55 protein-coding genes, 1 tRNA gene and 1 pseudogene (2 of these 57 running past the window's edge) are annotated in these 54,418 nt (G+C 72.9%); 21 read left to right on the top strand and 36 right to left on the bottom strand.

The genetic code is table 11. The annotated features are described in order from the left end of the window. Positions 1-435 carry the 3' portion of a hypothetical protein gene (locus tag ACZ4WQ_RS43710; protein WP_398368925.1) on the top strand. It extends 117 nt beyond the left edge of the window, so the window shows 435 of its 552 coding nt (coding positions 118-552); the start codon falls outside the window, past its left edge; its stop codon occupies positions 433-435. 49 nt (positions 436-484) lie between these two features. Here the strand turns inward: ACZ4WQ_RS43710 and ACZ4WQ_RS43715 are convergent, their stop codons facing one another. From ACZ4WQ_RS43715 to ACZ4WQ_RS43725, 3 genes are all read right to left on the bottom strand, one after another. Continuing rightward, complete coding sequence (locus ACZ4WQ_RS43715) at positions 485-1,636, bottom strand: YeiH family protein (protein WP_385340306.1); 1,152 nt, start codon at positions 1,634-1,636, stop codon at positions 485-487. Positions 1,637-1,667: 31 nt separating this feature from the next. After that, a complete protein-coding gene (locus ACZ4WQ_RS43720; RefSeq protein ID WP_311727348.1) occupies positions 1,668-2,240 on the bottom strand; it encodes a cysteine dioxygenase family protein in 573 nt (190 codons plus the stop codon). A gap of 73 nt (positions 2,241-2,313) precedes the next feature. Then, a complete protein-coding gene (locus ACZ4WQ_RS43725; protein WP_311727349.1) occupies positions 2,314-3,219 on the bottom strand; it encodes a LysR family transcriptional regulator in 906 nt (301 codons plus the stop codon). A gap of 131 nt (positions 3,220-3,350) precedes the next feature. Here ACZ4WQ_RS43725 and ACZ4WQ_RS43730 point away from each other — a divergent pair, with 131 nt between their 5' ends. Next, positions 3,351-3,659 (top strand): Clp protease N-terminal domain-containing protein, encoded by a 309-nt coding sequence (locus ACZ4WQ_RS43730; RefSeq protein ID WP_385340303.1) that lies wholly within the window; start codon positions 3,351-3,353, stop codon positions 3,657-3,659. On the opposite strand, the gene ACZ4WQ_RS43735 is transcribed toward ACZ4WQ_RS43730, so the two are convergent. Then, a complete protein-coding gene (locus ACZ4WQ_RS43735) occupies positions 3,607-4,230 on the bottom strand; it encodes a TetR/AcrR family transcriptional regulator (RefSeq protein ID WP_398368922.1) in 624 nt (207 codons plus the stop codon). The genes ACZ4WQ_RS43730 and ACZ4WQ_RS43735 overlap by 53 nt on opposite strands. A 105-nt stretch (positions 4,231-4,335) precedes the next feature. Between ACZ4WQ_RS43735 and ACZ4WQ_RS43740 the strand changes: the two genes are divergently transcribed. From ACZ4WQ_RS43740 to ACZ4WQ_RS43760, 5 genes are all read left to right on the top strand, one after another. Further along, positions 4,336-5,178, top strand: coding sequence for an SDR family NAD(P)-dependent oxidoreductase (locus ACZ4WQ_RS43740; protein WP_398368920.1), 843 nt, complete (start codon positions 4,336-4,338; stop codon positions 5,176-5,178). A gap of 25 nt (positions 5,179-5,203) precedes the next feature. Continuing rightward, positions 5,204-6,076 (top strand): alpha/beta fold hydrolase, encoded by an 873-nt coding sequence (locus tag ACZ4WQ_RS43745; protein WP_398368918.1) that lies wholly within the window; start codon positions 5,204-5,206, stop codon positions 6,074-6,076. A gap of 111 nt (positions 6,077-6,187) precedes the next feature. Next, positions 6,188-6,262, top strand: a tRNA-Cys gene (locus ACZ4WQ_RS43750). Next, positions 6,262-6,960, top strand: coding sequence for a formylglycine-generating enzyme family protein (locus tag ACZ4WQ_RS43755; protein WP_468022861.1), 699 nt, complete (start codon positions 6,262-6,264; stop codon positions 6,958-6,960). The genes ACZ4WQ_RS43750 and ACZ4WQ_RS43755 overlap by 1 nt, the downstream gene beginning before the upstream one ends. 75 nt (positions 6,961-7,035) lie before the next feature. Continuing rightward, the gene (locus ACZ4WQ_RS43760; protein WP_311727354.1) at positions 7,036-7,833 is read left to right on the top strand and encodes a polysaccharide deacetylase family protein; all 798 of its coding nucleotides are present in this window, start codon (positions 7,036-7,038) and stop codon (positions 7,831-7,833) included. A gap of 75 nt (positions 7,834-7,908) precedes the next feature. On the opposite strand, the gene ACZ4WQ_RS43765 is transcribed toward ACZ4WQ_RS43760, so the two are convergent. From ACZ4WQ_RS43765 to ACZ4WQ_RS43780, 4 genes are all read right to left on the bottom strand, one after another. Beyond that, positions 7,909-8,202 carry a DUF4193 domain-containing protein gene (locus ACZ4WQ_RS43765; protein ID WP_311727355.1) on the bottom strand — a complete coding sequence of 98 codons (294 nt, stop codon included), beginning with the start codon at positions 8,200-8,202 and terminating at the stop codon, positions 7,909-7,911. A 32-nt stretch (positions 8,203-8,234) separates the two neighbouring features. Further along, positions 8,235-10,358 (bottom strand): HelD family protein, encoded by a 2,124-nt coding sequence (locus ACZ4WQ_RS43770; protein WP_468022862.1) that lies wholly within the window; start codon positions 10,356-10,358, stop codon positions 8,235-8,237. A gap of 100 nt (positions 10,359-10,458) precedes the next feature. Continuing rightward, a complete protein-coding gene (locus ACZ4WQ_RS43775) occupies positions 10,459-11,133 on the bottom strand; it encodes an L-2-amino-thiazoline-4-carboxylic acid hydrolase (RefSeq protein ID WP_468022863.1) in 675 nt (224 codons plus the stop codon). Between the two features lie 183 nt (positions 11,134-11,316). After that, on the bottom strand, positions 11,317-11,913 hold the full coding sequence (locus ACZ4WQ_RS43780) for a TetR/AcrR family transcriptional regulator (RefSeq protein ID WP_468022864.1): 597 nt from the start codon (positions 11,911-11,913) through the stop codon (positions 11,317-11,319). Between the two features lie 76 nt (positions 11,914-11,989). Between ACZ4WQ_RS43780 and ACZ4WQ_RS43785 the strand changes: the two genes are divergently transcribed. Further along, positions 11,990-12,799, top strand: a complete 810-nt coding sequence (locus tag ACZ4WQ_RS43785; protein WP_468022865.1) for a class I SAM-dependent methyltransferase — start codon at positions 11,990-11,992, stop codon at positions 12,797-12,799. A gap of 37 nt (positions 12,800-12,836) precedes the next feature. Here ACZ4WQ_RS43785 and ACZ4WQ_RS43790 read toward each other — a convergent pair whose 3' ends face one another. Together ACZ4WQ_RS43790 and ACZ4WQ_RS43795 are read right to left on the bottom strand one after the other, a co-directional pair. Then, the gene (locus ACZ4WQ_RS43790) at positions 12,837-13,031 is read right to left on the bottom strand and encodes a hypothetical protein (RefSeq protein WP_311727360.1); all 195 of its coding nucleotides are present in this window, start codon (positions 13,029-13,031) and stop codon (positions 12,837-12,839) included. Between the two features lie 83 nt (positions 13,032-13,114). Next, complete coding sequence (locus ACZ4WQ_RS43795; protein ID WP_311727361.1) at positions 13,115-13,762, bottom strand: nitroreductase family protein; 648 nt, start codon at positions 13,760-13,762, stop codon at positions 13,115-13,117. Between the two features lie 135 nt (positions 13,763-13,897). Here ACZ4WQ_RS43795 and ACZ4WQ_RS43800 point away from each other — a divergent pair, with 135 nt between their 5' ends. Together ACZ4WQ_RS43800 and ACZ4WQ_RS43805 are read left to right on the top strand one after the other, a co-directional pair. Beyond that, positions 13,898-14,368: a MarR family winged helix-turn-helix transcriptional regulator gene (locus tag ACZ4WQ_RS43800; RefSeq protein ID WP_311727362.1), complete on the top strand. Its 471-nt coding sequence runs from the start codon at positions 13,898-13,900 to the stop codon at positions 14,366-14,368. Then, positions 14,365-15,327 (top strand): tetratricopeptide repeat protein, encoded by a 963-nt coding sequence (locus ACZ4WQ_RS43805; RefSeq protein ID WP_468022866.1) that lies wholly within the window; start codon positions 14,365-14,367, stop codon positions 15,325-15,327. The genes ACZ4WQ_RS43800 and ACZ4WQ_RS43805 overlap by 4 nt, the downstream gene beginning before the upstream one ends. Here ACZ4WQ_RS43805 and ACZ4WQ_RS43810 read toward each other — a convergent pair. Next, positions 15,305-15,490 (bottom strand): DUF397 domain-containing protein, encoded by a 186-nt coding sequence (locus tag ACZ4WQ_RS43810; RefSeq protein WP_311727364.1) that lies wholly within the window; start codon positions 15,488-15,490, stop codon positions 15,305-15,307. The genes ACZ4WQ_RS43805 and ACZ4WQ_RS43810 overlap by 23 nt on opposite strands. Next, positions 15,487-16,317 (bottom strand): helix-turn-helix domain-containing protein, encoded by an 831-nt coding sequence (locus ACZ4WQ_RS43815; RefSeq protein ID WP_311727365.1) that lies wholly within the window; start codon positions 16,315-16,317, stop codon positions 15,487-15,489. The genes ACZ4WQ_RS43810 and ACZ4WQ_RS43815 overlap by 4 nt, the downstream gene beginning before the upstream one ends. Before the next feature lie 167 nt (positions 16,318-16,484). Between ACZ4WQ_RS43815 and ACZ4WQ_RS43820 the strand changes: the two genes are divergently transcribed. From ACZ4WQ_RS43820 to ACZ4WQ_RS43835, 4 genes are all read left to right on the top strand, one after another. Next, the gene (locus tag ACZ4WQ_RS43820) at positions 16,485-16,934 is read left to right on the top strand and encodes an ATP-binding protein (protein WP_468022867.1); all 450 of its coding nucleotides are present in this window, start codon (positions 16,485-16,487) and stop codon (positions 16,932-16,934) included. A 349-nt stretch (positions 16,935-17,283) separates the two neighbouring features. Further along, positions 17,284-18,234, top strand: a complete 951-nt coding sequence (locus ACZ4WQ_RS43825) for a helix-turn-helix domain-containing protein (protein ID WP_385340283.1) — start codon at positions 17,284-17,286, stop codon at positions 18,232-18,234. Positions 18,235-18,368: 134 nt separating this feature from the next. Then, positions 18,369-18,728, top strand: a complete 360-nt coding sequence (locus tag ACZ4WQ_RS43830) for a hypothetical protein (RefSeq protein ID WP_311727473.1) — start codon at positions 18,369-18,371, stop codon at positions 18,726-18,728. Then, on the top strand, positions 18,725-19,390 hold the full coding sequence (locus tag ACZ4WQ_RS43835; RefSeq protein WP_311727368.1) for a nucleotidyl transferase AbiEii/AbiGii toxin family protein: 666 nt from the start codon (positions 18,725-18,727) through the stop codon (positions 19,388-19,390). Before ACZ4WQ_RS43830 ends, ACZ4WQ_RS43835 begins: the two co-directional genes overlap by 4 nt. Positions 19,391-19,529: 139 nt before the next feature. Here ACZ4WQ_RS43835 and ACZ4WQ_RS43840 read toward each other — a convergent pair whose 3' ends face one another. Beyond that, on the bottom strand, positions 19,530-20,600 hold the full coding sequence (locus ACZ4WQ_RS43840; protein WP_468022868.1) for an alkene reductase: 1,071 nt from the start codon (positions 20,598-20,600) through the stop codon (positions 19,530-19,532). A 304-nt stretch (positions 20,601-20,904) separates the two neighbouring features. Here ACZ4WQ_RS43840 and ACZ4WQ_RS43845 point away from each other — a divergent pair, with 304 nt between their 5' ends. Then, positions 20,905-21,357 (top strand): MarR family winged helix-turn-helix transcriptional regulator, encoded by a 453-nt coding sequence (locus ACZ4WQ_RS43845; RefSeq protein ID WP_398370469.1) that lies wholly within the window; start codon positions 20,905-20,907, stop codon positions 21,355-21,357. Positions 21,358-21,378: 21 nt separating this feature from the next. Here the strand turns inward: ACZ4WQ_RS43845 and ACZ4WQ_RS43850 are convergent, their stop codons facing one another. From ACZ4WQ_RS43850 to ACZ4WQ_RS43870, 5 genes are all read right to left on the bottom strand, one after another. Then, positions 21,379-22,581 carry an NAD(P)/FAD-dependent oxidoreductase gene (locus tag ACZ4WQ_RS43850; protein WP_468022869.1) on the bottom strand — a complete coding sequence of 401 codons (1,203 nt, stop codon included), beginning with the start codon at positions 22,579-22,581 and terminating at the stop codon, positions 21,379-21,381. 101 nt (positions 22,582-22,682) lie between these two features. Next, the gene (gene sigJ / locus ACZ4WQ_RS43855; protein ID WP_468022870.1) at positions 22,683-23,627 is read right to left on the bottom strand and encodes an RNA polymerase sigma factor SigJ; all 945 of its coding nucleotides are present in this window, start codon (positions 23,625-23,627) and stop codon (positions 22,683-22,685) included. A gap of 74 nt (positions 23,628-23,701) precedes the next feature. Further along, positions 23,702-24,010 (bottom strand): hypothetical protein, encoded by a 309-nt coding sequence (locus ACZ4WQ_RS43860; protein WP_468022871.1) that lies wholly within the window; start codon positions 24,008-24,010, stop codon positions 23,702-23,704. A 140-nt stretch (positions 24,011-24,150) separates the two neighbouring features. Beyond that, a complete protein-coding gene (locus ACZ4WQ_RS43865; RefSeq protein WP_468022872.1) occupies positions 24,151-25,098 on the bottom strand; it encodes a CU044_5270 family protein in 948 nt (315 codons plus the stop codon). Beyond that, a complete protein-coding gene (locus ACZ4WQ_RS43870) occupies positions 25,095-25,688 on the bottom strand; it encodes an RNA polymerase sigma factor (RefSeq protein WP_311727375.1) in 594 nt (197 codons plus the stop codon). The genes ACZ4WQ_RS43865 and ACZ4WQ_RS43870 overlap by 4 nt, the downstream gene beginning before the upstream one ends. A 119-nt stretch (positions 25,689-25,807) precedes the next feature. On the opposite strand from ACZ4WQ_RS43870, the gene ACZ4WQ_RS43875 reads away from it, so the two are divergent. From ACZ4WQ_RS43875 to ACZ4WQ_RS43895, 5 genes and pseudogenes are all read left to right on the top strand, one after another. Further along, the gene (locus ACZ4WQ_RS43875) at positions 25,808-26,650 is read left to right on the top strand and encodes a DUF1963 domain-containing protein (protein ID WP_468022873.1); all 843 of its coding nucleotides are present in this window, start codon (positions 25,808-25,810) and stop codon (positions 26,648-26,650) included. A gap of 124 nt (positions 26,651-26,774) precedes the next feature. Then, entirely contained in the window at positions 26,775-27,362 is a 588-nt protein-coding gene (locus tag ACZ4WQ_RS43880; protein ID WP_468022874.1) for a hypothetical protein, read from the top strand. A gap of 26 nt (positions 27,363-27,388) precedes the next feature. Continuing rightward, positions 27,389-28,522, top strand: coding sequence for a peptidoglycan-binding protein (locus tag ACZ4WQ_RS43885; protein ID WP_468022875.1), 1,134 nt, complete (start codon positions 27,389-27,391; stop codon positions 28,520-28,522). Then, a pseudogene (locus ACZ4WQ_RS43890) lies at positions 28,519-29,220 on the top strand (ABC transporter ATP-binding protein); the annotation flags it as partial. The gene ACZ4WQ_RS43885 and the pseudogene ACZ4WQ_RS43890, both read left to right, overlap by 4 nt. Before the next feature lie 278 nt (positions 29,221-29,498). After that, positions 29,499-30,734: an ABC transporter permease gene (locus tag ACZ4WQ_RS43895; RefSeq protein WP_385340275.1), complete on the top strand. Its 1,236-nt coding sequence runs from the start codon at positions 29,499-29,501 to the stop codon at positions 30,732-30,734. 99 nt (positions 30,735-30,833) lie between these two features. Here ACZ4WQ_RS43895 and ACZ4WQ_RS43900 read toward each other — a convergent pair whose 3' ends face one another. The 9 genes from ACZ4WQ_RS43900 to ACZ4WQ_RS43940 all read right to left on the bottom strand — a co-directional run bounded on the left by ACZ4WQ_RS43900 (position 30,834) and on the right by ACZ4WQ_RS43940 (position 42,349). Beyond that, positions 30,834-32,498 carry a sensor histidine kinase gene (locus ACZ4WQ_RS43900; protein ID WP_468022876.1) on the bottom strand — a complete coding sequence of 555 codons (1,665 nt, stop codon included), beginning with the start codon at positions 32,496-32,498 and terminating at the stop codon, positions 30,834-30,836. Further along, entirely contained in the window at positions 32,495-33,214 is a 720-nt protein-coding gene (locus ACZ4WQ_RS43905) for a response regulator transcription factor (protein WP_311727382.1), read from the bottom strand. The genes ACZ4WQ_RS43900 and ACZ4WQ_RS43905 overlap by 4 nt, the downstream gene beginning before the upstream one ends. A 19-nt stretch (positions 33,215-33,233) precedes the next feature. Beyond that, positions 33,234-35,561, bottom strand: a complete 2,328-nt coding sequence (locus ACZ4WQ_RS43910; RefSeq protein ID WP_311727383.1) for a xanthine dehydrogenase family protein molybdopterin-binding subunit — start codon at positions 35,559-35,561, stop codon at positions 33,234-33,236. Continuing rightward, complete coding sequence (locus ACZ4WQ_RS43915; RefSeq protein WP_468022877.1) at positions 35,558-37,789, bottom strand: (2Fe-2S)-binding protein; 2,232 nt, start codon at positions 37,787-37,789, stop codon at positions 35,558-35,560. Before ACZ4WQ_RS43915 ends, ACZ4WQ_RS43910 begins: the two co-directional genes overlap by 4 nt. Beyond that, entirely contained in the window at positions 37,786-38,685 is a 900-nt protein-coding gene (locus ACZ4WQ_RS43920) for an FAD binding domain-containing protein (RefSeq protein WP_311727386.1), read from the bottom strand. The genes ACZ4WQ_RS43915 and ACZ4WQ_RS43920 overlap by 4 nt, the downstream gene beginning before the upstream one ends. Before the next feature lie 275 nt (positions 38,686-38,960). After that, a complete protein-coding gene (locus tag ACZ4WQ_RS43925; RefSeq protein ID WP_468022878.1) occupies positions 38,961-40,664 on the bottom strand; it encodes a beta-N-acetylhexosaminidase in 1,704 nt (567 codons plus the stop codon). Positions 40,665-40,743: 79 nt separating this feature from the next. Continuing rightward, positions 40,744-41,163 (bottom strand): hypothetical protein, encoded by a 420-nt coding sequence (locus tag ACZ4WQ_RS43930; RefSeq protein ID WP_468022879.1) that lies wholly within the window; start codon positions 41,161-41,163, stop codon positions 40,744-40,746. Positions 41,164-41,381: 218 nt separating this feature from the next. Further along, positions 41,382-41,666: a DUF3039 domain-containing protein gene (locus tag ACZ4WQ_RS43935; protein WP_311727389.1), complete on the bottom strand. Its 285-nt coding sequence runs from the start codon at positions 41,664-41,666 to the stop codon at positions 41,382-41,384. Positions 41,667-41,758: 92 nt separating this feature from the next. Next, positions 41,759-42,349 (bottom strand): YqgE/AlgH family protein, encoded by a 591-nt coding sequence (locus tag ACZ4WQ_RS43940; RefSeq protein WP_311727390.1) that lies wholly within the window; start codon positions 42,347-42,349, stop codon positions 41,759-41,761. Between the two features lie 238 nt (positions 42,350-42,587). Between ACZ4WQ_RS43940 and murA the strand changes: the two genes are divergently transcribed. After that, on the top strand, positions 42,588-43,931 hold the full coding sequence (murA, locus tag ACZ4WQ_RS43945) for a UDP-N-acetylglucosamine 1-carboxyvinyltransferase (protein WP_358848383.1): 1,344 nt from the start codon (positions 42,588-42,590) through the stop codon (positions 43,929-43,931). A 324-nt stretch (positions 43,932-44,255) separates the two neighbouring features. On the opposite strand, the gene ACZ4WQ_RS43950 is transcribed toward murA, so the two are convergent. The 9 genes from ACZ4WQ_RS43950 to ACZ4WQ_RS43990 all read right to left on the bottom strand — a co-directional run. After that, positions 44,256-44,537: an HU family DNA-binding protein gene (locus ACZ4WQ_RS43950; protein ID WP_014179130.1), complete on the bottom strand. Its 282-nt coding sequence runs from the start codon at positions 44,535-44,537 to the stop codon at positions 44,256-44,258. Between the two features lie 265 nt (positions 44,538-44,802). Then, the gene (locus tag ACZ4WQ_RS43955; protein ID WP_311727393.1) at positions 44,803-46,233 is read right to left on the bottom strand and encodes an NAD-dependent malic enzyme; all 1,431 of its coding nucleotides are present in this window, start codon (positions 46,231-46,233) and stop codon (positions 44,803-44,805) included. 427 nt (positions 46,234-46,660) lie between these two features. Continuing rightward, positions 46,661-49,123, bottom strand: coding sequence for a HelD family protein (locus tag ACZ4WQ_RS43960; protein ID WP_468022880.1), 2,463 nt, complete (start codon positions 49,121-49,123; stop codon positions 46,661-46,663). A gap of 88 nt (positions 49,124-49,211) precedes the next feature. Next, a complete protein-coding gene (locus ACZ4WQ_RS43965; RefSeq protein ID WP_468022881.1) occupies positions 49,212-49,979 on the bottom strand; it encodes a zf-HC2 domain-containing protein in 768 nt (255 codons plus the stop codon). Beyond that, positions 49,976-50,464 (bottom strand): sigma-70 family RNA polymerase sigma factor, encoded by a 489-nt coding sequence (locus ACZ4WQ_RS43970; RefSeq protein ID WP_385340430.1) that lies wholly within the window; start codon positions 50,462-50,464, stop codon positions 49,976-49,978. The genes ACZ4WQ_RS43965 and ACZ4WQ_RS43970 overlap by 4 nt, the downstream gene beginning before the upstream one ends. Before the next feature lie 237 nt (positions 50,465-50,701). Further along, positions 50,702-51,292, bottom strand: coding sequence for a CGNR zinc finger domain-containing protein (locus tag ACZ4WQ_RS43975; RefSeq protein WP_311727396.1), 591 nt, complete (start codon positions 51,290-51,292; stop codon positions 50,702-50,704). A 166-nt stretch (positions 51,293-51,458) separates the two neighbouring features. Then, positions 51,459-52,883, bottom strand: a complete 1,425-nt coding sequence (locus ACZ4WQ_RS43980) for a caspase domain-containing protein (RefSeq protein WP_398368876.1) — start codon at positions 52,881-52,883, stop codon at positions 51,459-51,461. Between the two features lie 7 nt (positions 52,884-52,890). After that, positions 52,891-53,226 carry an effector-associated constant component EACC1 gene (locus ACZ4WQ_RS43985; protein ID WP_398368874.1) on the bottom strand — a complete coding sequence of 112 codons (336 nt, stop codon included), beginning with the start codon at positions 53,224-53,226 and terminating at the stop codon, positions 52,891-52,893. 170 nt (positions 53,227-53,396) lie between these two features. Continuing rightward, positions 53,397-54,418: the 3' portion of a uroporphyrinogen-III synthase gene (locus ACZ4WQ_RS43990; RefSeq protein ID WP_398368872.1), read on the bottom strand. 223 nt of this gene lie beyond the right edge of the window; only the last 1,022 of its 1,245 coding nucleotides appear in the window; its start codon lies off the right edge, out of view; it ends in the stop codon at positions 53,397-53,399.

Consider the following 54,418-nt stretch of genomic DNA (forward strand, 5'->3'; position numbering starts at 1 on the left):
ATCAAGAGGATCAAGAAGAGCGGCAAGACGAGCAACAGCGGCTGCTCGACGAGCACCAACGGCCGCAAGGTGATCTGGGTCAACAACGTCGAAGGCGCGATGAACAACATCATCGCCAAGAACGCCAAGCGGCGCTGCAACACGACGTCGCAGCGGGGCGCGTACCAGGCGGTCGGGGCGCTGCACACCTACTCCGTCGCCTCGGGCGGCTCCAAGGTGACGATCATCAGCAGGAAGGACTCCGCGCAGAAGGCCCTCACCGCCCAGAACGGCGGCATCGCGCACATCAAGACCTGTGCGGACCCGAAGGGCAGGCAGTACGACGGCGGGCAGGCGAAGGCGGACGCCGGCGACTGCTGGGGCCTGAACTTCTACGAGGTCAAGGTCGACTCCAACGGCAAGATCACGGAGATGACCGAGATCTACGCGTCGTGAGGCGGCCCGGGGGTTCAATGCCCCGCCCCCGCGGCCTTCTCGTGAAGCGCTACGTCGTCAGCAATACGCCGCCGTAGCCGACCCCCGCGACCACCACCCACGCGCACAGCCCGAGCGCCGCCACGCGCCCGCCCGTACGGGCCAGCGAGGGCAGGTGCACCGCGCTGCCGAGGCCGAAGAGGGCGGCGGCGAGCAGCAGTTCCTGGGTGGTCGCGGCGGTGTCGAGCGCGGCGGACGGCAGCCGATCCGTACTGCGCAGGGCGACCATGGCCAGGAAGCCGAGGACGAACAGCGGCACCAGGGGTGGCCGCCGCGCGCGGCCGGTGCCTTGTCCGACGTCCTCACCCTGCTCCTGGGCCGCCTGGGCCCGCCGGGCCCGTACCGAGACGGCCACCGCCGCGACGAGCGGCGCGAGCAGCGCCACCCGCATCAGCTTCACCAGCACCGCCTCGCCGAGCGCGGACGGCCCGGCCGTCTGCGCGGCGGCCACGACCTGCCCCACGTCGTGCACGCTCGCCCCGACCCACCGGCCGAACTGCGCGTCGCCCAGCCCCAGCGGGTGCTGGAGCAGCGGCAGTACGGCGATGGCCAGCGTGCCGCACAGCGTCACCAGCGCCACGGACGTCGCGACGTCGCGCTCGTCACTGTCCGACACCTCGCTGACAGCGCCGATCGCGGACGCGCCGCAGATGGAATAGCCGGTGGCGATCAGCAGCGGCTGATCGCCCCGCAGGCCGATCCGGCGGCCGAGCCACCACGTGCCGAAGAAGGTGGCCGCGACCACCGCGCACACCATCGCCACGCTCGCCCAGCCGAGGCCCAGCACGTCGTCCAGGCTGAGCTTGAGCCCGAGCAGCACCACGCCGAGGCGCATCAGCCGCTTCCCGGCGAACGACAGCCCGGCCCGCCCGGCGCCCCGTACGAGCCCGCGCGCGCCCGGCAGATGCGCGGCGAGGATGCCCAGCACGACGGCGAAGGTCAGCATCGGCACCCCTGGCAGCGCCAGATGCGCCGCCCAAGCAGCCCCCACCCCGAGCCCGCCGAGCCCGAACCCGGGCAAGAGGGCACGAATCCGCCCCGCGCGGCGGGGCGCCGAGGGCGCGGCTGCCACGACCGGGGCCGGGGCGCCCAGGTCGGGGGCGCCCGGCGAACCGCCCGGCGAACCGCCCCGCGAACCGCCGCGCGCGTCCGTCAGCGCCATGGCCCGGCCCACCCGCGTCGGCCGCGCGGCCTCACAGCGCCTCGCCCTTCGGGGGCGCGTACACGCGCCGGACGCTGCTGCCCAGCCGCCCGACATCCGCGCCGTACACGTGGAGGGAGATCGCCGCGCCCGCGCCCGCGTTCCACACCCTGTGGATATCTCCCGGCGGCGCGAACCCGGCCACCGAGCCCTGCGGGTTGGTCACCTCCGCCACCGCGACCAGGCGGGAGCCGGCGCCGTCGGGGACGAGGTGGTAGCGGCGCTCGCGCTCCTGGCCCTCGTGGACACCGGCCACACACCACGAGACGTGGTCGTGGATGGCGGTGTGCTGGCCGGGCAGCCAGACGAGGGCGACGACGGAGAAGCTGCCGTCGGGCTCGGCGTGCAGCAGGTGCTGGCGGTAGCTCGCGGGGTCGCCCCGCCGCTGCTCCGCGGTGAGCAGGTCGGGCGCGCCGAGGTGGGGCGCGAGGCGCTCGGCCACCAGATGTGCCGTCAGCTCCGGCGCCAGGCCGCGCCCGACGGCCTCGCGCACCTCGTCGACGAACGCGCCGGCGCGCGGGGTGCGGCGGATGGCGGGCGGCGCGGGGGCGGTCGGAGTGGTCATGGGCGCAGCGTCCTGCCGCCCGATCCATCACGTCCAACGACGGTTTCTTCGCAAACCTCAACCTCTGCTTATATCAGCAGCCGACCCGGTTCGCCGCCACCGCCTTCAGCTCCTCCAGCACCACCTCCGTGGCCGGCACCCGCAGGTGCTCCCGCAGCACGTACGCCGAGACATGGCGGCGCGAGGCGGGCTCCAGGGCGCGGCCGGTGACCTTCTGGTGGCAGAGGAAGGAGAGGACGAGGCCGGGCATCATCGCGACGCCGAGCCCGGCCGCGACCATGCTCTGGATGACCAGGTTGTCGTCCGTCGTGAAGGCGATGTCGGGGGCGAACCCCTGCTCCGCGCACTCGTGCAGAAAGTTGGCGCGGCAGCGCAGACAGCCCGCGATCCACCGCTCCCCGCTCAGGTCGGCGAGTTTGACGGCCCGCCGCCGGGCCAGCGGGTGGCCGGTGGGCAGCAGCACCGTCAGCTGGTCCTCGAGCAGCGGGATCTCGACCAGTTCGGGAGGGACCTCCTCGCGCAGGCCGGGGTAGGTGAACGCGAGCGTGATGTCGCACTCGCCGCGCGCCACCCGCCCCAGCGACTCCGGCGGCTCGCCTTCGAGCAGTTCCACGCGCACCCCGGGGTGCGCGGCGGCGAGCCGGGCCATCGCCTCGGGTATGAGCGTGGCGTTGGCGCTGGGGAAGGCGCAGACGCGCACCCGGCCGGTGCGCAGCCGGGTGATGGCGTTCAGCTGCTGCCGGGCGGCGGAGATGGAGTCGAGGATGACGTCGGCGTGGCGGGACAGGGTCTCCCCGGCCTCGGTGAGCCGCATACCGCGCCCGACGCGGACGAAGAGCGGGCTGCCGACGTCCCGCTCGAGCGCCTTCATCTGCTGGGTGATCGCCGGTTGCGTATAGCCGAGGGCGCGGGCGGCCGCGGAGTACGAGCCGGCGCGGATCACCTCGCGGAAGGTCCTGATGTGCCGGGAATCGAACACGCTCGAATCATAAGCGGAATTTGGGTCCCGCGGACATCTCCGCTCCCCTGCTTTTGGATCTTCCATCAACGCAAGCGCGCCTTGACAACCTCGAATTGTCAATGGCCTGGCCGACGACCTGGTCGAGGACTATGTCGAGCACTGCCGGATGCACGGCCGCTCTGCACCGGACCGTCGGGGACCGGCTGAGCACGGGGGCGTCGCAGGCGGCCGAGCGGATCGCCTGGACCCCGTACTCCCGCAAGGCCATCGCCCTCGCGGAGGAGCAGGCCGAGGAGGCGGGCTCGGCGCACATCGACTGCGACCATCTGCTCCTCGGCCTGGCCCGGATCGGCCGCGGAGTGGCCGCGGCGGTGCTCGACGAGGCGGGCCTGGACGCGGACACCCTCAGGGAAGCGGCGGCTGCCCCGCCGGCCGGGCGCGCAGTCCGTCGAGGATGATCGCCAAGTAGCGCCGCCACAGCGCGGAAGACCCTGACTCCGGAAGGGCCATCACAGCGTCGATCATCGCCGTGATCGGCGCGATATCGGCCGCGGTGACACCCTCGCGCAGCGCGCCCTGCGCGCGGGCCCGGTCGATCAGGCTCTCGCAGTGCCCGGCGATCTCCTGCCGGGCGCGCGCGAACCCCTCGCCCCCGAACTCCCCGCGGCGCATCAGCTCGCGCAGCCCGCGGTTGTGCGCGGCCCGCCCCAGCGCCCCCTCCAGAAATCCGGCCAGGGCGGCGAAGGCGTCGTCCCGAGCCAGGGCCGCGCGCGCCATCTCCGCGATCTCGTCGAGTTCGCCGGTGAAGACGGCCACCGCGAGCGTCTCCTTGTCGGGGAACTTGCGGTAGACGGTGCCGACGCCGAGCCCGGCGTGGTGAGCCACGTCATTGAGGGTGGCCTGGAGCCCCCGGGCGGCGAAGACCTCCCGCGCGGCCTGCATGATGCGCCGCCGGTTGAGCTCGGCGTCCCGCCGCGGCCGGCGCGCTCCCGCCCCGACAGGGGCCTCGCCCCTCGTTTCCTTCTCCATAGCGGATACAGCATATCCGCTTCGTGATACGGTCCCGTCACGCGAGTAAGCGGATACGCCATATCCGGATAGCTGAGCCGGTGCGCCTACGAAGGGAAGCTGGGCATGCGAACGGTCGTCATCACCGGGGGGACGGACGGGCTCGGCAAGGGGCTCGCCCTGCACTATCTGCGCGAAGGCGCGCGGGTCATCGCGGTCGGCAGCACCCCGGCCAAGGGCGAAGCGTTCCTCTCGGAGGCAGCGGACAGCAACCGCGCCACCTTCCTGCGCGCCGACCTGACCTCCGTACGGGCGGCCATGGACCTCATCGCCACGCTCGAGGACATCTGTCCCACCGTGGACAAGCTGATCCTGTGCGCCCAGCGCTACCGCCTCTTCGGCCCCCGCACCACCACCCACGAGGGGTTCGAGCACAGCTTCGCGCTCGCGTACCTCAGCCGCCACGTCCTCAGCCACGGCCTGCGCAAGCTCCTGGAGCCCGCGCCATGGCCGGTCGTCATGAACGTCGGCACCCCCGGCGTCCCCCTGGGCCGGATCCACTGGGACGACCCGCAACTGGCCCGCCGCTACAGCGGAACCAAGGCCACCCTCCAGTCCTTCCGCGCCAACGACCTGCTCGGTGTGGCCTTCGCCGCGCTGTACCCCGACACCCCGATCCGCTACATCGGCTACAACCCGGGCGTCGTGTCGACCGGAATGCCGGCCCACCTCCCCCGGCCGATCCGCCCTGTGGCGAAGGCGTCCTTCGCCGTCTTCGCCACCTCCGTCACCAAAGCCGTCGTCCCGATGACCGACCTCCTGGACGACCCACCCGGCGATCCCTTCACCGCCTACCGCGCCAAGCGCCGACTGGCTCTGTCCGGCCCCGCGTTCGACCGGGACGCGGCGCTGCGACTGCACCACATGACGCGGGATCTGCTCGACGCGGCGGCGCCCGGGCCGTCGTGACCCGGGAATCGGGCAAGCTGGATCAATGCCCCACTACACCTCGTACGACGACGCCGAACTCGCCTACCGCGTCCTTGAGGCCCGTACCGGCGACGGAGCCGCCCGGCCGCCGCTGATCTGCCTGGCCGGCGGGCCGGGGCGGGACGCCGCGTATCTGGGCGACCTCGGCGGGCTGGACAGCCACCGCGCCCTGATCATCCCCGACAGCCGGGGCACCGGCGGCTCCCCGCCCGCCGCCGAGCCGAGCGGCTACTCCTTCCCCGGCCTGGCGGAGGACCTCGAAGCGCTCCGCGCCCACCTGGGGCTCGAACGGTTCGCGCTCCTCGCCCACGACGCGGCCGCCGCGACGGCCCAGGCCTACGCCGCGGCCCACCCCGAGCGGCTGACGCACCTGGTCCTGGCCTGCCCCGGCGCGCGGATGCAGGGCGAACTCCCCCAGGACGCCCGCGAGATCTTCGAGGCGCGCGCCACCGAGCCGTGGTGGCCCGACGCCTATGTCGCGGTCCAACTGCTGCCCGACACCACCGACATGGACGAGGTGCGTCAGCTGCTGCTCCAGGCCGCCCCCATGGCGTACGGCCGCTGGGACGAGCCCCAGCGCGCACACGCCGCGAGCGAGGGCGAGCAGTTGGGGCCGGTGCCGCGCGCGGGCTTCTGGCAGGGCGTGGACGAGGCGGCGCGGCGGGCGGTGCTGGTGCGGCTGCGGGAGGTGCCGTGCCCGGTGCTGGTGGTGACCGGGGACCGGGACGCGGTGACCGGCATGCGCGCCGGTGAGCTGGTCGCGGAGTCCTTCCCGCACGGGCGGGTGCGGCCGCTGCACGGGGTCGGGCACTACCCGTGGGTCGACGAGCCGGAGCTGTTCCGCCCGGTGGTCGAGGAGTTCCTCGATGCTCCTTGAGGGCCGCGCGGGCCGTTCATGAACGCCGTATGTCAGTCGCGTGGCAGCGCCCGCCACGCCGTTGTGGGGCCCCGGGCCCGCCCCTATCGTCGAGGACACGAGCACGACATTGGCCGTGTGCCCGAGTGGTTTAGGGGCTCGCCTGCAAAGCGAGTTACGTGGGTTCGATTCCCGCCACGGCCTCCATGGATCTGAACCTGAATCTGAACCTGCACATGATCACGAACATGGTGGAGATCCCCGCCGGGGAGATCGTCCTGCGGGACGAGGGAACCAGGACGGACTGGACCGCCGAGGTCCCCGCCTTCCGGCTGGCGCCGCATCCCGTGACCCGCGAGCTGTACCGCGCCGTACGGGGCGAGGCGCCCGCGAGTGCGGCGGGGCCGCGGACGCCGGTGACCGAGGTCTCCTGGACGGACGCGATCCGGTTCTGCAACCTCCTCTCGGAGGTGAGCGGGCTCACCCCCTGCTACTCGCTGGGCGACGAGAGGGACCCCGACGCCCAGGACGTGCGCTGCGACTGGGCGGCCGACGGCTACCGCCTCCCGTCCGAGGCGGAGTGGGAGTACGCCTGCCGGGCCGGGGACCCCGGCGTGCGCTACGGCGAGCTGGACGAGATCGCCTGGTATCGCGGGAACTCCGGCGACCGGGTGCACGATGTGGCGACCAGGGCGCCCAACGCGTGGGGCCTCCACGACACGATCGGCAATGTGTGGGAGTGGTGCTGGGACCTGTACGACCCCGGCGTCTACGGCCCGTACCGGGTCTTCCGTGGCGGAGGGGCGTACGACCCGCCCCGCGGGTGCCGGGCGTCGTGCCGCCGCAAGAGCCATCCGACGCTGCGCATCGACGACCTCGGATTCCGGCTCGCCCGATCGCTGTGATGTCGCGGAGGTCGCTGCCTGATCGCTTTTTGGTCACGGCGCGAACCTTTGTGCTGGTGGCAACGTCTACACCGTGTGTATAGACGTAAAAACATATCAACGGACCGGAAGCGCATAGCCAAGCCGATAGCCGGGCTCCTGGCGGCCGCCTCCCTCACGCTCGCCCTCGGCGGCTGCGGTGCCTCGTACGACAGCACCGCGCCGAGCAGCGTCCGCGAGCGTGCCTCGGTCGACGGGAAAGAGGTCAAGGCCGGGGCCGTCGACTGCTCCAAGGCCAAGTGCGTCGCGCTCACCTTCGACGCCGGGCCCAGCGAGAACACCCCCCGCCTGCTGGACATCCTGAAGAAGGAGAACGCCCACGCGACCTTCTTCATGCTCGGCAAGAAGCATGTCGTCAAGTACCCCGACCTGGTGCGCCGCATCGCGGCGGAGGGCCATGAACTGGCCAACCACACCTGGACGCACAAGATCCTGACCAAGGCGGACGACGACGAGGTGCGTGATGAGATCACCCGCACCCAGGACGCCATCTCCAAGATCACCGGCTCCAAGGAGCCCCTGCTGATGCGCCCGCCGCAGGGCCGCACCGACGAGCGCGTCACCAAGATCTGCCGCGAACTGGGCATCGCCCAGGTGCTGTGGAGCGTCACCGCGAAGGACTACCAGACGACCGACTCCGCGCTCATCACCAAGCGGGTGCTCGACCAGGTGGACCGCGACGGCATCATCCTGCTGCACGACATCTACAAGGGCACCGTGCCCGCCGTCCCGGGAATCCTCGACGGGCTCAAGAAGCGCGGCTACACGGTCGTCACCGTCTCCGAGCTGATGGCCCCGGCCAAGCCCGAGGCGGGCAAGATCTACAAGCCCTGAGCCCCGGCCGGAAGGGTGGCGGCTCGCCCCCGGCTATGGCCGCCTCCCCTTCCCCCCTCGGTCTCAGTCTCAGACTCAGTCGCAGTCGCGGCAGATCGGCGCGCCGTTCCGCTCGCCGGCCAGCCGGGTGCGGTGGTGCACCAGGAAGCAGCTCATGCAGGTGAACTCGTCCTGCTGCTTCGGCAGCACCCGGACGGCCAGTTCCTCGCCCGAGAGGTCGGCGCCCGGCAGCACCAGGCCCTCGGCGGCATCGAACTCGTCGACGTCGACCGCCGAGGCCGACGAGTCGTTCCGCCGGGCCTTGAGCTCCTCGATACTGTCGGCCTCGGCCTCTTCGGTCTTGCGTGGGTTGTCGTAATCGGTTGCCATTTCGCTCTCTTCTATGGGTAGTGCTTTGTGGTTCACACGGGCCGGATGGCGATCGTGCAAAGCCGCTTGGTGGCCCGGGTGAGGGCCACGTACAGGTCCCGCTCTCCCCCGGGGCGGGCCGCGGTGATCTCCTCCGGCCCCACGACGACGACCGCGTCGAACTCCAGGCCGCGCGCCTCCGACGCCGGAACGAGGCGCGCCCCCGTCTCGGTTCCCACGGCCGTCAGCTCGTCCAGCCTGGTGTCCGCGCAGATCAGCCCGAGCAGTTCGTCCGGGTGCGCCGCGGCCTGGGCCCGGAGCTCCTCGGCGACGGTGGCGGCGAGCGCGGGCGGTGGCGCGGTGCGGGTACGGGGTGCCTCGCCACGGCGGATCGACCGGCTCGGCGTCTGGCCGGGGGCGATCCGCGCCAGCAGGTGCCGGGTGGTGGCCAGGATCTCCTCCGTGGTGCGGTAGCTGACGGTCAGGGTATGCAGGGTGAACCGCGCGCCGACATGCGGGGTCAGCGCCTGCTCCCAGTCGCGCGCCGTCGACACCGGGCCCGCCTGGGCAAAGTCTCCCACCAGTGTCATCGATCTGGCCGGACACCTGCGTACGACCATCCTCCACTGCATGGCGGTCAGCTCCTGCGCCTCATCGACGACGACATGCCCGTACGTCCGCTCCGGCGGTCCTTCGAGCAGGCTCGCCGCCTCGTCCAGCAGCGGCACGTCGGCGTCGGTCCACGGCTGGCCGTCGGCGTTTGAAGTGTGCAGCAGCCGGGACCGCTCGTCGTCGGCGCACTCGCCGAGCACCTGCCGCAGGAGGGCCCGTACGAGCTGGCCGGGCGCGAGCCGCGGCCACAGCGACTCCACGGCGCGGTCGAAGTGGGCATCGTCCAGGAGGTTCGCCCGGACGGCGGCCGCGTCGAACTCGTCGGCCGGCTCCCCGGCCGGTGCGTCGTCCAGGCCGAGCCGGCGCAGGTCGGCCGCGGCGGCCTTGTCGAGGTCGAGGCCGGTGAGCTGCGCCACCTCGGCATCGATGCGCTCCATGGTCTCGGCCGCGCTGCGCTCCAGCTCGTCCGTGACGGCGTCGGCCAACAGCTCCTTGAACACCTGGCGCCCGGGGTTGTGCCCCAGTCCGGCCACCACGGCTGCGTCGCGCGCCCTCGCGACGTCCGCGTCCGCCAGGCGGACCCACTCCTGCCCCACGCGCACGGTGAAGTCACCGCCCGGAGCCTGCCGGGCGCGCACGAGGGCCGCCAGCCCGTCGGCCATCGCGGAACCGCCCTTGAGGCGGGCCGTGTCGAGCGGCTCCACGGCGCTGGGCACGACGTCGGCTCCGGCCAGCTCCTGGGATGTGGCGAGGACGACATCGTTCTCGCCGAGTGAGGGCAGGACCTGGGAGATGTAGTCCAGGAACCGCGCGTTCGGCCCGAGCACCAGGACGCCGCGCTCAGCGGCGCGCGGAAACGCGTACAGCACATACGCCGCCCGGTGCAGCGCCACCACCGTCTTGCCGGTGCCGGGGCCGCCCTGCACCACCGTCACCCCCCGGTGCGGGGACCGGACGATGTCGTCCTGCTCCGCCTGGAGCGTCGCGACCGCCGTCCGCATCCTGCCGGTACGCCGCGCCCGCAGCGCCTCCGTCAGCGGGCCGTCGCCCACGACGTCGTCGGCGGTGGGCTCGGAGCCGTCCAGCAGCTCGTCGCTCACCGCGGCCACCGCGCGGCCCTCCAGGCGCAGATGACGGCGGCGCCGCAGGCCCATCGGGTGGATCGGCGTCGCCTCGTAGAAGGCCCGAGCCGCGTGTGCGCGCCAGTCCACGAGCAGCGGCAGGTCGTCCTCGCCGGTGTCCGTGCCCGCGTCCGTGTCCGGGTCCGTGTCCGGGTGCAGGCCGAGGCGGCCGATGCGCAGCGCGGTGCCGTCCGCCCCGTCGATCCGGCCGAAGACCAGCCCCTCATCGGCCCCCTCCAGCCGCCTCACCTCCCGCGCCAGCCGCGCGGCGGCGACCTCGCGCTCGTACACCTCGCCCGCACTGTCGGCCGGTGCCTTCAGCACCTCTGCCAGCTGCGCCTGCGCCTCGGCGATCCGCTTGTCGATCAGTTCGTACAGGGCGGACACATGGGTTTGCTCGGACTCGACCTGGCGCCGCACGGCGGTGTCGATGGCCTGCGACAACACAGGGCTCCTCTCGGGGATTCAGCCGCACCACTATGCGGTTGAATCCCCGAGATAGTAAGTCTTGACTTACTTGGGCCGATCAGCCCCCGGGCACCCCCTACGGCGCCGTGCGGGTGAAGTGGAACGGGCAGTGGGAGCCGCCCAGGCCGATCGTGGTGTCGCGCTCGAAGCGGAACCCGTGCCGATCCGGGTCGATCGCCTCGATCCAGTTCCCGTCGAACGCGCACATGACGGGTGTCAGCTCCGAAGCGGAATTCGCCTTGAGCACGTCGTGATAGAAGCACCGGTGAACGTCCAGCAGATATCGCCGGTCGTCATCGGCAGTGCGCCGGAACGTGAAGGTCTTCCCGAAGGCGTACTTCTCACGGGCCCTCGACACGTCCACCATCGCCCGGAACGGATCCGGCGCGACGTCCAGCATGGCCCGGGTGCTCGCGTGAACCGCGTCGCCGAGCGGCTCGACCAGCGCGTCCCGCACCGCGCGGACGGCGGCATCGCTGCCCAGGTGCGGGAGCAGTTCCTCGTACGCCGCGATCACCGCCACGGTGATGCGGAGGTTGTACAGCGAGGGCTCGTCGACGACCATGTGCGCGTTCGCCGCCGCCAGCTCCGCGTGCTGCTCGCGCATCGCGGAGATGAGGCTCTCGGGAAGCTCCTGCTGCCGCAGCCTCGCGGAGATGTGGTCGAAGAATCCGGCGATGAGCATCGCCGTATCGCGCTCGGGATCGGGAACGTAGTCGCCGTCGGTCATTTCGAAGTGGTCGGTGGTCACGAATGGTCCTTTTCGGGACGGGCTCGGTCCCGAGTACGACCTGACAAACGCACAGGGCGGAGCCGGGCCGTGCTCGCGACGAGCGAGCACGCCGACGCGCTCCACCGACCAACCTGGCGTCGACGAACCTCATGGATTCTGTCGCCGCGATCGTCGCACAGGCGCGGCCGACGTGTCGAACGTTCAGGCAGTCGCCCGGTGTTGCCCGGCGATGACCGTGACCACGACCTTGCGGACGGCGTCGGCCTCGGGCGGGGTGCCCTTCCGGTCGGCGAACAGCAGATGCGCGGCCCCGATCAGCGTGGGGGCGAGCGTGTCGACGTCCGCGTCCGCCGCCACACGGCCCAGGTCGCGCTCGGCGGCGAGGTAGCCGGCGACCATGGCGGCGGCCTCGGTCAGCAACGGGATCCCGGTCGGCCTGGCCTCGCGCAGCCGGGCACGCAGGTCGTCGCGGGAGATGACGAGGCCGACGACGGCCACCGCGACCGACCCGAACAGCTCCATCAGCGCGCGGGTGAGGTTGTCGACGACGGTGCCGGTCCCGGCGGACTCGCGCAGGGCCGCGGCCTGGTGATCGAGCCGGGCGATGCGGTCGAGCACGAGTTCGGCGAGGAAGGCGTCGAAGTCGGCGAAGTGCCGGTGCAGGACCCCCTTGGCGCAGCCCGCCTCCGTGGTGACCGCCCGGCTGGTCAGCGCGCTGGGCCCGCCCCGGAGCAGGACGCGCTCGGCGGCGCCGAACAGCTGCTCGCGCGCATCGCGCAGAGCGACTCCCGTCGGCATCCTCCGCACCTCCTTCTCGCCTCGGTGGGACTGTACCCGGTTGACGAGTGGGCGACCGCCCACTCATAGTGGGCACATGCCCACTCATGATTCACCACGCGAGCCCCATCACGCCCGCGAGATGGCGGAGTCATTCGGCTCGGACGCCGAACGCTACGACCGGGCCCGGCCCCGCTACCCCGACGCCATGGTGGAAGCGATCACCGCCGCGAGCCCCGGACCCGACGTCCTCGACGTCGGCGTCGGAACCGGCATCGCGGCCCGCCAGTTCCAGGCGGCCGGCTGCACGGTGCTGGGCGTCGACGTGGACGCCCGCATGGCCGAGTTCGCCCGCCGCGACGGCGAGCTCGATGTCGAGGTGGCGGCCTTCGAGGCCTGGGACCCGGCCGGCCGGACCTTCGACGCGGTCATCGCCGCCCAGACCTGGCACTGGATCGACCCGGTCGCCGGAGCGGCCAAGGCGGCCGAGGTGCTGCGGCCCGGCGGCCAACTGGCCTTGTTCTGGAACGTATTCCAGCCCTCGCCCGACATCGCGGAAGCCTTCGCCGAGGTCTACCGCCGGGTCCTGCCCGAATCGCCCCGCAACCCCTGGGCGAAGCCCGCGCTCGACCCCTACTCGACGCTGTTCACCAGGGCGGTCGACGGGATACGGCAGACGGGCGCGTTCGGCGAGCCGGAGCAGCGGCGGTTCGACTGGGAGCGCGCCTACACCCGGGAGGAGTGGCTGGATCAGCTCCGTACCGGCGGCGACGCGGGCCAGATGCCACCGGGCAAGCTGGAGGAACTGCTGACCGGCACCGCGGCCGCGATCGACGCGATGGGCGGCGGCTTCACGATGCGGTACGCAGCGGTGGTGGTCACCGCGGCGCGAACCGGCGCCGCCTGACCCGGCTTACGGCCCGGCGCCGGTCCCTCGCGTGCCCCTACTCGTCGCCTGAGTTCTCGCTCTGGCTCCGGCTCCGGTCTTTACGCCCCGCCTTGCGCACCAACTCGCCCGCCGCCAGAGTCGTGGCTGCCGCCGCGCGCACCCAGCGCGGGCCGCCCCGCGCCGCCCACACGACGCAGACACACCCTCCGACGGCGAGTACGACGATGCCGGACAAAACGAGCACGGTCATGCCCATGCCCCCTCCCTCTCCTGTGGTCCGCGAATCCTCCCAGTCCGCGATGGGGACCCGCCACGGTCTGGGGGCCTGTTCGCTCACCACCGTTGCCAGTGCAGGACCTGCTCCCGTGGAATGCGGGGCGCGGGCTTGAAGTCCGTGCCGATGGTGAAGGCCAGCGGGATGAACGCCGCCAGCATGACCTGCTCGTACGGCACTCCGAGCACCTGAGCCAGCTCGCGTTCGAGCGGCCCCTGCGCCGTGGTCCACACCGTGCCCAGGCCACGCGCCCGGGCGGCCAGCATGAAGCTCCACACCGCGGGCAGGATCGACCCCCACGCCCCCGCCTGCACGGCCACCGGGGCGCGGTCGGTCCGTCCCTCCACACCAGGGATGACGAACGCGGGCACCCGGTGGATGTTGTCGGCCAGGTGACGCAGACCGTCGAAGACCCGCTCGGTGGAGCGCGCGTGATAGTTCATCCGCCACATGTCGCGCTCGGTCAGCGGCTGCCCGGTGGTCAGAGGCAGGGCACGCAGGAAGATGTCGGCCACCGCCCGCCGCTGCTCCGGCTCGGTGACGACGAGGAAGTGCCAGCGCTGCCGATTGCGCCCGGTGGGCGCCTGCACGGCCAGGTCCACGCACTCCTCGATCAGGGCCCGGGGCACCGGGCGGGTGAGGTCCAGGCGCTTGCGTACCGCGCGGGTCGTGCTCAGCAGCTCATCAGGGGTGAGATCCAGCGTCATGACGCGCCTCCATCTGGATGCAAACAATTGACGGGCAGACGATCTGGACCGTATGACCGCCAATCATCTGCTGTCAAACAATCTTCGGGGAGATTAAGCTGCTGTAGCCTGAGGGATCACCGGAAGAGGAGAGCGATGGCGACCACGAACAGAGCAGCCGACCCCGCCCGGCCCGTGTACTTCGCGCAACTCGCCGCCGAGCGGCTGGACATCGCGCTGTGCCGGGCCTCGGCCGCCGTGGCCCGCGCCGCCGACGCGCACGCCGCCGGGGAGGGGCTCGGAGTCGGGCAACACCTCGTGCTCCAGATGCTCGACGCCGTCGGCCCGTGCTCCCAGCAGGCACTCAGCGAGGAACTGCGGATCGACCGCAGCGTCATGGTCAGCATCTGCGACGACCTGGAGCAGTCGGGCCACATCCGCAGGGAGCGCAACCCCCGCGACCGGCGCTCCTACGCCGTCACCATCACCGACTCGGGCCGCCGACGGCTCGCCGAGGCCCAGGCCTCGATCCCCGCATTCCTGGAGGACACCTTCCGCGCCCTCACCCCCGACGAGCGCGGCCAGCTGAGCGCGATCCTCGGCAAACTCCTCCGTGCAGCTTCATGACGGATGACGAGGAGGCGACGAGCACGCTGCTGATCAAGGCCAGTTCGCTGCTCCGCGACAGCAACGAGCGGCTGATGGACGACGCGGAGATGGACGCTGTCCCGCGCCTGCTTCAGGAGGCGTCCCACTGCTACGACACGGTCGCGCGGAAGCTGAGCGCCGACGACGCGGAGACCGCCGCCACCGTCGCGGTCGGACGCTCGGCCGTGGCGGCGCTGGCCCTACAGCAGTGCGCCCTCGACGAACTGAACTGCGACTGGTCATGGGAGGACGAGAGCGACGGTCCGTACCTGGGCCATATGCAGGAGTTCGACGACGACGGCATCAGCGAGCCACTCGTCGCGGGGGCAATCGAGGCGGCGCGCGCGGCCCTGGACGCCGATCCCGGCGACCCGCTGGTGCCCCTCCACCTGGGCCACGCCCTGTGCTGGTCCGGCGACCGGGACGGCGCGGTCGCCGCGTACGCAGAGGCGCTGCGGCGCGACCCGGAAGACCACGTCGCGCGCGACAGGCTCACCGAGCTGGGCGAAGAGGTGCCCGAGGAAGATGATTTCGACGGCACCGGGTCCCCGGACCGCTACGCCTTCGCCTTGGTCCGTGCAGAGGCCAGGAACGCGAGCTGGGGATGGTCTTCCATCGCGCTCGCTTCCAGCGCGGCCGTCGCCGCGCGTCGCGACGCCGACGGGGTCCTCAGCAGCCTTGCCGACGCGGATCTCACCCGAGAAGAGCTTGCCGAGATGCTGAGGCTGACCCTCGAAATCCACCGCCCGGGCCAGCCCGTCACCCGCTTCGACCTCATTGACCACGTCCCGGACGAGCCCCGTAGCGGCTCATTCCTCATCGACTGGCCGGCCATCCCGGAGGGCGAGCCCTTGGACCCGCCCCTTCCGCCGGGTCGGCCCGTCCGGATCGACGGCCAGACCTGCTTCTACGGCGTCAGCGACGGCCCGCGTAGGTGAGGAAGGCGGTCCAGGCGGCGGGAGTGACAGCGAGTTGGGGGCCGTGGGGGTGCTTGGAGTCGCGGACGCGGATGGTGTCGGGGGTGCGGGCGACCTCGACGCACTCGGGGCCGTCGTTGCTGCTGTAGCTACTCTTGGTCCACTCGGAGGGCTTGAGGGTCATTTCGTCTCTCCCCGCAGTTTCTCGATGAAGGCCAGAGACTCACGTGGCGTGAGCGCCTGAGCCCGGATGATCCCATACCGCATCTCAAGGATCTGGACCTCCTTAGGATTGGAGATCAGGCGGTTGGACAACTGGGCTTCCCAGTGGCCCACCGTCGTACCGTCCCTGAGCTTCAGCAGTTGGAGCTGTCCGCCCATCCCGGCATGGTCCTCGCGATCCGTTGGCATCACCTGGATCTGCACGTGCCTCAACTGGCCAAGTTCCAATAGGTGTTCGAGCTGGCGTCGCAGCACCATTCTGCCCCCGAGCGGGCGCCGTAGCGTCACCTCTTCTTGCACGAATGTCAGCATGGGCGCGGGGCGTTGCTCGAAAATCTCTTGCCGGGCGAGACGAGCCGCCACGTGGCGCTCGATCTCGTCCTCTGAGTACGTCGGCCGCCGCATGTCAAACAGTGCGCGCGTGTACTCCTCCGTCTGCAACAGCCCATGCATGTTGTGGTTGCCGTAAGCGCCCAGCTCTCCGGCCTCAACTTCCAGCTTCGCCAGATCCCGAACCTTCTTCGGATACCGCGCCTCCGCGACGTCCTTCTTCATCGCCGCGATCTTGCCGCCCGCCCCCACCACTTCATCCGTCTTGTCCAGGAACTCCGGCCGGGGAATCCGCCGCGCCCGCTCGACGGCCGAAACCAACTCCTCCCCGTAACCGATCGCCGCCCCCAACTCCACCTGCTTCATCCCCGCCGCCTCACGCCACAGCTTGATCTGGCGGCCGACGGCCCTCAGCACCGCACCGCTGTCGTCCTCTTCGAATCCCTGGACCTCGCTCATGATCTGCCACCTCCGACGTGTCCGTGCCCAACGTCGCCCGACCAGCGCCCGTCACGGCGTACGGGCCGGACAAGCGCCGGACCGCAGCCGGAGCACCACCGGACGGTCACCGCCCGTATTGGCGTCGCTACTTTTCAGCCTAGACGCGCGCGGCCACGCTGAGTGACATGAGCCGACATTTCACTCGAACAGACACTTCCGTTTCCGTCCCGCCGCCCGCCGCCCGCCACTTCACCGTCCTGCTCTCCGCCACTCGCAAGGGCGCCCGCCTGGCCCGCCTCCTCGCCACCGAACGACTCCGCTCATGGGGGCTGCCACACGAGACGGCGGCACTCGTCATCGCCGAACTGAGCGCCAACGCGGCGCTGCACGGCCGCCTGCCGGGCCGGAACTTCCGCCTCACGCTGGCCGTCGCGGCGAACGGCCCGACGGCGACGCTCCGTATCGAGGTACGGGACTCGCGCACGGAACGGCTCCCGGCACTCCGCCGACGCGGGGAGACCGACGGCGAGTCGGCGCATGGGCTGCTGCTCGTGGAGGAGTTGGCGGACCGCTGGGGTGCGGTGCCCGAGCTGATCTGCAAGACGGTCTGGGCCGAGCTCACTCTCCCCCTCTGAGCCCCGCCTCACCGGAGGCCGGAAACGCCGACTCCGGTGCTGCGGGCGCTGGTGAGGCGGGCGATCAAAGACAAAGAACCTTAAGAAAGAACCCACCCAACCCAACCAAACCCCGCACCCGTCACCCAGATAGGTGAATCCGCCCAACTCGACTGGCGTATCAGCCGATTGGCGAGGCAGGCTCGGTCTTGACAACCCCAGACATGCGACGGCCCCCGGCCGGGAGTGGCTTCCCGATCGAGGGCCTGACCACCGAGGAAGAAGAGGCTTCCTGATGGCTGAACAGCAGCTTAGCGCGCCTCCGCGTGCCCGTTTCCTGGTTCGTCGATCCGCCAGCGGAGTTACCTCAGTGAGTGAATACCAGCCTGCCCAATACACGATCATCGGCCACCATCTCTCCCAGCACCACGACCTCTCCCTGACCGCGATCGGCCTCGGCACGCACATCTTGTCGCTGCCCGATGGCTCGCCGGTGGACATCCTGACGCTCGCCGAGAAGTTCCCGGAGGGCCGGGCTAAGATCGCCGCCGCGCTGCGGGAGTTGGAGGCGCACGGGTACATCGAGCGCGTCCGTGAGCGCACGCCCCAAGGGCAGTTCATCACCCGGACGTTCTCGTACAACTTCCCCGAGGCCACCCGCGCCCGCCGCGAACGCGAGGCACAGGCCGCGCGTCTCGCTCCCCTACGGGCCGTACCGTCGCTGCAGAAGTCACCGAAGCCGAAGACCAGCGACTCCCCGTCCGGCACCAGCAGCCGCACCGACGCCAGCACCGGCGCCGCTCCCGACGCCGACCCTGACCCGGCCCCCGTCCCGGCCTCTGACGCCAACACGGCCGTAGACGTAGATCCCACGCCGCAGCCTCACCCCGACCGCGTACCACCGCCGCCCCTCCCCCAGCCCGCCGCGCCCGCGCCCGAGCGCACCCGCACCGCAGCCGCCCTGCTCGCCACGCTGCGCCGCGACGACGACCGGTTACTGCTCTCCGAGCGCGACGTACACCGCCTCGCCCCGGCCGTGGCCGCCTGGTTGGAGCGCGGCGCCACCCCCGACGCCGTACGCCGCACCCTGGCCACCGGCCTCCCGCCGGACCTGCGCCACCCCGCCGCCCTGCTCGCCCACCGCCTCACCGCGCTGCTCCCGCCACCTCTCCCAGCGGACCAGCCGGCCGAGCCCGCACAGCGCCCGCCAGTCGTCCCCCTCCAGAACTGCGACGGCTGCGACCGCGCCTTCCGCGCCCCCAGCCCCGGCTGCTGCCGCGACTGCCGAGAGGCGAACGAGGCCCCGGCCGTCGCCGCGTAGACGCCCCTCCTCAGGAGATCCCATTGCCAGCCGCCCAGACCGGTACCGACAACGAAGCTCTCGCTGAACCTGCACGGCATTCCCAGGGACCTCGCCGCTTGCCCGAGTACGCAATACTTGTCCGCATGTCCGCGATGTCTGCCGCCGAACCGCCACTGTCTGCCGCAGAGGTGCTGCGGCAGCGCTATGCGAGAAGGCTTCCCGGCTCACTCAGCGAGCTGGCTGGACCAGCGCATGGTGCCGTTCAGCTGCCGTTGCACGTGGCCTGGTCCGGGCTGACGCGGTTCGATCTTGACAGGCCGCGGTCGCGGATGAGCATGTACCGCACGGTGCTGGCCGAAGGGCAGCACCACGACCTCATCGCCCTGCTGCACCGGGACCTCCTGATCGGTCAATGGCCCGTCCTTCGCATGCTGATCAGCCGCACGATCCGTGATGTGTGGGAGGCGGCCTTCTCCGAGCTGGCCTCCGCTCGCCCGGCAGCCGCGGCGTGAACCTCAGCGACTTACACCGCCGCCTGTTATCCGACGTCCTGGCCATCGGCGCCGTCTACCCACTGGTCATCACCGGCGGGTACGCCGTGCAGGCGCACGGTCTGGTCGACCGGCTCAGCCAGGATCTCGACGTCGCGACGGAGAACCCTGCCCCCATGGAGGAGATCACCCGTACCGTCAGTGCCGGGCTGACCGCGCGCGGCTGGGAGGTGAGGGAAATCGGCGCAGACCCGCTGTCCGGGCGCCTCGTTGTCACGGACCCCGCCAGCGGTGAGCAGTGCGAGGTCGACATCCTGAAGGAGGCCTTTTGGCGCCCGCCCACGGCATCCGAGTACGGCCCCGTCCTCGCCTTCGACGACGTCATCGGGACGAAGGTGCGAGCCCTCGCGGACCGCGGAGCCGTCCGCGACTTGATTGACGTCCACGCCGCCTCCCGTCACTACACCACCGCTGACCTGGAGGCACTCGGCCGCCGTCACGCACGGGACGAGTTCTGTCTTGAGGATCTTCAGACCCGTCTGGCCGGTACGGAGTGGTACGAGGACGAGGAATTCGCTGCCTACGGCCTCACCGACGCTAACACGGCCGCCTTGCGCACCTGGGCCCAGGACTGGTGTGACGACCTCTCTGAACGCCTGTACGAGCACATCGCCGACGACTGACAAGGCCGTACATCCGCTGCTTCACGACCACCTCCTGCCCTACTACCGGAAGTGCGGGCGCCCGAGGGTGTTCAGCTCCGGGGCTGACCGCCCAGCGGGCGCCCGCCGCACACGACACGCTTAGCTGTTCGGGCAGGTATCAGCCCAGGGCGGGGTAGTCGGTGTAGCCGCGGTGGTCGCCGCCGAAGGAGGTGGCGCGGTCGGGGGTGTTGAACGGGCCGCCGGCGGCGAGGCGGGCCGGGAGGTCGGGGTTGGCCAGGTAGAGCGCGCCGTAGGCGATCAGGTCCGCGATGCCGTCCTCCACAAGACCCAGCTCGTCCGGGCCGGTCGGGTCGGTGCCGGTGAACGGGTTGAGGATGAAGGTGCCGGGCCACTCCTTGCGCAGGCGGAGGGTCAGGTCGCGCACGCCCGGGGCCTCCATCTGGTGCAGATAGGCGAGGCCCAGCGGGGCCAGCCGTGCCACCAGGGCGCCGTAGGTCTCCTGGATGCCGTCCTCGGCGATGTCGTTGTAGGGGTTGCCGGGCGAGATGCGGAAGCCCACCTTCTCGCCGCCGATGGCCTGGGCCACCGCGGTCGCCACCTCGACGGCGAAGCGGATACGGCCGTCGACCGAGCCGCCCCAGGCGTCGGTGCGCCGGTTGGAGTTGGGGGCGAGGAACTGGTGGACCAGATAGCCGTTGGCGCCGTGGATCTCCACGCCGTCGAACCCGGCGGCCACCGCGTTGCGCGCGGCGGTGGCGAAGTCATCGACGGTCCGGGTGATCTCGGCCTCGGTCAGCTCCTTGGGGGTGACGAAGTCCTTGGGGCCCTCGTGGGTGAAGACCTTCCCCTGCGGCGCCACCGCGGAGGGGCCGACCGGCAGCTGGTCGTCCGGCAGCAGGCTGGGGTGGCCGATACGGCCGGTGTGCATCAGCTGCGCGAAGATCACCCCGCCCTCGTCGTGCACGGCGTCGGTCACCTTGCGCCAGGCCTCGACCTGCTCCGCGGAGTGCAGGCCCGGGGTGTCGGGGTAGCCCTGCCCGACCACCGACGGCTGGGTGCCCTCGGTGACGATCAGCCCGGCGCCGGCCCGCTGCGCGTAGTAGGTCGCCATCAGGTCCGTCGGGGTCGCCCCGGCGCCGTATGCGCGGCTACGGGTCATCGGGGCCATCACGATGCGGTTGGCCAGGGGCTTGCCGCCCAGGTCGTACGGGTCGAATGCCGTCGCCATGATCACATTCCTTGTTCACGGAGGGGCGCCACGGGGCGTGACGCCATTAGCTGTCCGAACAAGTAAATCCCAGCAGGGCATTCCCGCAAAATTGTGACCTGCATCACCACGCACCCCGCTTTACCGCGATCTCCAGCACATATGGGCTCACCGCCGTATCGGCATCGAGCGCGATAGGCTCGTACCTGCTCGAGCAGCTACACATCGCAGCGAGGGACGTATGAGTCAGCCGAAGGACACGTCCGGCAGCCAGTCCGGCAGCCAGTCGACCGCCGCCGAAGCCGCGGCAACGGCCGAGATGACGATGCCGCCCTCCGTCCAGGCCGGTGCCATGACCCACGCGATCTTCCGCGTCGCCCGGCTGCACCGCATGCTCGCCGCGCAGCTGCTGCGCCGCGTCGGCCTCCACCCCGGTCAGGAACTGGTCATGATGCAGCTGTGGGACCTCGGACCCCAGCGCCAGACCGACCTGGTGCGCCTGCTCGGCTCCGACGCGGCCACCATGACCCGCACGATCCGGCGCCTCGAACACGCCGGCTTCGTCCGCCGCTCCCCCTCCACCACGGACAAACGCGTCACCATCGTCGAACCCACCACCGCCAGCCTCGCCCTGCGCCGCCAGGTCGAGGAGGTCTGGGCCGAGCTCGAAAGCTCCGTCGCCGACAGCCTGACCCCGGACCAGCAGACCGAGGCCATCGACGTCCTGAGCCGGATCGAGCACAGCCTCGTCCACGCCACCACCACCGGATCGCCGTAGCGTGCTCCTTCAGACCCTCCTTCAGACGGCCGATCCCGCCCGGGCCCGCTCCCGCACGACGCGGCGGCGCCGGGTCGGCATCCCGAGCATCGGGTTGGCGACGCCCCAGGCCGCGCCTTTGCAGACCAGTTCCTTGTAGACGGCGGCGAACCGTCCGGTCAGGGCCGACCGGACGGCGCGGTCATCGGCGGTGACGTACTGGATCAGGCCCTCCTTGCGGCCCAGCGAGATGCACTGGTTGAAGTAGCGGAGCGGCGCGTTCGGGAGCTTTGCGCCGGTCAGGCGTGCCGCGATGGCGTCCGCGGCCTGCCAGGCGGTGGGGGTGCCCGAGGCGCACGACATCCGCAGCGGCTTGTCGCCGGGGCCCATCGCCATGGCCGCGTCACCGATGGCGTACACGTCCGGGTGCGAGACCGAGCGCATGGTCGCGTCGACCACGATCTGGCCGGTGCCGGTGGTCTCCAGGGTGGTGGCCTGCGCGATCGGGTGGACCGCGAAGCCGGTGGTCCACACGGTGACCGCGGCCGGGATGGCCTTGCCGTCGGCGGTGACGACGCGGTCGGCCTCGACGCCGGTGACGGCGGTGTGCTCGTGCACGGTGATGCCGAGCTTGTCGAAGACCTTCCGGACGTGCCGGCGGCCCTTGGGCGAGAGCCAGTCGCCGAGGCCGCCGCGGGCGGCGAGGACGACGGCGAGGTCCCGGCGGGCCTCGGCGATCTCGGTCGCGGCCTCCAGGCCGGTGAGGCCACCGCCGACGACGACTACGGGCTGTCCGGCGCCCAGGCGCGCCAGGCGCTCGCGCAGTTGGAGCGCTCCGGGGCGGCCGGCGATCTCGTGGGCGTGCTCGGCGGTGCCGGGGACGCCCTGGTCGTTCCAGCCGCTGCCGAGGGCGTAGACGAGGGTGTCGTACTCCAGTTCCTCGGCGCCGTTCGCGTCGAGGACGTCGCGGACGTCGCGGACGGCGACGGTCTTGCGGTCGACGTCGACATCGGTGACCTTCGCGAGCTTCAGCTCGACGCCCGTGCCCGCGAACATCTGGCCGAAGGGCCGGAGCTTGAGGTCCTGGCCGACCGCCAGCTGGTGCATCCGGACGCGCTCGACGAAGTCGGGCTCGGCGTTGACGAGGGTGATGGCGACGTCCTCGCGGTGCAGCCGCTTGGCGAGGCGCCCGGCGGCGATGGCTCCGGTGTAGCCGGCTCCGAGGACGATAATGCGGTGCTGCATGTCCCTGCTCCTGTCTGTTCCTGTCTTCAGCAAGTCGCCCCTTGAACCGGGCGGCCCGCCGTTTCCTGACAGGAACGCGATGTGAAGCACCTCACACCGGGTCAGAAGGCGTGGAACAGGGGCTCCCCGTGGTCGACGGCCGCCCACTGCTCGGTCGCGCGCTCGAGCTTGTCGGGGTTGACCTGGTTGCGGAACGCGGCAATGCCCTCGGCGGTGACCTCCAGGCACGCGACGCCGACGACCCGGCCGTCGACGACCGCCACAATGGCGGGGTCGCCGTTGGCGGTCATGGCGTAGATCTCGGCTGAGCCGCCGGCGAAGTCGCGCTTGGCCTTGCTGGGTTTGAACAGGCCCCACATGAACTTCGCGACCGCGAGGGCGCCCTCGAACGCCTTGGCGCGGGCCGGGACCTTCCCGCCGCCGTCGCCGACCGCGATGGCGTCCTGGGTGAGCAGCCGCACGAGGGGCTCGGGCCGGCCGCTGGTGGCGGCCGCGAGGAACTCCTCCACGATCCGCCGGGCGGCCGCCTCGTCGACCTCGGTACGGGCCTGGCCGGCCGCGACGTGCTTCTTGGCGCGGTGGAAGATCTGCTGGCTGGATGCCTCGGTGATGTCGAGGATCGCGGCGATCTCCCGGTGCGGGTAGTCGAAGGCCTCCCGCAGCACGTACACCGCCCGCTCGTTGGGAGACAGGCGCTCCAAGAGGGTGAGGACCGCGTACGAGACCGATTCGCGCTGCTCGGCGGTATCGGCCGGACCGAGCATCGCGTCCCCGGCGAGCAGCGGCTCGGGGAGCCATCGGCCCACGTAGGTCTCGCGCCGCGCGCGGGCCGAGGTGAGCTGGTTGAGGCACAGGTTGGTGAGGACCTTCGTCAGCCAGGCCTCGGGGACCTCGACGCGGTCGACGTCGGCGGCCTGCCAGCGCAGGAAGGTGTCCTGCACGGCGTCCTCGGCCTCGCTCGCGGAGCCGAGGAGGCGGTAGGCGATGGCTTCCAGACGGGGCCTGGCGGCCTCGAACCGATCCACGTCGCTCATGCTCAGGGGCATGGCCCTGATCCTACTTGGGCCCTGTCCGGTGGATCTTGACGCCTGTGGTCTGGGGCGGGAGCCCCCCTCAACGGTCAGCGTCGGTCCTCGACCGTCCAACCGTCGCCCAACTCACGGCGCAGGGCGCCCAATGCCGCGTCCGACTGCCGCCTGAACAGCTCCCGTTCCTCTGCGGGCCACGGAGACGGATCCGGCGGGTAATCCCAGTCGATGGACGACTGGTACCACTCGCACAGCCTCTCCAATTCGGCTCGCGTGGCCGGGCTGATCGGCAGTCGTTCCAGCTCGCAGGGGTAGCCGTACGGGCTGTCGAGGTCGTACGGCCACAGCAGGGTGTCCGAGACGCCGGGTTCGAAGAAGAAGCGCAGGTGGTAGGGCGGCATGGGGCACTTTCTCACGGGCGGCGCGTCCGCCCGGGGGTCACGCCGCGCCGACGTGGGCGAGCACCGGGGCCGTGCACCGGCAGGTCGCCGGTCTTCCGCTGACCGCGCCCTGAGTCCCGGGCACGGTCAGCGGTCGGGGGTCAGGCGATGTGGTCCACAGGGGTGTTGGCCAGGTAGGTGTAGCGGGCCTGGAGGGCGCCGGTCCTGGGGGCCGTCTCCGTCTCCTCCAGGAGGTCTCCCGTCTTGGGGTTGATGATCAGGCGGACGGTGGTGGAGGCGGTGTTCCACTCCAGGGCCGTGCCCCTGCGGCCGGTGGTGTCCTTGGCGGGGCCGACGACCTCGACGCCGGGGAGACCGGCCAGGACTCGGTAGAGCCCGGCGCGCAGGTCGGGGCCGGCCGGGGACTCGCCGAGGAGGGCGGTGGCATTGTCGAAGGTGCTCTTGGCCTTGCCGTCGGCGGAGTTGGCGGTGGGCAGCAGCGAGGCGAGAGTCTTGGGGTCGGTGGGGAGCTTGTCGAGCTGGTTCCAGTCGAGGGTCCGGTCGCCGACGGTGTACGCGCGGGCCGTGAAGGCGACCTTGGTGGACCCGTCCGGGTTCACCTCGGTGGTCTTCCCCTTCCGGTCCAGATACCTGGTGTGGGTGCTCTCCTTCTCGCCGTCCGCCGGGACGGTGAGGTTGAGGGTGGTCTTCCAGTACGGGGCCTTGGTGGCGGGGGCGGAGGCCGCGACCTGTGCCATGTCGTTGAGGAACGCCTTGGCCGAGGCGGCCTGCGGGGGCTGCGCCGGTGCGCTGTCGGACTCCGTGAGGGCCGGGTACACGACGACGCCGGCGGCGACGGCCGCGGCCAGCGCCGTGACCACGACGCGGGGGCGGAAGAACAGCCTGGCGAGGCCCGCACGGCGGCGAGGGCGCGCGGCCGACGGGGTGACGGCGGCGGCCTCGGTGTCCCGCTCGATCGCCGCGCGGAGGACGGCCTGCGCCGCCGCCACCGTCTCGGCCTTCGGTGGCGCCACCCGGCCTGCGGCCATCAGGGTCTCCGCTCCGGGGAAGTCGAGGTGGTCGCTGCTGAAGGTGTCGGTGCGGGTCATGCGGACTCTCCTGTCTTGGACATCCGGGTGGCGGAGACGAGGGCGCCGAGCCGCTCGCGCAGCCGGGTACGGGCGCGGTGCAGCCGGGAGCGGGCGGTGCCCGGGGGGACGCCGACGACCGAGGCGGCCTCGGTGGGCGTGAGCTGCTCCCATGCGATGAGCAGCACCAACTCCCGTTCGACGGCTGGCAGCTTGGTCAGCGCGTGGCGCAGCACCGGCGCGACCGCCGCGGCGTCCAGCCGCTGGTCGACGGCCTGCCACGGGTCGCTGGCGATGCCCTCCGCGAACTGCGCCGAGCCCGGCGGCGCCTCCGTCTCCAGCCGTCGCCAGTGCGCCGCCAGGACGTGTCGGGCCACCCCGAACAGCCAGGCTCTGGCCGTCCCGCGCGCCGCGTCGAACCCGTGCCGGCCCGCGTACGCGCGCAGCCACAGCTCCGAGAGCAGGTCGTCCGCCGCGCCCGGGGCGCGCCGTACGAGATAGCCGTGCAGCGCCGCCGAGTGGCGGGTCACCAGCGGCTCGAACGCCGTCGGGTCCCGCTGCGAGCGCAGCAGCAGTTCGTCGTCCGCGTCGGTATGTACTTCCCTGATCACAGGGCCTCCGTCTCCGACCGCCGAAGTGGACGGTCTCACCCCCTACTTGTCGGGCGGAGCGATAAGCGTTCGCGCCGCCGGGACGCCAGCCTGTCGGAGTCGGGTGTTTGACTGCGGCCATGGATCCCGAGAGCACACTCTCCGCCCTGCGCGACTTCAGCGCCGACCGCCTCGGCCCGGAGCTCGCCGCCCGCTTCGTCGAACTCGCCCGGCCCGGCTTCGCGCTCACCGAGGCCGAGGGTCCCGGGGAGGTCGCCGGGCACAGCCGGTTCGGGGGCCGCGCGATGCTCGAACCGGGCACGCCGTGGCCGACCTGTGACGGCTTTCCGCTGAGCCTGATCGCCGTCCTCGACACCGACGCCCTGGCCCCCTGGCTCGGCGATGTCCTCCCCGCCGGGACGGGCTTGCTCAACTTCTTCTATCTCGATACCGAATCCGAGCAGCACGACCCCGTTTCCTACGATCTGATGTCCAAATACGGCCACTACGAGGTGGAGGTGAGCAGCGTGATCGCGGCCCGCTCCGCGCACGCCGCCGAGACGGCCCCGCCCGCCCGGTCCAGCGTCTTCGAGCCGATTCCGTGGGCGGCGACGCCCGGGTTCGCCTTCCCCGACACCTGGGACCCGGCCTGGAACGGCTTCGATGTGGGGCCCGACGCCGACGACATGGCCAGGGCCATGCCCGGCGACTATGTGGAGAATCGGCTCACCGAGTGGTCGCGGCGGCCGGGCGCGCTCGATTCCGAGGACATCGCCTTCGGCTGGCCCCAGTTCCCCACCGGCAGCTCGCCGATGGTGCCGTTCGGCAAGGACCCGACCCACTACCACCATCTGCTTCAGCTGTCCTCGCACGACGAGTGGGCCATCGGCGGCGACGGCGGCTGGATGCACTGGGCGATCCCCATCGACGCGCTGCGGACGGGCGACTTCGGCCAGGCGGTCCCGACCCCGGACATCTGGTGACCACGCTCCCGGGCCGGTTCTTGATGGCTTCTTCATAGGTTCTTCATAGGGCCCCTCATACGTTCGAGCCCGCCCTGCCGCACCGGCGGCCGGGCGGTCACGAGCAATTGAGGGATCTGTGTCCATGAAGGCATGTGCGCGTCGGCGGTTCGCGGCCCGGGCGTGGCCCGCCGTGGTGGTGTCGGTGGTGGCACTGGGGCTGGCCGGGTGCGGTGGGGGCGGCGGGGACGGGGACGAGGTGGCCTCGGCCCGGAGCGGCAAGCGCTCGTCCGGCGGGTCCAAGGCGGGTGACGGCGAGGTCGCGCGGTACGTCGAGGGGCAGCGCAAGTACGCCGAGTGCCTGCGGGGCAAGGGGCTCGACGTCCCCGACCCCGATGCGAAGGGGCGCATCGAGTACGGCGATGTCCGGGAGTTGAAGGCGGACCCGAAGTTTCGCGCGGCACAGGAGAAGTGCTCAAAGTATTCGCTCCCGGTGCCCGAGGAGCTGGAGAAGGAGACGCGCCCGGAGCTGTCCGCCAAGGAGATCGCGACCAAGAAGCGCTACTCGGCCTGCATGCAGGAGAACGGGGCCCCGGACTTCCCGGACACCGGCGACGAGGGCTACTTCGACGAGAAGATGTGGGACCAGACCTCGGCGGGCGCCAAGCGGGCCATCCGCACCTGTGCGCCGATCATCGGGGCCCCGGCCGACCCCGGCAAGGGCAAGGGCTGATGGGCGTCGGGCGCAGGTCCGTACTCGTGGGAGCCGGCGCCGTGGTGGTCACCGCCGTGGCGGTGGTCGGCGCGCTGGGGCTCGGCGGCGGGGAGGACGGTCCGGGGTCCGGCGGGCCGGACTCCGGGCGCGAGGGCGGGACGGTGCGGGTCACGCGGGGCACGCTCGTCGACGAGACGGAGGTCGACGGGACGCTGGACCACGGGGCCGAGGTGCCCTTCCAGGTGCGGGCGGAGGGGACCATCACCTGGCTACCGAAGCCGGAGAAGACCGTGGCGCGCGGCGGGACGCTGCTGCGGGTGGACGAGCGGCCCGTCGTACTGCTCTACGGGGATCTGCCGATGTACCGGGAGCTGGCGGTCGGCGAGGACGCGGACCGGCCCCTCCGGGGGCTGGACGTCCGGCAGTTCGAGTCCAACCTGGCCGCGCTCGGCTACTCCGGCTTCACCGTGGACGACACGTACTCGGAGCTGACCGCCGACGCGGTCAAGCGCTGGCAGAAGGACCTGGGCAGGCCCAGGACCGGCAAGGTGGGCATCGGGGACGTGGCGTACGTACCCGGCCCGATCCGGGTCGCGCGCACGAGCGGGCGGGTGGGGGGCCAGGCCACGGGGGACGTGCTGAGCTACACCAGCACCTCCCGGGTGGTGACCGTCGAGGCGTCGGCCGGGGACACCGGCTGGGCGGAGCGGGGCCGTCAGGTGACCGTCGAGCTGCCGGGCGGGCGTGCGGTCAAGGGGCGCGTGGCCGAGGTCGGCCAGGACGCCTCCCCGGCGTCGCAGGGCGCGGGGAGCGGCGCGGGGGCCGAGGGCGGCGACGGAGGCGGGGCCGGGAGCGGCAGCGGGGGCGGGGCGAAGAGCGCCACCGTTCCCGTGCTCATCCGCATCGCCGACCAGAAGGCGCTGGGGCGGCTGGACAGTTCGCCGGTGACCGTCCGCTATGTCGGCCGCAAGCGCGAGAACGTCCTGACCGTGCCGGTGGCCGCGCTGGTGGCGCTCGCCGAGGGCGGTCACGGGCTCGAACTCGCCGACGGCGACGGCAGCGGCGGCAAGAAGGGCGGGCGCTTCGTCGCCGTCGAGACCGGTCTGTTCGCGAACGGCAAGGTCGAGGTCAGCGGGTCCGCCGTGCGCGAGGGCATGAAGGTGAGGATCCCCGGATGAGGCCCGTCGTCGTCTTCGAGGGGGTGACCAGGACCTACCCGGGCGGGGTCACGGCGGTCCGTGACGCGGATCTGCTGATCCACTCCGGGGAACTGGTCGCCGTCGTCGGCCCGTCCGGCTCCGGGAAGTCGAGCCTGCTGCACCTCATGGGCACGCTCGACCGGCCGACCGCCGGGCGGGTCGCGATCGACGGCCACGACGTGGCCCGGCTGTCCGACCGGGAGCTCTCCGCGCTGCGGGCGCAGCGGATCGGCTTTGTGTTCCAGCAGTTCCACCTGGCGGTCGGGGTGCCGGTCCTGGACACGGTGGCCGACGGGCTGCTCTACGCAGGCGTGTCCTTGCGGGAGCGCCGCCGCAGGGCCGCGGAGGCGCTGACCCGGGTGGGCCTTGGCCACCGCTCCGGCCATCTGCCCCACCAGTTGTCGGGCGGAGAACGCCAACGGGCCGCCGTGGCCCGGGCGGTGGTCGGGGAACCCGCGCTGCTGCTGGCCGACGAGCCGACCGGCAATCTCGACTCGGCCTCGGGCGCGGCGGTGCTGGAGCTGCTGCGGGAACTGCACGCGGTCGGTACGACGGTGGTGGTGATCACCCACGACCGGGAGCTGGCCGCGGCGCTGGACCGGCGGGTTGAGGTCCGCGACGGGCGCATCGTCGCCGACAGCGGGACGGTTGCGGCAGGCGGGGCGGGTGTGGCACGCGGGACGGTTGCGGCAGGCGCGGCGAGCCCGGCGGGCACTGCCCGCGCCGCGCGCGCGGCACCCCTGGCGGGTGCGGCCGGTGCGGCGGGTGCTGTGGGCGCGGCGAGCCCGGCGGGTGCTGTGGGCGCGGCAGGCCCGGCAGGCGCGGCCCACCCGGTGGGCGCTGTGGCGGGCGATGCGAGTCCGGCGGGCACTGCCCGCGCGGCGCGCGCGGCACCCCCGGCAACGCCGTCAGCCGCTGCGGACGCAGGCGACGCGGCTTCCTCCGGGAGGCGGCCGTGAGCCGGCGGCGGGCGGCCTCGCCCCGACCGCCCCGACCGCTACGGCCGGCCCGGCTGCGGCCCGCGGACTTCGTCCGCCTGGGCGGCACCGGGCTGCGTACCCGGCCGCTGCGCGTGCTCCTGTCCGCGCTCGGCATCGCGATCGGCGTGGCCGCGATGCTCGCGGTCGTCGGGATCTCCATGTCCGGGCGCGCCGAGGTGGACCGCAGGATCGACCGGCTGGGCACCAACCTCCTGCGCGTCGTGCCCGGTCAGGGCGGCCAGGGCGCGCAGGGCGGGAGCGCCCGGCTGCCCGAGGAGGCCACGACGATGATCAGGCGCATCGGACCGGTGCGACAGGTCGCGGCGACGGGCGCCGTCGAGGACGCCAAGGTCTACCGGAACGAGTACATCCCCAGCGGGCGCACCGGCAGCATCGAGGTGCTCGCGGCCGAGCCGCGGCTGCTGGGGGCGGTGGGCGGGAAGGTCCGTACGGGCAGGTGGCTGGACTCGGCCACCGCCGAGTACCCCGGGGTGGTGCTCGGTTGGAAGGCGGCCCGGCGGCTGGATGTGGCGGCCCCGGGCACCCGGGTGTGGCTGGGCGGCACCTGGTTCTCGGTGGTGGGCGTGGTGGACCGGGTGCCGCTGGCGCCCGAGATCGACCAGGCGGCGCTGGTCGGCTGGCCCGCTGCCCAGCGGTATCTGGGGTTCGACGGCCACCCGTCGACCGTGTACGTCCGCACCGAGGACAGCCGGGTGACGGCCGTACGCGACGTGCTCGCGGCGACCGCGAACCCCGAGCACCCGGACCAGGTGGTGGTCTCGCGGCCCTCCGACGCGCTGGCCGCGCGCGAGGCGGCCGAGTCGGCGCTGACCGGGCTGCTCCTGGGGCTCGGCGGGGTCGCGCTGCTCGTGGGGGGCGTGGGGGTGGGCAACACCATGGTCATCTCCGTGCTGGAGCGTCGCCCGGAGATCGGGCTGCGCAGGGCGCTGGGCGCCACCAGCGGGCAGATCCGGGGGCAGTTCGTCACCGAGTCGCTGCTGCTGTGCGCGCTGGGCGGGGCGGCCGGGGCCGTGCTGGGCACGGGCATCACGGCCGTGTACGCGGGGGTGCGGGGCTGGCCGACCGAGGTGCCGCTGTGGGCCACCGCGGCCGGGGTCGGGGTGACGCTGGCCATCGGGGCGCTGGCCGGGCTGTATCCGGCGATACGGGCCGGGCGGCTGGCCCCGACCCAGGCGCTCGCCGGGTCCTGAGTGGAGCGCCCGAAGCCTGGGTTGCGGTGAGTATGGGACAGTGACACGCCGACGCTACGGCGTGTCACTGTCCCATACTCACCGCAAACTCACCGCAAACTAGTGGGCGGCGGCCGTGGGGAGCTCGAGGGTGAACGTCGTGCCGGCGCCGACCTCGCTCTCCACGCCGACCGTCCCCTGATGGTCCTGCACGATCTGGCGGACGATGGACAGCCCGAGCCCGCTGCCGCCGGTGGCCCTCCCCCGCGCGGCGTCGGCCCGCCAGAAGCGGTCGAAGACGTGCGGCAGCTGCTCGGCGGGGATGCCGTGCCCGGTGTCGCCCACCCGCACCACGGCCCGCGCGTCACGGCGCGCCAGGGACAGCCGGACGGTGCCGCCGGGCGCGGTGGCCCGTACGGCGTTGCTCACCAGGTTGCCGACGGCCTGCCGCAGCCGGTCCGCGTCGGCGTGCGCGTACACCGGGTCGCCGGGCGGCGTCTCGACGGTGAGGGCGACCCCGGCGCGCTCGGCCCGGGCCCGGTGGGCGGTGCGGCAGGTGTCCAGCAGTTCGCTCAAGGAGATGTACTCGCGGTGGTAGGTGAGGGCGCCGGCCTCGGCGAGCGCCAGATCCTGGAGGTCGTCGACGATCCGCTGCTGGAGCAGGACCTCCTCGTGGAGCGAGTCCAGCAGCTCGGGTTCCGGGTCGACGACGCCGTCGCGCAGCGCCTCCATATAGCCGCGCAGATTGGCCAGCGGGGTGCGCAGTTCGTGCGCGACGTCGCCGACGAGCCTGCGCTGGCGCTCCTCGCTGGCCTGAAGTGACTCGGCCATGCGGTTGAAGGACCGGCCGAGTTCGGCGATCTCGTCCCGGCCGGTCACGGGCACCCGCCGGGCCAGGTCGCCCTCGCCGAGGCCGCGGGAGGCCGCGGTCAGGGCGCTGACGGGGCGGAGCACCGTCCGGCTGAGCAGCAGCGCGCCGAGGATGGCCGCCACGGCGACGGCCACGGCCGCCGTGACCGCGGGCGCGGCGGCGAGGGCGGACGGCGGCTCGTCGAGGGCGCCGAGGCGGACTTGGAGCGGCGGCGGGGCGGCGTCGCTGATCTGCTCGGCGAAGACCCGCTGGAGGCACGGGGTGATGCCCTCGCCCGTGGCGGACAGGCAGGGCCGCGCGGCCGTGTCGTACCGGGCGTACTGGGCCGCTGACGGTTTCGGCCGCGGGCAGGACCCGCGCGACGCCGGGGTGCCGCCGCCTCCCGTCTTCCGGCCGGCCGAGTACGTGGGCACGCCGTAATCGTCCCGCCCGACCGTCACCTCGAAGCCGTCGCGGGTCAGACATGCCGCGTACGCCGTCCCGGAGCGGTAGTTGGCGATCGCGGTCACGGTGAGCTTGGCCGCCGCCAGCGGGACCAGCCCGTCGGGCAGCCGCAGTTCGGGGCGCGGGTCCACCAGGAGCGGGGCACCCGGGCCGGTCTTGCGGGGCTCATGGCCCGTCAGGATGTCCGAGTCGGCCAGCGGGGCACCGGAGCCGGTCGTGCCGGTGACCCGGATGCGCTGCCCGGTGTCGGTGGCCAGCTCGCGCACGGCGGACGCGACGCCGTCCCAGGTGCCGTGCCGCAGTCCGTACTGGCGCAGCTCGCCGGTGACCCGGTTGATGTCGGCCCGGTCCGCGGCGGCCGTCTCGTTCGCCTGCCGGGTGGCCTGGCGCAGCGTCAGCCAGGCGGTGGCCGCGGTGGCTGCGATCACGAGCAGCATGACGAGGGCGAGCGCCCGCAGCCGGAAGCTCACCGCACGGGGCCCGGGTCCGGCTCAGGGACCGGGCCCTGGTCCGCCAGCCGGTAGCCGCGCCCGTAGACGGTCTCCACCATGCGGGGCGCTCCGGGCCCGCGCTCCAGCTTGCGGCGCAGGTTCATCACATGCGCGTCCACGGTGCGCTCCAGTACGTTCTGCTCGAAGCCGAAGACCCGGTCGACGATCTGCGCCCGGGTGAAGGCGCGCCCCGGCTCGCCCGCCAGCAGGGCGAGGATGGCGAACTCCTTACCGGTCAGCGCGATCACCTCGCCCGCGAGCCGCACCTCGTAGCGCGCGGTGTCGATCTCCAGCGCGCCGGCCCGGATGACCGCCGGCTCCCCCGTGGCGGCCCTGGACCGCCGCAGCAGGGCCCGGACGCGGGCGGTCAGCTCGCGGGGGCTGTAGGGCTTGGTCATGTAGTCGTCGGCGCCGAGGTCGAGCCCGAGGAGCATGTCCTCCTCCGTGGCGCGCGCGGTCAGCAGCAGGATCGGCACCTGGGACTCGGTGCGCAGGATGCGGCACACGTCCAGGCCGTCGACCTGCGGCATCATCACATCGAGCACGATGAGGTCGGGGCGGGTGGTCCTGGCGCGGTCGATCGCCGAGCGGCCGTCGTGGACCGTCTGAACGGCGTTCCCCTCCCGCTCCAGATAGATCCGGATCAGCCGCGCCTGTTTCTCGTCGTCCTCGGCGACCAGGATGCGCGCGCTCAACAGCCCACCCCCCTGGTGATCAGGTCGTGTTGACGACCGCCGCCTGGGGCCGGATCGGCAGCCTGTTGACCGGGCGGGCGGTCGCCGAGCGGACGGCCGAGGCCACCGCCGCCGGGGTGGTGACGACGGGCACCGCGCTGGCGGCCTTGGCGCCGAAGGGGGCGACCACGTCCCGCTCCTCGACGAGTTTGACGATGTGGATGTCGGGGACGTCCACGGCGGTCGGCAGGGTGTAGCCGGTGAGGTCGGGGTGGCGGATCACGCCGCGGGAGGTGCGGAGGTTCTCGGTGAGGGCCGCGCCGATGCCCTGGGCGACGCCCGCCTCGATCCGGGCCGCCAGCTGGCGGGGGTTGAGCACCCGGCCCACGTCCTGGGCGACCGTCATGTCCACCACGCGCACCGCGCCGATCTCGATGTCGACGTCGACCACGGCGCGGATCGCGCAGAAGGCGAGGCCGACGAAGGCGTCGCCCTGGCCGGTCTCGTCCAGCGGCTCGGTGGGGTGCGGGCGGCACTGGGCGGTGGCCCAGAGCTCCTTGCCCTCCAGGGCCTCGTCGACGGTGGTGCTGAGCACCCCGTCGTACGAGGTGATCTTGCCGTCGGCGATGGTCAGCAGCTCCGTCGACATGCCGAACTTGTGCGCGAGCGGCTGGAGCAGCTGGGTGCGGACCATCTTCGCGGCCCGCTCGACCGCGCCGCCCGACACCCAGGTGTGGCGGCCGCGCGCCGCGGGCCCGGCCGGGGGCTGGTCGGTGTCGACCGGGGCGACGTGCACCTCCTCGATGCCGAGGACCTCCTGGACGATCTGTCGGGCCAGGGTGGTGAAGCCCTGGCCGGTCTCGACGGCCGCGCAGATGACGGTGGCCACCGAGCCGGTGACCTTGACCGTGGCGGTGGAAACCTCGTCGGCGCCCTCGGCGCCGAGCATGTGCACCATGCCCAGGGCGTAGCCGACGCCGCGCCGCACCGCGCCCGGCTCGCCCGCGCCCTCGGGGCCGCCGGGCAGCAGCCACTCCTCCTCGGGGTCGTCCTTGGGGAGCGGGGGCAGCGGGGTGTCCCGTACGGCGCGCAGCAGTTCGGCGACCGGGGCCGGGCAGGTGACGGTCTGGCCGGTGGGCAGCAGATCGCCGGTGGCCATGGCGTTGCGCAGCCGGATCTCGGCCGGGTCGAGGCCCAGCTTCGCCGCCAGCTTGTCCATCTGGCCCTCGTACGCGGCGCACACCTGCATGGCGCCCTCGCCGCGCACATGGCCGGACGGCGGGTTGTTGGTGCGCACCGCCCAGCCCTCGATGAACGCGTGCGGCACGACGTACGGGCCGCAGGCGAAGGAGACGGCGGCGGCCAGCGCGTCCCCGGAGGAGTCCGCGTACGCGCCCGCGTCCAGCAGGATCTGCGCCTCGACCTTCACCAACTTGCCCTCGGCATCGGCGTGGTGACGGTAGCGCAGCAGGGTGGGGTGGCGGTGGGCGTGGCCGAGGAAGGACTCCTCGCGGGTCGCGGCGAGCTTGACCGGGTGGCCGGTGCGCAGCGCGAGCAGGCCGAGCGGCAGCTGCATGCCGGGGTCCTCGCGCTCGCCCATGGCGCCCGGCACGCCGGTGACCACGACCTTGACCCGCTCCGGCTCCAGGCCGAAACAGGCGGCGGCCAGGTCGCGGTCGGCGTGCGGGTCGGTGGAGGCGGTGTAGATCTCCACGCCGCCGTCGGGGCGCGGCACGGCCAGGCCCGCCTCGGCGCCGATGGGCGCCGGGTCCTGACGGCCGATCCGGTACAGGCCCTCGGCGATGACCTCGCCGACGACGTCGGGGTCGCCGAAGCGCAGCGGGATGTGGCGGACCAGATTGCCGTCGGGGTGCAGCGGCTCGGCGGCGAACGCCTGCTCGGGGTCGGTGACCGGCTCCAGCACCTCGTACTCGACGGCGATGGCGGCGGCGGCCAGCCGGGCGGTGTCGGGGTGGTCGGCGGCGACCGCGGCGATCGGCTCGCCGTGGTGGCGGACCAGGTCCTTGGCGAAGACGGGGCGGTCGGCGACGCGGCGGCCGTGCGCGGCGTCGCCCGGCACGTCGGCGTGGGTCACCACGGCCCGGACGCCCGGCATCTGGGCGGCGGGCGCGGTGTCGATGGAGACGATGCGGGCGTGCGGATGCGGGGAGCGCAGCACGGCGGCCCACAGCAGCCCCTCGGCCCACAGGTCGGCGGCGTACGGGAAGGTGCCGGAGGTCTTGGCCGCCGCGTCGACGGGCTCCAGCGACACCCCGAGGCCGATGACCGGCGGCTCCTTGGGCGTGAGGGGGACTCCGGCGGCGGGGGTTGCGGTGGCGGCGCCGGTGCCGTCCGCGATTCCAGTCATGCCGTAGCCCTCCCACTGCCCGTGCCGCTGCCGCTGCCGTCGAAGCCGCCGTCGCCGGTGCCGTTCATCCCCGGCGGGCCCGCCTGGTGCGGGATGCGGGCGGCGGCTTCCTGCCCGCCGTCCGCCGCCTCGTCCTCCTCCGCGGCGGCCGCGGCCGCCGCCTCCCGGGCCTCGACGACCTCGCGGACCGCGTCGACCACCCCGCGGTAGCCGGAGCAGCGGCACAGGTTGCCGCTGATCGCCTGCCGGGTCTGGAGGTCGGTCGGGGAGTGGTTGCCCTCCAGCAGGTCGTGCACGGTCATGGCCATCCCGGGTACGCAGAACCCGCACTGCACCGCCCCGCAGGCGGCCAGCGCGCGCTGCACGTCCGAGGGCTGCCCGTCCACGGCCAGGCCCTCGACCGTACGGACCTCACAGCCCGCGGCGGTCGCGGCGGGCACCAGGCACGAGGCCACCAGCCGACCGTCGACCTGGACGGAGCAGGCGCCGCACTCGCCCTGCGAGCAGCCGTCCTTGGCCCCGGCCAGGCCCAGGCGCTCGCGCAGCACGTAGAGCAGGGACTCCCCGATCCAGGCGTCGGTGACGGGGCGGTCGGCGCCGTTGACGTGCAGGACGTAGGAGGCGCTGGGGTGCTCGCTGTCGGTCTGGAGGGTCTCGGCGGCGTCGGCGGCCTCGGGTGCGGCCTGGTTCGGTGCCTCCAGAGCTTCCGGTGCGTCCAGGGTGTCCGCCGTGGCCTGCGCTTCCGGTGTGTCCGGCTCGGCGACCTCTGGGGCCGTCTCCTCGGCCAGGGGCGCGCCGTGGCCGTCCGGCGCCAACTCGGCCGATTCGGCGTCCTGTCCGGGGTCGGGCTCCGCCGGGGCATGGGGGGCCTCGTCCGCCACGGGGGCCTGGGGGGCCTCGGGGGCGGCGGCCGCTACGCCGTGCGGCGGGGTCGCCCGGCCCGCGTGGTCCTCGGCGTCGTAACCGTCGTAAGCCTCGTAAGCGTCGTCTGCGAATCCGCCACGGCCGCCCACGGGCGCCACGCCGTGCGGCGGGGTCCCCGGGCCGGTGTGGTCGTCGACGCCGACCGCGCCACCGCCCACCGGGCCGTCCTGGGCGCCGTAACCGTCGTAGCCGTCGTAAGCGTCGTCTGCGAATCCGCCGCGGCCGCCGACGGGCGCCACGCCGTGCGGCGGGGTCGCCTGGGCCGTGTGTCCGGCCGCGGAGGCGGCGCTCTGGGCGCCGTGCGTCAACTCCTCGGGCCAGTCGTCCACCTCGGGCACCTCGGTGCCCCCCGCCGGGGTGGGTGCGCCGGGGTGTCCGATGGGCACATCGGCGCCGCCGGGCAGCCTCAGCCGTCGCCGGGCGGGGCCGCGGCTCGCCGGCGGGGCCGCGGGCGCGGGGCCGCTGCGGACGGCGTGGTCGCCGAGCGCGTACTCGCCCGAATCGTCGGCGCCCCCGGCTCCGTTGTCACCGGCCGCCGGAACCGGCCACTGACCGGTCCGGCCCGGCTGCTGCGGGTGCTGCCCGGGCGCGCCGTCCGCGAAGGGCGTCGTCCACTGCGCGGTGTCCGGCCCGCCGTACGGGCGCGTCGCCGGGCCGGGGTGCTCGTCGACCCGGTATTCGCCGGTCTCGTCGACGCCGTCGTCGGCCGCGGCCGGGATCGTCCACTGGCCGTTGGCCGCGGCCTCGGGCACGGGCCACTGGGCCGCGGCCGCCTGGTCGTTCACCGGGTACACGCCGGTCTCGTCGACGCCGTCGTCGGCGGCGAACGGGATCGTCCACTGGCCGGTCCGGCCCGGCTGCTGCGGCTGCCACTGATCGTGCGGGGAGTGCTGGGCGTGCGGGTTCTGGTGTTCCCCGTAGGCGTACTCGCCCGAGTCGCCGTTCCCGCCCGCGCCGGGCTGCGCCCACTGTCCTGAGGCATCGGCGCCGGCATCCACCGGCATGGTCCAGTGCCCGGTCCCCGACTGGTCGGCGGGCGCTCCGGGCGCGTGGGCCGTCGGCTGCCACTGGCCGCCCTGCGAGGGCGCGCCGGGCGCGCCCGTCATGGGCGGCGGGGTGTAGCCGGTGCCGGGGGCCGCGAGCGGGTCCCACCCGCCGCCCGCGAGGGCGGCCGGGTCGTGGTGCGAGTGGTCGGGCGGCAGCTGCACGAACGCGGTGGCCTCCGCGTCGTACTCGGGGCCGTGCGGCATCGGCTGCCACCCGCTCCCCGGTTCCGGCCGGTGCGGCTGCTGTTCGTCACTCACGCGAGTGCCCTCCCCAATGCTCGGCGGGCCAGAGCTGCCACCGTACGCCTCAGATGGATGGCGGCGGGCGGCAGGGGCACCGGCTCGGAGCCGTCCGCCGTTGGAGCCGGGTCGGGAATGCAGGCGGCGGCGACGTACTCCCCGAAAGCCGCGCTCACCTGCGGGTCGAGACGCCCCCGGTCGCCGTCCCAGTCGATCAGCGAGGCCACCCAGCGCTCGGCCTCCAGCGGCCGCAGCGGCATGGGCGCGACCGCGCCGACCGCGCAGCGCACCCCCCGCCGCGCCGGGTCCAGCACAACGGCGCACGAGGCCGTGGCCCGGCCCGGGCCGGTGCGCCCGGTGGCCTTGAGGAACGCCTGGGGGGCGTGCAGGATCGGCACCCGCACGAACCCGACGAGTTCGCCCGGCCGCAGCATCTCGACCCCGGCCAGCAGATGGCTGACCGGGATCTCGCGGCGCGCCCCCTCGGGCCCGGCGATGATGACCGTGGCCTCCAGCGCGGCGAGCACCGGCAGCGCGTCGCCCGTGGGGGCGGCGGTGACGATGTTGCCGCCGAGGGTGCCGGCGTTGCGGATCTGCGGCGGCCCGGCGGCGCGCGCCGCGGCGGCCAGCGCCGGGATGAGCGCGGCGAAGTCGGGGCGGCCCATGCGCGCGTGGGACAGTCCGGCGCCCAGCAGGGCGTGCCCGTCCAGGTAGCGCCAGCCGCGGATCTCGCTGATCCGGCCGAGGCCGACGAGCGCGGCCGGCCGCAGCAGCCCGGAGTTGACGGCGGCCATCAGATCGGTTCCGCCCGCGACGGGCACGGCGGCGGGCATGGCGGCCAGCGCCGCCACGGCCTCGTCGAGCGTGCTCGGCAACGTCACCGTGTGCGCCGCCTGCGGTGCGTGCGTGGTCAACCCAGCTGCCCCTTCCCCGGTGTCCCGGCTGTTGCGCCGTACGGTACGTGCTGACAGCCCGGACGTGGCAACTCTGGCACATCTTCCGAGTCCGCCGTCGCGAGGGTCCGTGAAGCATGGATCCGTCCCCGACCAGGGGGATGGTACGGGTTTCGGGCGACGTCTCCGCCAGGTGTGGATTGCCACGTTTCAGGGACCCTTGTGCGACTTGGGGTTGCGCCGGGGGACCACGGTCCCAGGGGCGCGCCGCCGGGGGGCGTACCTTCCGGCGCGCCTCACACGATCGGGGGCGACCCGTCGATCGGACGTCCGGATACACCGGGGCGCCGCTGCCAGGGGAGCGGGCCGCCGGGGGGCCGGTAGTCCACGCCGAGCGCGTCCAGGCGCGCGTAGTGGGCCGTCATGCGCGCCTGGAAGCCCGCGAAGTCCCGTTCGAGCGGGGGCGGGAGAGGCGACCACACGGCTTCGGCGAAGGCGGCGAGGCGGGGGAATGTCTGATAGTCGACGCGCCGCCGGTCCTCCAGCACCTCCGTCCAGACATTCGCCTGGGCGCCGAGCACGCGCTCCGCCTCCGCGCCGGTGAGCTCGGGGGGAACCGGCTCGAAGCGGTAGACATCCTCCAGGGTGCGCACGTAGCCGATGGGGACCGGCTCGTCGTCGCCGGGCGCCTGGCGGTAGTCGAAGTAGACCTGCTGCTTGGGACACATGACGACGTCGTGGCCGGCGCGGGCGGCCGCGATGCCGCCCGCGTAGCCGCGCCAGGAGGACACGACGGCACCCTCTGCCAGGCCGGTCGCGCCGACGGCCTCCTGTGTCGCGGCCGTCACGCCTTCCGGCGGGTCGGCCTCCAGGACGGTCCCCTCCAGGATCTCGTCCCAGCCGATCAGGCGGCGGCCGCGCTCGGCGAGCCAGTGGCCGAAGTGGCCCACGAACCAGCTCTGGAGCTCGTCCTCGTCGGCCAGGCCCAGCTCCCGGATCCGGGCCTGGGCGGCCGGGGAGGCTCGCCACTGCTCCTTGGGGCACTCGTCGCCGCCGATGTGGACGAAGGGGCCCGGGAAGAGCTCCAGGACCTCCTCGAGGACGTTCTCGTAGAAGCGCAGCGTGGTGTCGGCGGGTGAGAGTACGTTCGGATTGACGCCCCAGGTCGTCCAGACGCCGAGGGAGGCGGTGTCGACGGCGTCGGCGTTGCCCAGCTCCGGGTACGCGGCGATGGCGGCCTGCGAGTGCCCGGGGATGTCGATCTCCGGGACGACGGTGATGTGCCGCTCGGCGGCGTACGCGACGATCTCGCGGATGTCGTCCTGGGTGTAGTGGCCGCCGTGCGGGCGCTCGTCCCACAGCGGTGAGTCGCGGTGCCCGAATTTGGTGCGCTCGCGCCAGGAGCCGACCTCGGTGAGCCTGGGGTAGCGGCGGATCTCCAGGCGCCAGCCCTGGTCGTCGGTCAGGTGCAGATGCAGCACATTGAGCTTGTGCGCGGCCATGAGGTCGAGGTACGCGAGGAGATCGCCCTTGGGCATGAAGTGCCGCGCCACGTCCAGCATCAGGCCGCGCCAGCCGAAGCGCGGGGCGTCCTCGATCACCCCGCAGGGCACCGTCCACTCCGCCCGGGCCGCGATCGGTGCCCGCCGGAAGGCGTCGGGGCCGAGCAGTTGGCGGAGGGTCTGCGCGGCCCAGAAGACGCCGGCCGGGCCGCCGCCGTCGACCCTGATCGCATGGCCGTCGACGGCGATGCGATAGCCCTCGGGGCCGAGCCGGTGCCCGATCCCGGGGTCGATGCGCAGCACGACGCGGTTGTCGTCGGCCTCCCCGGGCGCGAGCGGCAGTCCGGTCGCGGCGCCGACGGTGGCCCTCAGCCAGCGCGCGGCGCCCTCGGTGCCGGGGCCGGCGTCCAGCAGGGTCCGGTGGTCCAGGGGGTATCGGGCGTCGGACAGCGGCTCGTACGCGCTGTGGGGCGCCGGGATCAGGTCCGTCGAGTTCATGGGCGAGACGCGTCCTTTCGCGGATGTTCGCGACCTTTTACGCCTTTTGTAACGTTCCGCTGCCCGCACGACCCCGCGCTCAGCCGCCCGGCAACTGCCCGCCCGGGCCATCCGGTTCGGGATCCGGCACGGCCTCCACCCGGGCTCCCGCCGCCGCCAGTCGGACCACCACCTGCCCCCAGTCCGGCCAGCAGCTCCGTATCCGCTCCAGCACCCCGCGCCCGGCGACCAGCACGATCTTACAGCCCGGCTCGTCCGCCCACTCCAGCAGCCTGGGCAGGGTGGGCTGCGCGGCCGAGACGACACAGCTGCCCGCCGGCCGGTAGCCGCGCTCGGCGGCCAGCCGCGCGCACCGGTCAAGCTGGGCGTCCCAGTCCTTCTCGAACTGGCGGTACCCGCCCGCCGCTTCCGTCTCGGGCTCGCCTGGTTCGTCGATCTCTCGTGCGCCGAAGACCAGGTAGGCCGCCCGCTCGGCACCGCTCTCCCCGCGCCCGCTCATGGGGCGACCCTAGCGGCGCGGTCCGCGCCGCCGAGGCGGTACTCCGTGAGGTGCGCGGCATATGCCAAATATGACCGCGCTCCATGCGGACACAGAAAACATATGGACCCACACGGCACGGCACGCCCGGCCCGCGGCCCCCGGATGAGGGGGCGCGGGCCGGGCGTGTCGCGCGCGGGGGGCTCCGGCGGGTGGCGCCGGGGCGCAGGGCCGGTGGGCTACTTCTTGTCGCCGTCCTTGCCCTTGTCGCCACCGGCGCCCATGCCGTCGAAGATCTCCTTGCACATGGGACAGACCGGGTACTTCTTCGGGTCGCGGCCCGGGACCCAGACCTTGCCGCAGAGTGCCACCACCGGAGATCCGGAGAGCGCGCTCTCCATGATCTTGTCCTTCTGTACGTAATGGGCGTAGCGCTCGTGGTCGCCGTCACCGTGCGACACCTGAGGTGTCGGCTCTACGAGGGTCCCCGTGCCTGCCCCGCGCTCGGGCTCAAGAGTGCTCATACAGCCCTAGGGTACTCACGCGCGGAGCGAACGACGGATCAGCGCCTCCCGCGGCATCGACCGGTGTCGCCGCCACCCGGCACGCACCGCGCCTAGTTGAGCGAGGGGTCGTCGGGATAGGTGGCGACCATCGCCAGTTCGCTGCGCTGGCGGCGCAGCACCGCCCGCCACAGCCGCTCCGGGGCGGGCGAGGAGACATCGCCCGGCTCGGACTCCACGACGTACCACGCGCCGTCGGACAGCTCGTCCTCCAGCTGCCCGGGCCCCCACCCGGCGTAGCCCGCGAAGATCCGCAGCGAGCCGACGGCGGCGGCCAGCAGCTCGGGCGGCGCCTCCAGGTCGACGAGCCCGATCGCGCCGTGCACCCGGCGCCAGCCGAGCGGCCCGTCCTCGGTCACCGAGGAGGCGGCTCTCCCGGCCTCGCCGGGGACCACGGCGACCCCCAGCGCGGAGTCCAGCGACACCGGGCCGCCCTGGAACACCACCCCCGGCTCCCCGGCCAGCGCGGCCCAGGACTCCAGGATGTCGCCGACCCCCACCGGGGTCGGGCGGTTGAGCACGACGCCCAGCGACCCCTCCTCGTCGTGGTCGAGGAGGAGCACCACCGCGCGGTCGAAGTTCGGGTCCGCCAGCGCCGGTGTCGCGACTAGCAGCCGTCCTGTGAGCGAGGACACCTCGGTCATGGACACATGATCCCGCATGTTTGCCCCGGAGGGGGAGTGGAAGACGAGTCCCGAGTGAGTGCAGGTCGGGGCGTACGACAGCAAGAACGGCGCACGTAACCGTCCGTTTTCTGATCTGAACCGAACGTGTTGTGACACATTCATGTCGGTTCCGTGGGCGCCTCGGGCATGCGGAGGCGCTCTCCTCGGCTATTACTCTTGCCTTTTGGCCCTGACCGTCCCAGGAACGCGAGACCAGATGACCCGCTCGAACGATGTCCTGCTCGTCCACGGCGGCACCCCGCTCGAAGGCGAGATCCGTGTCCGCGGCGCGAAGAACCTCGTGCCCAAGGCCATGGTCGCCGCGCTGCTCGGCAGTGGGCCGAGCCGGCTGCGCAACGTCCCCGACATCCGCGACGTGCGGGTGGTGCGCGGGCTGCTCCAGCTGCACGGCGTCACGGTACGCCCGGGTGACGAGGCCGGCGAGCTGGTGCTGGACCCCACCCACGTGGAGAGCGCGAACGTCGCCGACATCGACGCGCACGCGGGCTCCTCGCGCATCCCCATCCTCTTCTGCGGCCCGCTGCTGCACCGCCTCGGCCACGCCTTCATCCCGGGCCTGGGCGGCTGTGACATCGGCGGCCGGCCGATCGACTTCCACTTCGACGTGCTGCGCCAGTTCGGCGCCACGATCGAGAAGCGGGCGGACGGCCAGTACCTGGAGGCCCCGCAGCGGCTGCGCGGCGCCAAGATCCGCCTGCCGTACCCGTCGGTCGGCTCCACCGAGCAGGTGCTGCTGACGGCGGTGCTCGCCGAAGGGGTGACGGAGCTCTCCAACGCGGCCGTCGAGCCGGAGATCGAAGACCTGATCTGCGTCCTTCAGAAAATGGGCGCGATCATCTCCATGGACACCGACCGCACGATCCGGATCACCGGCGTCGACAAGCTCGGCGGCTACAACCACCGCGCCCTGCCGGACCGCCTGGAGGCCGCCTCCTGGGCGAGCGCGGCGCTCGCGACCGAGGGCAGCATCTATGTGCGCGGCGCCAGCCAGCGCGAGATGATGACCTTCCTGAACACGTATCGCAAGGTCGGCGGCGCGTTCGACATCGACGACGAGGGCATACGGTTCTGGCACCCGGGCGGCAAGCTCAACGCCATCGCCCTGGAGACGGACGTCCACCCCGGCTTCCAGACCGACTGGCAGCAGCCCCTGGTCGTGGCCCTGACCCAGGCCTCCGGGCTGTCCATCGTCCACGAGACGGTGTACGAGTCGCGCCTGGGCTTCACCTCCGCGCTCAACCAGATGGGCGCGCACATCCAGCTCTACCGCGAGTGCCTGGGCGGCTCCGCCTGCCGCTTCGGTCAGCGGAACTTCCTGCACTCGGCGGTCGTGTCGGGCCCGACCCGGCTCCAGGGCGCCGACCTGGTCATCCCCGACCTGCGCGGCGGCTTCTCGTACCTCATCGCGGCCCTGGCCGCCCAGGGCACGTCCCGGGTCCACGGCATCGACCTGATCAACCGGGGCTACGAGAACTTCATGAGCAAGCTCGTCGAGCTGGGTGCCAAGGTGGAGCTCCCGGGCGCGGAAGAGACCGCCTGAGCCCCGCCGCGGGCCCCGGCTGGGGGTCCGGGGGTTAACCCCCGGGTAGACGCAGCATGAGCAAGCTCGTCGAGCTGGGTGCCAAGGTCGAGCTCCCGGGCGCGGAAGAGACCGCCTGAGCCCCGCCCCGGGCCCCGGCTGGGGGTCCGGGGGTTAACCCCCGGGTAGACGCAGCATGAGCAAGCTCGTCGAGCTGGGCGCCAAGGTCGAGCTGCCTGGCGCCGAAGAGACCGCCTGAGGGGCCGGGAAGCGGCTTCAGGGGCCGCAGGAACGCCGAAAGGGCGGCCACCCTCCGATTGGGTGGCCGCCCCTTCGTATGGGGTCTTACTTGCCCTTGGCGGCTTCCTTGAGCTTGGAGCCCGCCGAGACCTTCACGCTGTAGCCGGCCGGGATCTCGATCGGCTCACCGGTCTGCGGGTTGCGCGCGGTGCGAGCGGCACGGTGGGTGCGCTCGAAGGTCAGGAAGCCGGGGATGGTGACCTTCTCGTCGCCCTTGGCGACGATCTCTCCGGTCACCTCGGCGAGGGCGGCCAGAACGGCGTCGGCGTCCTTTCGGGTCACCTCGGCGCGCTCGGACAGAGCGGCCACCAGCTCACTGCGGTTCATGTTGTACTCCCGTGTTCATCTTGCCATTAGGCGTGAGATCGAAGCCGATGCTGCCAGGGCCCTCGGACAGTCCCCGGACCCGGGTCTGCTGTTCAGACCCTCGCGCCCGGAACGCATCCTGCCCCCACCTGTGGCGGGAAAGCCAATCCGGTGCCCTGGTGAGTCGCGCGAAAAGCGCCGTGGCGGCCGTTTTCTGCCCGACACCCTATGGGGGCCCGATCGGCTGAACGCCGCGCGACGCGCCGTACGACGCGCCGGGCCCGCCCTAGACCCCCGTGGTACCGGTCACAGCCTTGGCCGCGACCCGCACCGCGCCGGCGACCGCGCCCGCCACCTTGTCGTTGAAAACGCTCGGGATGATGTAGTTGGCGTTCAGCTCGTCGTCGTGGACGACGTCCGCGAGCGCCCGGGCCGCGGCCAGCATCATGTCGTCGTTCACGGTACGCGACTGCGCGTCCAGCAGGCCACGGAAGACGCCCGGGAAGACCAGCACGTTGTTGATCTGGTTCGGGAAGTCGGAGCGGCCGGTGGCGACCACGGCGGCGGTCTGGCGGGCGATCGCCGGGTCGACCTCGGGGTCGGGGTTGGCCAGCGCGAAGACGATCGCGTCCTCGGCCATGGCGGCCACGTCGTCGCCGGACAGGACGTTCGGGGCGGAGACGCCGATGAAGACGTCGGCGCCGCGCACGGCCTCCTTGAGGGTGCCGGTGACGCCCTCGGGGTTGGTGTTGTCGGCGATCCAGCGCAGCGCGGTCGTGTCGGAGTTGCCGTTCGCGCCGGTCAGGTCCTCGCGCCCGGCGTGCACGACGCCGTGGATGTCCGCGACCACCGCGTGGCGCACGCCCGCGGCGATCAGCAGCTTGAGGATGGCGGTGCCGGCCGCGCCCGCGCCGGACATGACCACCCGCACATCGCCGATCTTCTTGTTCACCACGCGCAGCGCGTTGGTGAGCGCGGCGAGCACCACGATGGCGGTGCCGTGCTGGTCGTCGTGGAAGACCGGGATGTCCAGCGCCTCGCGCAGCCGGGCCTCGATCTCGAAGCAGCGGGGGGCGGAGATGTCCTCCAGGTTGATGCCCGCGAAGCCGGGGGCGATGGCTTTCACGATGGCGACAATTTCATCGCTGTCCTGGGTGTCCAGGCAGAGCGGCCAGGCGTCGATGCCCGCGAAGCGCTTGAAGAGGGCCGCCTTGCCCTCCATGACGGGCAGGGCGGCCTTGGGGCCGATGTTGCCCAGGCCCAGGACCGCGGAGCCGTCGGTGACCACCGCGACGCTGTTGCGTTTGATGGTGAGGCGGCGGGCGTCCTCGGGGTTCTCGGCGATGGCCTGGCAGACCCGGGCGACACCCGGGGTGTAGACCATGGACAGGTCGTCACGGTTGCGGATCGGGTGCTTCGACGACATCTCGATCTTGCCGCCGAGGTGCATCAGGAACGTACGGTCGGAGACCTTGCCGAGCGAGACGCCCTCGATGCCGCGCAGCTTCTCGACGATCTCGTCGGCGTGTGCGGTGGAGGTCGCGGCGATGGTGACGTCGATCCGGAGCTTCTCGTGGCCGGAAGCGGTCACGTCGAGGCCGGTGACCGAGCCCCCGGAGGACTCCACGGCCGTGGTGAGCTGGCTGACCGCCGTGCCGCTCGCGGGGACCTCCAGCCGGACCGTCATCGAGTACGAGACGCTGGGCGCCGTTGCCATGGCCGACTTCCTCTGCTTTCCCTTGTTCCAGGTTGCCCCCGGGCCCCGGTGATGGTTCGCCGGCCCGCCCTCGGACAGTGGTCTTCAGATGGTTACACCTACCTTCCGGTACCGCGTAACCGGGCTCGAGTTTCGGAAATATTGTTCACCCCGTTGAACCCGATGAAAAACGACGAAGAGGTCCGCGTCGCGCAAGCGCCGACGCGGACCTCTTCAGAGATGTACAGGTGGCACCGACCCGCCATGCTCGCCTCGCGGCAAGTGGTCGCTCGAAGCGACGAAGGTTGGGCCCGGGGGCTTGGATCGAGCCGGTGCCAACAGCAAGGCTAACAAACCATCCCGGGAAGTGATTCCCTCCCCCACGGGTTGTTTTCGCGGGTTGTTTCGCGGGGTCGTTTCCGCCCCGGAGGCGCGGCACCCGTTCGGCTCAGTCCCTCAGCAGATCGGGGACGCCCTGCTCGTCCGGGTCGTCCCGCTCCCCCGACAGCACGGTCAGCCGCTGCGTGGCGCGCGTCAGCGCCACGTACAGCACCCGCAGCCCGGCCGGGGACTCGTCGGCGATCTCCGCGGGCGAGACCACGACCGTCGCGTCGTACTCCAGGCCCTTGGCCTCCAGGCTGCCCAGCGCCACCGCGCGGTCGCCGAGACCCTCCAGCCAGCGGCGCGCCGCCGCCCGCCGCCGCATGGCGACGACCACGCCGACGGTGCCGTCCACCTCGGCCAGCAGGCGCCGCGTCTCCTCGCGCACGCGCGCGGCCAGGTCCCCGCCGTTTCCGTCGGCCATGGGCGCGAAGCGCGGGACCAGGCCCGTGGAGCGGACCGCCTCGGGCGCCTGGGCGCCGGGCATGGCGAGCGCGAGGACCTTCGCGGCGACCTCGGCGATCTCCGCCGGGTTGCGGTAGTTCACGGTCAGCGTGAAGCGGCGGCGCGGGCGGCTGCCCAGCGCCTCGGCGCGGGCCTCGGCCGCCTCGTCCGGGTCCGACCAGGAGCTCTGCGCCGGGTCCCCGACCACCGTCCAGGTGGCGTGGCGGCCGCGCCGCCCGATCATGCGCCACTGCATCGGGGTCAGGTCCTGCGCCTCGTCGACGATCACGTGGGCGTAGTCGGCGCGCTCCTGCTCGGCGCGGTCCGCGCGGCTGCGGCGCGACGAGGTCCGCTCGGCGTAGGTGGTCAGCTCCTCCAGACCGGTCAGCTGGTCCAGCGGGTCGGCCTCGCGGGGCCTGGCGGGCCGGGCCGGGGCGCCCAGGACGGTGTGCAGCTCGTCCAGCAGCGCCACGTCGTGCACCGACAGCGGGCCCTGGCCGTCCGCGCCCAGCCGGGTCAGCGAGCGGGCCAGCCGGCTCACCTCGCGCTGGCCGAGCACCCGCCGGGACCAGCGGGCCAGCCGCTTCTCGTCGGCCATCGCGGCCAGCACGGCGCGCGGGGTGAGCTCGGGCCACCAGGCGGCCAGGAAGCCGAGGAAGTCGTCCTCGGTGGAGACGTCCTCGTCGAAGCCCTCGCGCGCCTCGGCGGCCAGCTCGGGGTCGGTGTAGCGGTGGGCACCCCCAGATTTGGCCGTCTTGGCCCACAGCGCGTCCAGCAGCAGCCGGCGGGCGCGCGGGCGCAGGAGGTTGACGGGGGCGGTGCCGCCCAGCGCGGACTCCCGGATCCGGCGCAGTTCGTCGGCGTCCAGCTCGAGGCGGGCGCCGAACGCCACGACGCGCAGCCGCTCCGGCGGCCCGGCCGCCTGCCCGGCCGCCCGGCCGGGGCCCGCTGGCAGCTCCAGGGCGCCGCGCGCGGCCTTGCGCAGCACCCGGGTCATCCGCGAGGAGCCCTTGACGCGGGCCACGGCCGGCTCGTCGTACGTGGTGGCCTCGGCACCGTCCACCAGCGACCCGACCGCGCGGATCGCCACCTGCCCCTCCTCGCCGAGCGAGGGCAGCACGCCCTCGGTGTAGGCGACCAGCAGCGGGGTGGGGCTGACGACCAGGATCCCGCCCGCGTACCGCCGCCGGTCCTGGTAGAGCAGATACGCGGCGCGGTGCAGCGCGACCGCGGTCTTGCCGGTGCCGGGGCCGCCCTCCACCTCGGTGACGGAGGCGGCGGGGGCGCGGATCACCAGGTCCTGCTCGGCCTGGATGGAGGCCACGATGTCGCGCATGGTGTGGCCGCGGGCCTGGCCGAGCGCGGCCATCAGCGCGCCGTCGCCGACGACCGGCAGCTCCGCGCCGTCCAGGGTCGCGGTCAGCTCGGGGCGCAGCAGGTCGTCCTCGACGCCGAGCACCCGGCGCCCCTTGCTGCGGATGACGCGGCGGCGCACGACCCGGCCGGGGGCGACGGGGGTGGAGCGGTAGAAGGGCGCGGCGGCGGGCGCGCGCCAGTCGATGACCAGGGGCGCGTAGTCGGCGTCCAGCACGCCGATGCGGCCGATGTGCAGCGTCTCGGCGATCTCCGCGCGGCCGCCGCCGTCCTCACCGTCCTCGCCGGGGCGGATCGCGTCGTCGGCGGGCTCGACGGAGGTGTAGGCGCCGTCCGGGCCGCGCTCCCCGTCCTTGCCGAGCAGCAGGTCGATGCGGCCGAAGAGGAAGTCCTCGAACTCGCTGTTGAGCCGGTTGAGGTGCACCCCGGCGCGGAAGACCTGGGCGTCCCGCTCGGCGAGCGCGCCGGGCGTGCCGACCTGGCCGCGCTTGGCGGCGTCGTTCATCAGGAACTCCGCCTCGTGGATCTTCTCCTCGAGGCGCCGGTACACGCGGTCCAGATGCACCTGTTCGGTGCGGATCTCCCGCTCGCGGGTCCCGTCCCCGCCGCCGTCCCGTTTTCCGGCGGCTTTCCCGGCGGCCGGTTTCCCGGGTCCGCCGGGTCTGTCCGGTCTCGCCTTCCGGCTCGCGTGCGTGGCGTTGTGCGCGGCCACCCAAGCCCCCTTCTGTGTGCGTAGGGCAGCCGTCAACCGTACACCAGGGGGGCGCTCCGGGCCGTGGCCGAGCGGCCGCGCGGACCGCTCAGAGCTTCACCACCGCCAGGCGGTCGCCGTCCAGGGTGCGGACCTCGAAGCGGTCGATCTGGTCGGGGTTCATGGCCGCGCCGCCCAGGGCGTAGAGCGGCTCCTTGCTCCAGCGCGAGGCGTCGCCGTCCTTGATGCCGTAGCCGGTGCTGGGCACCGCCCAGGTGGTGATGGTCTCCTCGTGGCCGTCCTTGCCGACGGCGACCAGGTCGCAGGCCTTCGGGCCCTTCACGTTGCCGAGCTTGAGCGCCACCGAGGTGCCCCAGCCCTTGGCCTGGAGCGAGACGGTGGCGTCGACCTTGGTGGTGGGGTCGACCGCGCCGGACTTCCGGCCCTGGTCGAACGCCGCCTTCGCGGGGGCGGCGGCCACCACCTGGGGCTTGCCGCCGCCGCCGTCGTCGTCCGAGGTCAGCGCGGCCCCGGCGAACGGGCCGGCGATGATCAGGGCGGCGGCCGCGGCCACCAGGAACAGCCGGCGCCTGCGGCCCCCGCGGCGGCTGGTGCTGACGTCGTCCATCAGCTTGCCGAGGAGCTCGGGCCCGGGGCGGGCGGTGATGGTGGCGGGGTCCAGAACCGTACGGCCGTCGGAGGACGTGGCGAACTCGGCCAGCAGCGGCGGGATGCCCATCAGCTGGTCGAGCTCGGCGCCGCATCGGTCGCAGCCCAGCAGGTGCTCCTCGAAGCGCGCCGCGTCCGCCGCGTCGAGTACGCCGAGGGCGTAAGCGCCGACGGCGGTGTGCTGCTGGTCCTCCGCTGCCGGCATCATGCCGTAACCCCCCGTTCCTCAAGCGAGAGCCGCAGGGCGCGCAGCGCGTAGAACACCCGGGACCGGACCGTCCCCGGCGGTACGCGCAGCACCTCGGCCGCCTCGTTCACCGTACGCCCCTTGAAGTATGTCTCGACCAATGCCTCTCTATGCGCATCGGTGAGGTCGGCGAGGGCGTCGGAGATGGTCATCATGCGCAGCGCCCGGTCGATCTCGTCGGCGGCGGGCACGGCGTGCAGGGGGGCGGCGTCGACTTCCTGGGGGCGGGCGCGGCGGCCGCGGTGACCGTCGATGACGATGCGCCGGGCCACGGTCACCAGCCAGGGGCGCAGCGAGCCGCCGGTGCTCCGCAGTTGGTCGGCGTTGCGCCAGGCCCGCAGGAGCGTCTCCTGGACCACGTCCTCCGCCCGGTGCCGGTCGCCCCCGACAAGGCGGAGGACGAAGGCGAGAAGCGGGCCCGCGTGCTCTTCGTAGAGCGCGCGCATGAGCGCGTCGTCCGGTGTCGTCCTCTCGGTCACGGGAGCATCCTTGCGTAATCCCCACCGCGCGGTCGAGGGGGTACGGTGGGTAACACTTCCATGTTCAACAAAAATGCTGTGATGTACGCGCAATTGCGCTATACAGCGTTCGGCACCCCTCAACTAACGGTACCGTGAGCTGCAATGACACCGCGTCAGGCGGCGTTCTGGCGGCATCGGGCGTGGCGCTCCGGCGTGCGCCCGTCAGGCCCGGGTGACCCGGCGGCGGTGCCGGGCCACGCGCTCGCGGTTGCCGCAGACCTCGCTGGAGCACCAGCGGCGGCGGCGCCCGCGCGAGGTGTCGAGGTACACCAGCGAGCAGGTCTCCCCCTCGCACTGCCGCAGCTGCCCGCGCGCCACCGGATCTGTGAGTAATTCCACTGCGTCCCGCGCCACTTGTGCCAGCAGCGCGCCGCAGTCGGGCGCGGCGGCGAGCCTGCGGACGAGGGTGCCGTCGGCGCCGCGTACGGCCCGCACGGCGGGCGGGGCGGTGGAGGCCAGCGCGTTCACCCGCTCCAGGTCGGAGCCCGCGGCGCGGCCCTCGACCTCGGTGTGCACGATGCGGTGGAGCAGGTCGCGCGCGGCGCGGAAGCGGATGAGCCAGCCGCCGTCGACGGTCTCGAGGGCGGTGCCGCGGGGCACCAGGCCCGCACCGACGAGCCACGCCCTGAGCCGCTCCACCCCGTCCAGCCGCTCGACCGGCGCCTCGCTCAGCCGCCCGCCGACCGTGGCCACCAGGTCAAGACACAGCCGCCCGGAGTCGAACCGCAGGTCATAGGGCGACGCCGACGCCATGTTCCTGTCACTCCTTCGGGCTGAGGCGCTCGTGGCACCTCGGTGGGGGGTTGCGCGCGGTCGTGCGGCTCGCGCGGATCGCGCGCGGACAGCGGAAATCACGCACTCCCAGAGTGCCCGCCCCGGCCCGGGCCCGGAACCCCCACGGCCGCGCCTGTCGGCGGCCTCACGCGCACGTCTTGTTGCCCTGAGGGGTTTCGCCCCGCCCCTGGGAGATCCGGAACGTCGCGGTGATGTCCTTGGAGTTGTCCGGTGTCGCGTTCTCGACGTGAACCACCGTGATTTTGGCCCACTTGTGGGTGGGACCGGTCACCAAGGTCGACTCCCCCAGGGCCAGCCCGTGCGCGCTGCACGTCCGCCCCAGGGCGTCGACGGCGAAGTTGACGAACCCACTGGCGGTGCCTCCATCGGTGTTGTCGGCCCTGACGCCGCCACCCCCGCCGGTCTGGCCTTCCCCACCGCCGAACACCTCGCTGACCTTGCCGCGGTCGACGGCACCCACCGCGCCCTTCAGATCGATGGTGACGGTGCCGTCGGACGTCCGGTTCGACTTGAACAGCTCGACCTTCAACTCCTCTGTGGTGGGCCGGGGCGGGCGGCTGGACGGACTCGCCCCGGAGGCCGTGCTCGTCGGACGCGTGCCGGGGCCGTGGCCGGTGGTGGCCGATGAGGTCGGGGTCCGCTCGCCCTCCGTGGGCCGTTCGTCCCGCGGGTGCTGCCACGGCAGGCCCCCGGCGACCGCCACCCCCGCGGTGGCCACGGTGACCACGGCCCCCGTCGCGACCGCCGCCTTCCACGGGAGCGACGGGCGGTGCCACCACCGGAGCGCCCTGGCCGGGTCCGTGCCCACCCGGATCGGTCCGCGCGTCAGGGCGAGCCCTCCGGCGCCACCCGTGGTACGGCGCTCGGGGCTGGGCAGCCCGTGACCGCACAGCTCGCCTCGCACACGCTCGTAGATCTGGTCCAGATTCAGCGGCTCCGCCTCGCCGAGCGCGCCCAACAGGGCGCCGGTGAAGGCGCTGTGCCGGGACCCGCGGGGCACATGGGACGTCTTGGTCGCGCCGGTGGAGGTCAGGACGTAGGTGCCGCTCGCGGGCAGCTGACCGGCCAACAGGCCGCCCGGCGGTGCCATCACGCCGATCGCCCGCCCGGAGAAGCAGCAGTCCAGGATCAGCACCCGGGCCCGCGCCCGCGCTCTGACGAGATCACGCATGATCACATCCAGCGGCACGGCGGTGAAGCCGAGCCGCTTCGGATCGGTGTGTTCGAGCGCCAGGTGCAGCATGCCGTCGTCGTCGACGAGCCCATGGCCGGAGTAGTAGACCAGCAGCAGCTCGGTGGCCTCGCGGCCGGCTCGGGAGAGCGCCGCGCCGATGGCCTCCCGGGTGGCCGGCTCGCCGCCCGGGCCCAGCACCGCACAGTGCTCGTCGGGCCGCCCGACGAGCAGTCCGTGCTCGGACTCGGTGATGGCGTGCCGCAGGTCCGTCAGGTTGTTGCGGACGGCGGGGAGGTCATCGAGTTTGTCGTACTCGCTCGAGCCGAGGAGCACCACCCGGCTGGAGGCGGCGTCGGCGAACCAGGTCCCGGTCACCCGGCCGTCACTCCCGCGGCGCCGCGGTCAGGCGCTCGGCTTCCCGGATGACGGCCAGCGGGTCGGCGGCCCCTTGTACGTCGATGGTGATCTCGCGCCCGTCGGCTGCGGTGACGGTGACCGTGACGTCGCTCCGGCGCAGGCCCGGCCAGGTGGACACGGACGAGATCAACCCGCCGATGCCGCCCGCCCCGAGCGTCACAGCCAGCACATCCAGCACCCCGCCCATCTCGCCCTCGGCCAGCGGGCGGGGGCGCAGCTCCAGGCGGCCGCGCAGCGCGTCCTCGTGGCCGAGCCAGTCGTACAGCGACCGCAGCTCGTCGTCGGCCCCGTCTCCGTCCACCGCCAGCCTCACCTCAGTTGGCGGTGTGTGATCGGCTCCATGCATGGGGTCATTGTGCCGAGGGACCCGCGGACCGGTCCCGCTCTTGGGCAAGCCCGGAGCTTTCGGCCCGAGGCGTGGTACAAGCCGCGAGTCCCGGCGGGCGGTCAGGCGGGCGGTCAGGCGGGCGGTCAGGCGTCGGCGTACTTGGTGTCCGCCGAGGGGTCGAGGGCCAGCCGGTAGCCGCGCTTGACGACCGTCTGGATGAGCTTCGGGGTGCCGAGGGCCGTGCGCAGCCGGGCCATCGCCGTCTCGACCGCGTGCTCGTCGCGCCCCGCGCCCGGCAGGGTGCGCAGCAGGTCGGCGCGGGCGACGACCCAGCCGGGGCGGCGGGCCAGGGCGCGCAGCAGGGCCATGCCCGCCGGGGGGACGCTCCGCAGCTCGCCGTCGACCAGGACCGCGTGGCCGCGGATCTCCAGACGGCGCCCGGCGACCGGCAGCGGCCTGACCCGGCCCGGCAGTTCGCGGGTGAGGAGCTGGACGAGCGGGCCGAGGCGGAAGCGCTCGGGCTGGCTGGTGGGCACGTCATGGGCCTCCAGGGGCAGCGCGGTGACCGGCCCGACACACGCGGGCAGCACATCGTGGCGCAGCGCGTCCAGCAGCTCCTCGCGCATGCCGCGCCGCTCGGCCCGGTCCAGCAGGCTCGCGGCGGCGGGGGCGCTGGTGAAGGTCACGGCGTCCAGGGCGCGGGCCACGGTCGCGTCGAGGAGGCGGTCGACGGGGCCGATGTCCTCGGGCGGCATCCACCGGTACACCGGCACGCCGACCACCTCCGCGCCCGCCGCGCGCAGCGACTCGACGAAGCCGGGCAGCGGCTCGCCGTGCAGCTGGACGGCGACGCGGCTGCCGTCGACCCCCTCCTCCAGCAGCCGGTCGAGCACCTCGGCCAGCGACTCGGACGCCGGGGACCACTCCTCGGTGAGCCCGGCGGCCCGGATCGCGCCGCGCACCTTGGGGCCGCGGGCCAGCAGCCGGGCGCCCCGCAGCCGGCCCAGCAGGGCGTCCCCGAGGCCCCAGCCGTCGGCGGCCTCGATCCAGCCCCGGAAGCCGATGGCGGTGGTGGCGATCACCATGTCGGGGGCCTGTTCGAGCAGTTGCTTGGTGGCGGTGAGCAGCTCCGCGTCGTCCGCGAGCGGCACGATGCGCAGCGCGG

It is taken from the genome of Streptomyces sp. NPDC028305, assembly GCF_055569495.1.

Bases quoted from the DNA above. Each gene is read 5' to 3' on its own strand.
- ACZ4WQ_RS43715 (WP_385340306.1), bottom strand. From the start codon at position 1,636: ATGGCGCTGACGGACGCGCGCGGCGGTTCGCGGGGCGGTTCGCCGGGC.
- ACZ4WQ_RS43720 (WP_311727348.1), bottom strand. From the start codon at position 2,240: ATGACCACTCCGACCGCCCCCGCGCCGCCCGCCATCCGCCGCACCCCG.
- ACZ4WQ_RS43730 (WP_385340303.1), top strand. From the start codon at position 3,351: ATGTCGAGCACTGCCGGATGCACGGCCGCTCTGCACCGGACCGTCGGG.
- ACZ4WQ_RS43735 (WP_398368922.1), bottom strand. From the start codon at position 4,230: ATGGAGAAGGAAACGAGGGGCGAGGCCCCTGTCGGGGCGGGAGCGCGC.
- ACZ4WQ_RS43740 (WP_398368920.1), top strand. From the start codon at position 4,336: ATGCGAACGGTCGTCATCACCGGGGGGACGGACGGGCTCGGCAAGGGG.
- ACZ4WQ_RS43745 (WP_398368918.1), top strand. From the start codon at position 5,204: ATGCCCCACTACACCTCGTACGACGACGCCGAACTCGCCTACCGCGTC.
- ACZ4WQ_RS43755 (WP_468022861.1), top strand. From the start codon at position 6,262: ATGGATCTGAACCTGAATCTGAACCTGCACATGATCACGAACATGGTG.
- ACZ4WQ_RS43765 (WP_311727355.1), bottom strand. From the start codon at position 8,202: ATGGCAACCGATTACGACAACCCACGCAAGACCGAAGAGGCCGAGGCC.
- ACZ4WQ_RS43780 (WP_468022864.1), bottom strand. From the start codon at position 11,913: ATGCCGACGGGAGTCGCTCTGCGCGATGCGCGCGAGCAGCTGTTCGGC.
- ACZ4WQ_RS43785 (WP_468022865.1), top strand. From the start codon at position 11,990: ATGCCCACTCATGATTCACCACGCGAGCCCCATCACGCCCGCGAGATG.
- ACZ4WQ_RS43790 (WP_311727360.1), bottom strand. From the start codon at position 13,031: ATGACCGTGCTCGTTTTGTCCGGCATCGTCGTACTCGCCGTCGGAGGG.
- ACZ4WQ_RS43795 (WP_311727361.1), bottom strand. From the start codon at position 13,762: ATGACGCTGGATCTCACCCCTGATGAGCTGCTGAGCACGACCCGCGCG.
- ACZ4WQ_RS43800 (WP_311727362.1), top strand. From the start codon at position 13,898: ATGGCGACCACGAACAGAGCAGCCGACCCCGCCCGGCCCGTGTACTTC.
- ACZ4WQ_RS43805 (WP_468022866.1), top strand. From the start codon at position 14,365: ATGACGGATGACGAGGAGGCGACGAGCACGCTGCTGATCAAGGCCAGT.
- ACZ4WQ_RS43810 (WP_311727364.1), bottom strand. From the start codon at position 15,490: ATGACCCTCAAGCCCTCCGAGTGGACCAAGAGTAGCTACAGCAGCAAC.
- ACZ4WQ_RS43815 (WP_311727365.1), bottom strand. From the start codon at position 16,317: ATGAGCGAGGTCCAGGGATTCGAAGAGGACGACAGCGGTGCGGTGCTG.
- ACZ4WQ_RS43820 (WP_468022867.1), top strand. From the start codon at position 16,485: ATGAGCCGACATTTCACTCGAACAGACACTTCCGTTTCCGTCCCGCCG.
- ACZ4WQ_RS43830 (WP_311727473.1), top strand. From the start codon at position 18,369: ATGTCTGCCGCCGAACCGCCACTGTCTGCCGCAGAGGTGCTGCGGCAG.
- ACZ4WQ_RS43840 (WP_468022868.1), bottom strand. From the start codon at position 20,600: ATGGCGACGGCATTCGACCCGTACGACCTGGGCGGCAAGCCCCTGGCC.
- ACZ4WQ_RS43845 (WP_398370469.1), top strand. From the start codon at position 20,905: ATGCCGCCCTCCGTCCAGGCCGGTGCCATGACCCACGCGATCTTCCGC.
- ACZ4WQ_RS43850 (WP_468022869.1), bottom strand. From the start codon at position 22,581: ATGCAGCACCGCATTATCGTCCTCGGAGCCGGCTACACCGGAGCCATC.
- sigJ (WP_468022870.1), bottom strand. From the start codon at position 23,627: ATGCCCCTGAGCATGAGCGACGTGGATCGGTTCGAGGCCGCCAGGCCC.
- ACZ4WQ_RS43860 (WP_468022871.1), bottom strand. From the start codon at position 24,010: ATGCCGCCCTACCACCTGCGCTTCTTCTTCGAACCCGGCGTCTCGGAC.
- ACZ4WQ_RS43865 (WP_468022872.1), bottom strand. From the start codon at position 25,098: ATGACCCGCACCGACACCTTCAGCAGCGACCACCTCGACTTCCCCGGA.
- ACZ4WQ_RS43875 (WP_468022873.1), top strand. From the start codon at position 25,808: ATGGATCCCGAGAGCACACTCTCCGCCCTGCGCGACTTCAGCGCCGAC.
- ACZ4WQ_RS43880 (WP_468022874.1), top strand. From the start codon at position 26,775: ATGAAGGCATGTGCGCGTCGGCGGTTCGCGGCCCGGGCGTGGCCCGCC.
- ACZ4WQ_RS43910 (WP_311727383.1), bottom strand. From the start codon at position 35,561: ATGACTGGAATCGCGGACGGCACCGGCGCCGCCACCGCAACCCCCGCC.
- ACZ4WQ_RS43925 (WP_468022878.1), bottom strand. From the start codon at position 40,664: ATGAACTCGACGGACCTGATCCCGGCGCCCCACAGCGCGTACGAGCCG.
- ACZ4WQ_RS43930 (WP_468022879.1), bottom strand. From the start codon at position 41,163: ATGAGCGGGCGCGGGGAGAGCGGTGCCGAGCGGGCGGCCTACCTGGTC.
- ACZ4WQ_RS43935 (WP_311727389.1), bottom strand. From the start codon at position 41,666: ATGAGCACTCTTGAGCCCGAGCGCGGGGCAGGCACGGGGACCCTCGTA.
- ACZ4WQ_RS43940 (WP_311727390.1), bottom strand. From the start codon at position 42,349: ATGACCGAGGTGTCCTCGCTCACAGGACGGCTGCTAGTCGCGACACCG.
- murA (WP_358848383.1), top strand. From the start codon at position 42,588: ATGACCCGCTCGAACGATGTCCTGCTCGTCCACGGCGGCACCCCGCTC.
- ACZ4WQ_RS43950 (WP_014179130.1), bottom strand. From the start codon at position 44,537: ATGAACCGCAGTGAGCTGGTGGCCGCTCTGTCCGAGCGCGCCGAGGTG.
- ACZ4WQ_RS43955 (WP_311727393.1), bottom strand. From the start codon at position 46,233: ATGGCAACGGCGCCCAGCGTCTCGTACTCGATGACGGTCCGGCTGGAG.
- ACZ4WQ_RS43965 (WP_468022881.1), bottom strand. From the start codon at position 49,979: ATGATGCCGGCAGCGGAGGACCAGCAGCACACCGCCGTCGGCGCTTAC.
- ACZ4WQ_RS43970 (WP_385340430.1), bottom strand. From the start codon at position 50,464: ATGCGCGCGCTCTACGAAGAGCACGCGGGCCCGCTTCTCGCCTTCGTC.
- ACZ4WQ_RS43975 (WP_311727396.1), bottom strand. From the start codon at position 51,292: ATGGCGTCGGCGTCGCCCTATGACCTGCGGTTCGACTCCGGGCGGCTG.